Source organism: Litchfieldella rifensis, assembly GCF_042646605.1.
Classification (GTDB): Bacteria; Pseudomonadota; Gammaproteobacteria; order Pseudomonadales; family Halomonadaceae; genus Litchfieldella; species Litchfieldella rifensis.
Genome location: NZ_JBHRUG010000005.1, coordinates 54,494 through 97,299, shown reverse-complemented (window position 1 = coordinate 97,299; position 42,806 = coordinate 54,494). Strand labels below are relative to the sequence as shown.

The 42,806-nt window shown below is 62.3% G+C and carries 42 protein-coding genes and 4 tRNA genes (1 of these 46 cut by a window edge); 32 read left to right on the top strand and 14 right to left on the bottom strand.

Translation table 11 applies throughout. The features are described from left to right. Positions 1-314 precede the first annotated feature (314 nt). The 3 genes from ACFOEV_RS03200 to ACFOEV_RS03190 all read left to right on the top strand — a co-directional run bounded on the left by ACFOEV_RS03200 (position 315) and on the right by ACFOEV_RS03190 (position 2,534). On the top strand, positions 315-1,256 hold the full coding sequence (locus tag ACFOEV_RS03200; protein ID WP_386771533.1) for a LysR family transcriptional regulator: 942 nt from the start codon (positions 315-317) through the stop codon (positions 1,254-1,256). 205 nt (positions 1,257-1,461) lie between these two features. Further along, positions 1,462-2,217 (top strand): SDR family oxidoreductase, encoded by a 756-nt coding sequence (locus ACFOEV_RS03195; RefSeq protein WP_386771531.1) that lies wholly within the window; start codon positions 1,462-1,464, stop codon positions 2,215-2,217. Between the two features lie 59 nt (positions 2,218-2,276). Beyond that, positions 2,277-2,534 (top strand): hypothetical protein, encoded by a 258-nt coding sequence (locus ACFOEV_RS03190; protein ID WP_386771529.1) that lies wholly within the window; start codon positions 2,277-2,279, stop codon positions 2,532-2,534. A gap of 319 nt (positions 2,535-2,853) precedes the next feature. On the opposite strand, the gene ACFOEV_RS03185 is transcribed toward ACFOEV_RS03190, so the two are convergent. From ACFOEV_RS03185 to ACFOEV_RS03175, 3 genes are all read right to left on the bottom strand, one after another. Then, complete coding sequence (locus ACFOEV_RS03185) at positions 2,854-4,089, bottom strand: sensor domain-containing phosphodiesterase (RefSeq protein WP_386771527.1); 1,236 nt, start codon at positions 4,087-4,089, stop codon at positions 2,854-2,856. 58 nt (positions 4,090-4,147) lie between these two features. Continuing rightward, positions 4,148-4,615 (bottom strand): nucleoside deaminase, encoded by a 468-nt coding sequence (locus tag ACFOEV_RS03180; protein WP_386771525.1) that lies wholly within the window; start codon positions 4,613-4,615, stop codon positions 4,148-4,150. A 414-nt stretch (positions 4,616-5,029) separates the two neighbouring features. Then, positions 5,030-7,180, bottom strand: coding sequence for a putative bifunctional diguanylate cyclase/phosphodiesterase (locus ACFOEV_RS03175; RefSeq protein ID WP_386771523.1), 2,151 nt, complete (start codon positions 7,178-7,180; stop codon positions 5,030-5,032). Between the two features lie 394 nt (positions 7,181-7,574). Here ACFOEV_RS03175 and ACFOEV_RS03170 point away from each other — a divergent pair, with 394 nt between their 5' ends. From ACFOEV_RS03170 to ACFOEV_RS03115, 12 genes are all read left to right on the top strand, one after another. Beyond that, positions 7,575-8,204: a glutathione S-transferase N-terminal domain-containing protein gene (locus tag ACFOEV_RS03170; protein ID WP_386771521.1), complete on the top strand. Its 630-nt coding sequence runs from the start codon at positions 7,575-7,577 to the stop codon at positions 8,202-8,204. A gap of 193 nt (positions 8,205-8,397) precedes the next feature. After that, entirely contained in the window at positions 8,398-10,440 is a 2,043-nt protein-coding gene (gene metG, locus ACFOEV_RS03165) for a methionine--tRNA ligase (RefSeq protein WP_386771519.1), read from the top strand. A 169-nt stretch (positions 10,441-10,609) separates the two neighbouring features. Continuing rightward, positions 10,610-12,193, top strand: a complete 1,584-nt coding sequence (locus tag ACFOEV_RS03160; RefSeq protein WP_386771517.1) for a GGDEF domain-containing protein — start codon at positions 10,610-10,612, stop codon at positions 12,191-12,193. Between the two features lie 133 nt (positions 12,194-12,326). Then, positions 12,327-12,908, top strand: coding sequence for an electron transport complex subunit RsxA (gene rsxA / locus ACFOEV_RS03155; RefSeq protein WP_386771515.1), 582 nt, complete (start codon positions 12,327-12,329; stop codon positions 12,906-12,908). A gap of 2 nt (positions 12,909-12,910) precedes the next feature. Continuing rightward, positions 12,911-13,546 carry an electron transport complex subunit RsxB gene (rsxB, locus tag ACFOEV_RS03150; protein ID WP_386771513.1) on the top strand — a complete coding sequence of 212 codons (636 nt, stop codon included), beginning with the start codon at positions 12,911-12,913 and terminating at the stop codon, positions 13,544-13,546. Then, complete coding sequence (gene rsxC, locus ACFOEV_RS03145; protein ID WP_386771511.1) at positions 13,539-15,281, top strand: electron transport complex subunit RsxC; 1,743 nt, start codon at positions 13,539-13,541, stop codon at positions 15,279-15,281. The genes rsxB and rsxC overlap by 8 nt, the downstream gene beginning before the upstream one ends. Continuing rightward, complete coding sequence (locus ACFOEV_RS03140; RefSeq protein WP_386771509.1) at positions 15,278-16,357, top strand: RnfABCDGE type electron transport complex subunit D; 1,080 nt, start codon at positions 15,278-15,280, stop codon at positions 16,355-16,357. Before rsxC ends, ACFOEV_RS03140 begins: the two co-directional genes overlap by 4 nt. Further along, positions 16,354-17,022: an electron transport complex subunit RsxG gene (gene rsxG / locus ACFOEV_RS03135; RefSeq protein ID WP_386771507.1), complete on the top strand. Its 669-nt coding sequence runs from the start codon at positions 16,354-16,356 to the stop codon at positions 17,020-17,022. Before ACFOEV_RS03140 ends, rsxG begins: the two co-directional genes overlap by 4 nt. After that, complete coding sequence (locus tag ACFOEV_RS03130; protein WP_386771505.1) at positions 17,019-17,723, top strand: electron transport complex subunit E; 705 nt, start codon at positions 17,019-17,021, stop codon at positions 17,721-17,723. The genes rsxG and ACFOEV_RS03130 overlap by 4 nt, the downstream gene beginning before the upstream one ends. Before the next feature lie 123 nt (positions 17,724-17,846). Then, complete coding sequence (gene nth / locus ACFOEV_RS03125; RefSeq protein WP_386771503.1) at positions 17,847-18,485, top strand: endonuclease III; 639 nt, start codon at positions 17,847-17,849, stop codon at positions 18,483-18,485. 29 nt (positions 18,486-18,514) lie between these two features. Then, entirely contained in the window at positions 18,515-19,267 is a 753-nt protein-coding gene (locus ACFOEV_RS03120; RefSeq protein ID WP_386771501.1) for a YdcF family protein, read from the top strand. A gap of 225 nt (positions 19,268-19,492) precedes the next feature. Beyond that, positions 19,493-19,765 (top strand): hypothetical protein, encoded by a 273-nt coding sequence (locus ACFOEV_RS03115; RefSeq protein ID WP_386771499.1) that lies wholly within the window; start codon positions 19,493-19,495, stop codon positions 19,763-19,765. Between the two features lie 81 nt (positions 19,766-19,846). Here the strand turns inward: ACFOEV_RS03115 and ACFOEV_RS03110 are convergent, their stop codons facing one another. The 3 genes from ACFOEV_RS03110 to ACFOEV_RS03100 all read right to left on the bottom strand — a co-directional run bounded on the left by ACFOEV_RS03110 (position 19,847) and on the right by ACFOEV_RS03100 (position 22,312). Then, positions 19,847-20,041 (bottom strand): hypothetical protein, encoded by a 195-nt coding sequence (locus ACFOEV_RS03110; protein WP_386771497.1) that lies wholly within the window; start codon positions 20,039-20,041, stop codon positions 19,847-19,849. A gap of 18 nt (positions 20,042-20,059) precedes the next feature. Next, positions 20,060-21,268, bottom strand: coding sequence for a YeeE/YedE family protein (locus ACFOEV_RS03105; RefSeq protein ID WP_386771495.1), 1,209 nt, complete (start codon positions 21,266-21,268; stop codon positions 20,060-20,062). A gap of 87 nt (positions 21,269-21,355) precedes the next feature. Next, entirely contained in the window at positions 21,356-22,312 is a 957-nt protein-coding gene (locus ACFOEV_RS03100) for a sulfurtransferase (protein ID WP_386771493.1), read from the bottom strand. 202 nt (positions 22,313-22,514) lie between these two features. Here ACFOEV_RS03100 and ACFOEV_RS03095 point away from each other — a divergent pair, with 202 nt between their 5' ends. Genes ACFOEV_RS03095 through ACFOEV_RS03080 form a run of 4 tightly spaced genes read left to right on the top strand, consistent with a single transcriptional unit; the run spans position 22,515 to position 27,960 of the window. Next, a complete protein-coding gene (locus ACFOEV_RS03095) occupies positions 22,515-22,886 on the top strand; it encodes a response regulator transcription factor (protein ID WP_386771491.1) in 372 nt (123 codons plus the stop codon). Next, entirely contained in the window at positions 22,887-24,950 is a 2,064-nt protein-coding gene (locus tag ACFOEV_RS03090; RefSeq protein WP_386771489.1) for a 3'-5' exonuclease, read from the top strand. Next, the gene (locus ACFOEV_RS03085) at positions 24,947-25,156 is read left to right on the top strand and encodes a hypothetical protein (protein ID WP_386771487.1); all 210 of its coding nucleotides are present in this window, start codon (positions 24,947-24,949) and stop codon (positions 25,154-25,156) included. The genes ACFOEV_RS03090 and ACFOEV_RS03085 overlap by 4 nt, the downstream gene beginning before the upstream one ends. Then, positions 25,153-27,960 carry an ATP-binding protein gene (locus tag ACFOEV_RS03080; RefSeq protein WP_386771485.1) on the top strand — a complete coding sequence of 936 codons (2,808 nt, stop codon included), beginning with the start codon at positions 25,153-25,155 and terminating at the stop codon, positions 27,958-27,960. The genes ACFOEV_RS03085 and ACFOEV_RS03080 overlap by 4 nt, the downstream gene beginning before the upstream one ends. Positions 27,961-28,092: 132 nt before the next feature. Here the strand turns inward: ACFOEV_RS03080 and ACFOEV_RS03075 are convergent, their stop codons facing one another. From ACFOEV_RS03075 to ACFOEV_RS03065, 3 genes are all read right to left on the bottom strand, one after another. Further along, positions 28,093-29,241, bottom strand: coding sequence for a DUF294 nucleotidyltransferase-like domain-containing protein (locus tag ACFOEV_RS03075; protein WP_386771483.1), 1,149 nt, complete (start codon positions 29,239-29,241; stop codon positions 28,093-28,095). A 110-nt stretch (positions 29,242-29,351) separates the two neighbouring features. Further along, positions 29,352-29,639 (bottom strand): HlyU family transcriptional regulator, encoded by a 288-nt coding sequence (locus tag ACFOEV_RS03070; RefSeq protein WP_386771481.1) that lies wholly within the window; start codon positions 29,637-29,639, stop codon positions 29,352-29,354. Between the two features lie 52 nt (positions 29,640-29,691). Beyond that, positions 29,692-30,912, bottom strand: coding sequence for an argininosuccinate synthase (locus ACFOEV_RS03065; protein WP_386771479.1), 1,221 nt, complete (start codon positions 30,910-30,912; stop codon positions 29,692-29,694). A gap of 207 nt (positions 30,913-31,119) precedes the next feature. Here ACFOEV_RS03065 and rnt point away from each other — a divergent pair, with 207 nt between their 5' ends. After that, a complete protein-coding gene (gene rnt / locus ACFOEV_RS03060) occupies positions 31,120-31,785 on the top strand; it encodes a ribonuclease T (protein WP_386771477.1) in 666 nt (221 codons plus the stop codon). Between the two features lie 51 nt (positions 31,786-31,836). Here rnt and ACFOEV_RS03055 read toward each other — a convergent pair whose 3' ends face one another. Together ACFOEV_RS03055 and ACFOEV_RS03050 are read right to left on the bottom strand one after the other, a co-directional pair. Next, positions 31,837-32,463, bottom strand: a complete 627-nt coding sequence (locus tag ACFOEV_RS03055; RefSeq protein ID WP_386771475.1) for an HPF/RaiA family ribosome-associated protein — start codon at positions 32,461-32,463, stop codon at positions 31,837-31,839. Between the two features lie 194 nt (positions 32,464-32,657). After that, positions 32,658-33,005, bottom strand: coding sequence for a Grx4 family monothiol glutaredoxin (locus ACFOEV_RS03050; protein WP_386771473.1), 348 nt, complete (start codon positions 33,003-33,005; stop codon positions 32,658-32,660). 159 nt (positions 33,006-33,164) lie between these two features. Between ACFOEV_RS03050 and argF the strand changes: the two genes are divergently transcribed. Continuing rightward, positions 33,165-34,085 (top strand): ornithine carbamoyltransferase, encoded by a 921-nt coding sequence (gene argF, locus ACFOEV_RS03045; protein WP_386771471.1) that lies wholly within the window; start codon positions 33,165-33,167, stop codon positions 34,083-34,085. Between the two features lie 132 nt (positions 34,086-34,217). Here argF and ACFOEV_RS03040 read toward each other — a convergent pair. After that, positions 34,218-34,293 (bottom strand) — tRNA-Ala (locus tag ACFOEV_RS03040). A gap of 235 nt (positions 34,294-34,528) precedes the next feature. On the opposite strand from ACFOEV_RS03040, the gene uvrY reads away from it, so the two are divergent. From uvrY to nadB, 8 genes are all read left to right on the top strand, one after another. Further along, the gene (gene uvrY / locus ACFOEV_RS03035) at positions 34,529-35,176 is read left to right on the top strand and encodes a UvrY/SirA/GacA family response regulator transcription factor (RefSeq protein WP_386771469.1); all 648 of its coding nucleotides are present in this window, start codon (positions 34,529-34,531) and stop codon (positions 35,174-35,176) included. Positions 35,177-35,182: 6 nt separating this feature from the next. After that, positions 35,183-36,997 (top strand): excinuclease ABC subunit UvrC, encoded by a 1,815-nt coding sequence (uvrC, locus tag ACFOEV_RS03030; protein WP_386771467.1) that lies wholly within the window; start codon positions 35,183-35,185, stop codon positions 36,995-36,997. Between the two features lie 61 nt (positions 36,998-37,058). After that, on the top strand, positions 37,059-37,607 hold the full coding sequence (gene pgsA / locus ACFOEV_RS03025; RefSeq protein ID WP_386771466.1) for a CDP-diacylglycerol--glycerol-3-phosphate 3-phosphatidyltransferase: 549 nt from the start codon (positions 37,059-37,061) through the stop codon (positions 37,605-37,607). A 65-nt stretch (positions 37,608-37,672) separates the two neighbouring features. Continuing rightward, positions 37,673-37,747: transfer RNA gene (locus ACFOEV_RS03020), tRNA-Gly, on the top strand. 109 nt (positions 37,748-37,856) lie between these two features. Continuing rightward, positions 37,857-37,930, top strand: a tRNA-Cys gene (locus ACFOEV_RS03015). A gap of 36 nt (positions 37,931-37,966) precedes the next feature. Next, positions 37,967-38,053 (top strand) — tRNA-Leu (locus ACFOEV_RS03010). A gap of 61 nt (positions 38,054-38,114) precedes the next feature. Next, complete coding sequence (locus tag ACFOEV_RS03005) at positions 38,115-39,257, top strand: FUSC family protein (protein WP_386771464.1); 1,143 nt, start codon at positions 38,115-38,117, stop codon at positions 39,255-39,257. After that, positions 39,254-40,846, top strand: coding sequence for an L-aspartate oxidase (gene nadB / locus ACFOEV_RS03000; RefSeq protein WP_386771462.1), 1,593 nt, complete (start codon positions 39,254-39,256; stop codon positions 40,844-40,846). Before ACFOEV_RS03005 ends, nadB begins: the two co-directional genes overlap by 4 nt. Here the strand turns inward: nadB and ACFOEV_RS02995 are convergent. Beyond that, a complete protein-coding gene (locus ACFOEV_RS02995) occupies positions 40,810-41,250 on the bottom strand; it encodes a protein YgfX (RefSeq protein ID WP_386771460.1) in 441 nt (146 codons plus the stop codon). The two genes, nadB and ACFOEV_RS02995, sit on opposite strands and share 37 nt — an antisense overlap. Further along, entirely contained in the window at positions 41,210-41,503 is a 294-nt protein-coding gene (locus ACFOEV_RS02990) for an FAD assembly factor SdhE (RefSeq protein ID WP_386771537.1), read from the bottom strand. Before ACFOEV_RS02990 ends, ACFOEV_RS02995 begins: the two co-directional genes overlap by 41 nt. A 214-nt stretch (positions 41,504-41,717) precedes the next feature. Between ACFOEV_RS02990 and ACFOEV_RS02985 the strand changes: the two genes are divergently transcribed. From ACFOEV_RS02985 to lapB, 3 genes are all read left to right on the top strand, one after another. Continuing rightward, a complete protein-coding gene (locus ACFOEV_RS02985; protein ID WP_386771458.1) occupies positions 41,718-42,014 on the top strand; it encodes an integration host factor subunit beta in 297 nt (98 codons plus the stop codon). Between the two features lie 70 nt (positions 42,015-42,084). After that, positions 42,085-42,390, top strand: a complete 306-nt coding sequence (locus tag ACFOEV_RS02980) for a LapA family protein (RefSeq protein WP_386771456.1) — start codon at positions 42,085-42,087, stop codon at positions 42,388-42,390. After that, positions 42,391-42,806, top strand: partial view of a lipopolysaccharide assembly protein LapB gene (gene lapB / locus ACFOEV_RS02975; RefSeq protein WP_386771454.1) — the start only. The gene runs 766 nt beyond the window's last position; the window shows 416 of its 1,182 coding nt (coding positions 1-416); its start codon is at positions 42,391-42,393; the stop codon falls past the right edge of the window. It abuts the gene before it with no gap.

Sequence of the window (42,806 nt, the reverse complement as noted above, 5' to 3'; positions counted from 1 at the left end):
GGCCTGAGACCGGGACTCACCTGAAACGAAGCGCTTCATCGGCACCTCCACGAGCTGTCACGGGTTGAGTATAGTGGGAGCTACGTTTTCACACAGCCTCGGCCGTCTCCAGACATTCATACCTACTCTCACCAATGGCAAGAGACATATTTGTGAAAAAAGCACTCATGCCTCGAATTTATTAACAAAATTCGTTTCCTCCAAAATAAACCGGGACATGTGTTGGCTGCCAATGGCGGCTTTCCACCGTATGCGCGAGTCTGGCACGCTATAGGCGATGCCCGTTGGTATCCGTACTCACCAAGGATCACGCCATGGATCGTATCGATGCTCTCCGCATCTTCCTGCGTGTCGCCGAAATGCGCAGTTTCACCAAGGCCGCGGTTTGCCTGCAGATGCCACGCTCTACCGTCTCGACGGCCATCCGTGAACTGGAGGCCCGGTTGGGGACGAGGTTGCTGAACCGTACGACGCGCCATGTCACCCTGACGCATGATGGTGAAGCGTTCTATGACAGATCCTTGCGATTGCTGGCAGAGTTGGAGGAACTCGAGGGATTGTTCCAGGATGATGGCTCCCAGCTCAGTGGCAAGTTACGTGTGGAAGCGCCGGGTCGCATTGCAAGGCTCATCATCGTGCCGGCCCTCCCCGATTTCTTCTCCCGCTATCCCGGCATCGAACTCGAGATCGGTGCCAGCGACCGCCCCGTTAACCTGGTGGAAGGAGGAGTCGATTGCGCCATCAGGGTGGGCGAGCTCAGCGAGTCGAGCCTGATCGCTCGCCCCCTCGGCCTTCTGCCCGTCGTCAACTGTGCCAGCCCCGGCTATCTGGCCCGTCATGGTGTCCCGGAGAGCATCGCTGACCTGCCCCACCACCTGGCCATCCACTATGCTTCCCCTTTCGGCAGCATCGCTGAAGATTGGGAATATAGGGAAGGGGGCAAGGTGCGAACCCTGCCAATGCAGGGAAGCGTCACCGTGGACAGTGCGGAGAGTTACATTGCCTGCTGCCTGGCGGGTCTCGGCCTGATACAGGTACCGGCCTATGATGTTCAGCATCATCTACAGGAGGGGAGCCTGATCGAGGTGCTGGCGGACAAGCAGGCTGGCCCCATGCCGCTTACGATCCTCTATCCCCATCGCCATCATCGCTCACGCCTGCTTCACGTCTTCATCTCCTGGGTTGAGGCATTGCTCAGCAAGGAAATCCACGGCCTCACACTGCCCCAGGCTCAGCGCGCAACCCAGCAACCCTAGACTTCCGCTTCCAGCCAGGTGGTCGGTTTTCTTCCGCTCATTGTTCGTGTTTTCTGAACAGTGCTGTCAGAGAGCGACCGATTATCCTTGCGTTCTCACCCGCCATACTCCCTCAAGGCGTGCGCCGGACTGCCGCATGCACGGGTTGCCACGCCCATGCACTAGATCCAGTGACTAAGCGATCACACAACAGGAGGGAATCACCATGACTGCACACACTCTTGAGGGCAAAGTGGTGGTTGTCGGTGCCGGGGCGAAGAACCTTGGCGGTCTCATCAGTCGCAAGATGGGAGAAGCCGGCGCCAAGGTTGTCGTTCACTACCACGGCAGCGCCACCCAGGCCGATGCAGAGACCACCGTGCAAGCGATCAAGGACGTCGGCAGTGATGCCTTTGCCATTCAGGGAGACCTGACCCAACCAGCCAATGTCACGGTCCTGTTCGAGGAGGCCGAGAGCCGCTTCGGCGGCGTCGACATCGCCGTCAATACGGTGGGTAAAGTCTTGCGTAAACCCATCGTGGAGACTTCTGAGGAAGAGTACGACGCGATGTTCGACATCAATGCCAAGGCAGCGTACTTCTTCATCAAGGAGGCTGGTCGAACGCTCAACGCTAACGGCAAGATCATCACCATCGTCACCTCTCTGCTGGCCGCCTTCACCGATGGCTACTCCACCTATGCCGGCGGCAAGTCCCCGGTCGAGCACTTCACCCGCGCCGCCGCAAAGGAGTTCGGAGCCCGCGGCATCTCCGTGACCGCTATCGGTCCGGGCCCCATGGACACCCCCTTCTTCTATGGCCAGGAGACGCCCGAGCGCGTCGAGTTCCACAAGTCGCAGGCCATGAATGGCGAGCTGACCAAGATCGAGGATATCGAGCCCATCGTGCGCTTCCTCGCCACCGACGGCTGGTGGATCACCGGTCAGACGATCTTCGCTAACGGTGGCTATACCACACGCTGAGGGCTGCTCAGCCTCCGGGGCGGATAGCTTCCGCCCCTTCTGAACAGGCAAAAATATACATGCGTACACTTATCTTCATCATTATCGGCCTGGCCATTCTGGGTGTGGCCCTGGGCATCAGCCGCCCCAGGTGGCGCGCACACGTGGCCTTGGGCTTTATCGCTGTATGGCTGGCCGTCAGTGTCGTCAACCTCGGCATGGGACTCGCCGCCGGCTACGCATTGGCCGAGGAGCTATTGGTGCATCTGTTCCTGTTCGGCGTTCCGGCGCTGGTCGCCGTGTGGGCATGGAGGAAATATCGAGCCTTACGCTCATGACGAAGACCTGCTGAACCTGATGCTCTTTCTACAGGACTCTACATGCTGTTCTACGCTGGCACTTATGCAGGGAAACGGAGGTCCTGATGTCCGTACTACTGTGCGTGGTCGCCGGAGATCGCCAGCGCCGTTCATTATTGGCACGACTGGGGCTGCCGCTGCATTCGCACTCTTGATCCCCGTGATTCTGATCTGGTCTCTCCCACCCACCCTGGTGGCTCTCTCCGCCACTGTCATTGTGGGGGCCCTTGTGGCACGCGACGTGGTCCGGCACCCACTCAAGGAGATGTCATGAAGCGCGACATAAGCTGCGGTAGCGTCAAAAACCGTATTCCTTGAGCTGCTGCGCTGTCATTGGCCTGCCAAGGAAATAACCTTGGGCCTTGTTGACCCCCAGTTGGCGCAGCATGGCCATTTCAGCCTTGGTTTCCACGCCTTCCGCGATGATCTTGGTATTGGTCGCTTCTGCAAAAGCGATCAAACCAACCGCAAGCGCTCGACGTCGATGATCCGTATCAATGTTTCGTGTAATGCTCATATCGAGCTTGATGATGTCAGGAGACAAGGACAGGATATGACGAAAGCTTGCATATCCTGCACCCGCATCATCCACTGCGAGTCGTATCCCTCGATCCCGTAACGGCTCTAATGCTTCCGCAATATCTTCATAGCGTTCGATGATGGAATGTTCCGTCAACTCAATGACTATCTGCTCTGCCGGCCACTCTTCCAAAACGCTCCTTACCTCAGCGTCAAGAAGTAACTTCGGGGATATATTCACTGAGAGATAACAGTCGGCCGGCAAACGCTCGATCAGTGGCAGTGCCAGTTTGATGGCCTGGATTTCGAGCGGCACATCCAGACCGACTTGACTGGCTTCTTTGAACCAGACATCCGGAGTACGGACAGGTATCATCGAAAATCGAGCTAACGACTCGAACCCAACGAGTACCTCTTTCGCCACGTTGTAGATGGGTTGATAGACCATGGAAATAGAGCCGCTGGAAATAGCAGCGTTGATACGTGCTGTAATCTCATTCCTTTCCTGCCTTTGCTTGGTATCCCTCTCAACCTGATCGGCTGCGATCACAGAAAAAGCGCGCATCATGCCTAGATCGCGCTCATCCAATGAAGTGTTGGGTTGGAAGCTGAAACAGCAAAGCGTCCCATAAACACTACCATCACTCAGCTTGATGGGAACACTTAGATGAGCTCCGACAGGCACTGCTGCCGTGGCAAGTAACCCTTGCGCTTCTTTATTCAGGCTCGCATCAGGAATAAGCTCTGGCAACCGGCCATCGATAACCCGCTGACAATAGGTATCTTCAAGTGGATTTCCCCCACCCTCTTGAACAGGCTGATCAGGGTATGGTGAATCCACATAGCGGAAGTTTCTTTGCCCGTTCGTGAACTCGGATATGAATGCCACGTCCATGTCCATGTGCTCGCGAATCACGGCCAGCATCCGCTTCAGAATACGTTCCGGTGAGTGGGCCTCCGTTGTTATAGTCTCGGCGATAACATCACTCATAGTATTCGCAGACTTGAGCTCCATCAGCCCTCCTTTTAAATATCTCAGCTTTCCTGCCTGCTCTTATATCCTTCATATGATCTTAATCTGAGAATACGGCTGCGGCTTCGTCTTCCAACACCGGCCCTATCACAACCGGTGCTCCTTTTGCCGTTTCCATTATCGTTCGGCCGGAAACCGTGGGGATATGCGGCTCGGGCTGGTCGAGTTGCTCCACGCGCTTGGAGCCGAGGGCGTAGACGACTCGGCCGATGCCGCTCCAGGCGATGGCTCCGGCGCACATGGCGCAGGGTTCGGCGCTGGAGAATAGCGTCATTTTATCGAGCTCATCAGGTGAGTAGTGCTTGGAAGCGGCGCGGACGACTTCGCTCTCCGCGTGTGCGGTGACGTCCTGGTTGGTGACTGTGGCATTGCCGGCTTCCAGCAGCACCTTTCCATTCTGATCGACCAGGCAGGCGCCAAAGGGGGTGTCGCCGCGCTGCTTCGCAGCACGGGCGATGTCGAAGCAAGTGCGTAGGTGCTGAAGTTCGGTTTCGGTCAAGTTAGTCATGGCGGTGGAGTCGGTGTTTGGCTGATCATGAAGTGATAGACGTCCTGCCCTGAGGTTTTCTCCGCCCACGCTACCGCCGCGACGGTACCACTCAGGGTTCCGCCTTCTTGGCTGCTATGGGAGGCAAAACGTCTCCATACTGCGACAAGAAAATTCCACTAGGAAACATCCATTAACACTCAGGCTACTCAATAATCCTTTGGCCTGCGTAGTGAGATCTTGAGGAAAAAGTCGTAGGGGGTTGATGCGGCACAGGGTGAGGGAATGCAGGGCGGGCTGGTGTACTGGTGTACTGATTGCCAGCCGGCCTAGCGGCCGGTTCGTCGGAACGCCGCCCGGGCTGAAGCCACTCCTACCCAGACGTAATGCCCTACCCCGCTTAGGTGATACTTTCCATCGCGGCTGAAGCCGCTCCTACCATTCAGCCCCGCTGCCGCCCCTCACCACAGATGGGCGTAGGGGCAGGGACACTGGCGCTCTCTCAGCGGCTCCGCGTAGGGCCACTGTAATAACGTCGACATCAGAAGGTCGGGCGAAGAAGAACCCCTGCCCCATGCGGCAGCCAAGCTGCAACACGCATTGCCCTTGCGCCTCGGTTTCGATGCCCTCGGCGAGCACGGTGAATCCCAGGCTGATGCCCATATCGGCCATTGCTCGGAAGATGGCCTGATCCCGGGGATCCGTCAGGACGCCCTGAATGAAGGTGCGATCGAGCTTCAGCTTGTTAATCGGCAAGCTCTTGAGATAACTCAGTGACGAATAGCCGGTCCCGAAATCATCGATCGCCAAGGACACTCCCATGCTGCGGATCTCGTGCAGCCTATCGATGGTTGCCTGATCCGAGTGCATGAGGGACGACTCGGTGATCTCCAGCTCCAGGCAACGAGCGGGAAAATCGGTTGCCTCCAATATATGCCGCAGCTGGCTAACGAAGCCTGGTCGGGCAAGCTGAGGCGCCGCGATATTGACCGCGATCCGTCCGAACTCGAGGTCGTCGTCCAGCCACCTCCGGCCCTGGTGACAGGCCTGCCGCAGGGCCCATTCGCCGAGCTGCACCCCAAGCCCGGTGCGTTCCGCCAGCGGCACGAAGAGGCTCGGCGAGATATCCCCTTCCTGGTGATGCCGCCAGCGTGCCAGGGCTTCGAGCCCTACCCATTCCCCGGTCCGGAGATTGACCAACGGCTGGTACTGAAGGAAAAGCTGGCCCTCCTTCAATGCGTCACGCAGGTCATTGACCAGACGCACCCGCAGCATGGCCCTGTCGGTCAGGGTCTGGTCGAAGAAGTGGTAGCCAAGGTCATCGCTCTTGGCCCGGTACATGGCGGCATCGGCCTGCTGGATGAGTTCATCGGCCCGCTCACTATCGTCCGGGTAGATGCTGATGCCGATACTCGCCTGGGCGTGCAGCTTCCAGTCATCGAACTCGATCGGCGGTTCCATGGCCTGGAGCAGCCTCTCTGCGGTCTTGGCGGCGTCCTCCGGCATGTTCAGGTCCTGAACGAGAATGATGAATTCATCGCCACCGAAACGTGCCACCGTGTCCTCTGAACGAATGGGGCCGACTAGCCGCATAGCGAATTCCTCGAGCACCCGGTCCCCCGTCGCATGGCCGAGACTGTCATTGATGGTCTTGAAATCATCCAGGTCCATGAAGAATACCGCCAGGCGAGTGCCCTGCCGACGACTACGGGACAGAGCAAGCTCAAGGCATTGCCGGAAGTGCGCACGGTTTGGCAGACCGGTCAACGCGTCGGTATTGGCGAGTTGCTCCAGCATTCGTTGAATCGCCTTCTGCCGGTCCATCCAGGTCGCCAGCAGGCTCAGGCCCAATATCAGGCCGGCGAAGCCACCGATGGTCGCCGCCATGGCACCGTCGGAAAGCAGTGCGCCATGCCCCACAGGGACGGGGACCTCATAAAAGCGCGACGCGCCCATGGCCGTATAATGCATGCCGGCCACCGCGAAGCCCATGAAGACGCCTGCTACCAGCGTCATGCCATTCTCGGAAAGCGCAGGCAGCTTGCGCACGCGGAAGTGCAGATAAAGCGCCGCCAGTGCCAACAGGAAGGCGACCCCGATGGAAAGACAAAAGAAGAGGAAGTCATAGCGCAGCCCCTCCATACGCATCGCTTCCATGCCGGTGTAGTGCATGCTGCCGATGCCGACCGCCATCAACAGCGCCCCTCCCACAAGCTGATGCGCCTTGAGATTCGGGTGAGCCATGAAATGCAAGGCAGCCCCACTGCCCAGTATCGCTGGGACCAGCGACAGCACCGTCAGGCCCAGGGTGTACTCCATGTGCGCATGGCCCTCCACGGAGAAGGCCAGCATGGCACTGAAGTGCATCGCCCATATGCCACAGCCCATGGCCACTGCCCCGCCGATATTCCACCAGGCCTTGACCATGGCCGAAGACGAGGCGAGCATGCGGTCGGCCAGCATTAATGCCGTGAGCCCCGCAAAACAGGAAATGGCAATGGAAAGCGTCACAATCAATGGATCATAGCTGCTTTCCAGCAACGGGCCCAAAGCAGGGTTGGTGGTATCGAAACGCCAAAATTCCATCTTGACTCCTGGCCGGCCATCTTGAGCCCTACCAGCTCACAGAACATCAGCGCTCCGACGAAATCCCTTGGCGCTGCCCATAGTAAGTGGAAACAGGAATACCAGACATTACTATGGATATTACTAAATTAGTCAATGTATCTGGTTATGGACTGTCGACCTTTAGCAACACCAACCTCCCGCTTGGAAACATCCATTAACACTCAGGCTACTAAATGATTCTTCGGCCTGCGTAGTGAGATCTTGAGAAAAAAGTCGTAGAAAGTTGAGCGATGAGCATGAGAAGCAAGCCCCCTGGGATGCCACGGCATGAATGGCTGCGGCATGATAGTGTCAGAGTGGACGTGAGAGTTTTGGATCAACCATATGCGCTCTAATACGCCAAGGAGCCGACATGATCGACCTCTGGACCTGGACCACGCCGAATGGCCGCAAGGTCTCCATCATGCTCGAGGAGCTGGGCTTGCCCTATCGGGCCCATGCCGTCGATATCACCAGCGGTGAGCAGTACGATCCGGAATTTCTCAAGATCAGCCCCAACAACAAGATTCCGGCCATGGTGGATAACGACACCAGCATGACGCTGATGGAGTCCGGCGCCATCATGATCTACCTGGCGGACAAGACCGACCGCTTCCTGCCCACGGATGCCGAAGGCCGCTATCGGACCCTGGAATGGTTGATGTGGCAGATGGGAGGAATCGGCCCGTTTCTCGGCCAAGCCCACCATTTTCTGAAGTTCAACCCCGGCAAGGCCCCCTATGCCGAAGAGCGCTTCTTCGCCGAGGCCCAGCGCCTGTATGGCGTGCTCGACAAGCGCCTGGCGGAACGAGCGTATCTCGTCGACGACTATACGATCGCCGACATGGCGACCTGGCCGTGGATCTCGCGCTATGAGTGGCAGCGCATCGACCTCAACGACTACCCCAACGTGAAACGCTGGTATGTGGAGATCGCCGAACGCCCTGCCGTTCAGCGCGGCTATCACGTGCCGAAGAAGGTCAATGAGATTCCCATGCCCTGAGCGGGGATGCGCGGAAGCCGCTCTACGAGGGGCGGTGGCGTAACACCCCAATCCGTTGACCATTGCCCGGCGCCGGGGCGTGATCCTACCTTAGTCGTAGGAGCATCGTTACCCGGGCATACCCGGCAGATGCAGTGACGCCTGAACATGGATACAATCGAGGACTGATTTTCACGGGAATTCCAGAGCCGATATGTCGAATACCGCAAGCCGTTCGCGCAAGATCCTGGTTACCAGTGCCCTGCCCTATGCCAACGGCTCGATCCACCTGGGCCATTTGCTGGAATACATCCAGACCGATATCTGGGTGCGCTTCCAGAAGAGCCGTGGCAATGAGTGCCACTATGTCTGTGCCGACGATGCCCATGGCACCGCTATCATGCTGCGCGCCGAGCTGGAAGGCATCACCTCGGAGGAACTGATCGAGCGGGTCAGCAAGGAGCACCAGAGCGATTTCGCACGCTTCGGTGTCGCGTTCGACAACTATCACTCTACCCATTCCGCAGAGAATCGCGTTCACAGCGAGCGCATCTATACCGCGCTGCGCGATGCCGGCCATATCGCCACCCGCGACATCGAGCAGATGTACGATCCGGTCAAGGGGCTGTTCCTGGCCGACCGCTTCATCAAGGGCTCCTGCCCCAAGTGCAAGACCGACGATCAGTACGGCGACAACTGTGAGGCGTGTGGCGCCACCTATACCCCCGCCGAGCTGATCGATCCGGTATCGGCGATCTCCGGGGCCACGCCGGAGGTGCGCACCTCGACACACTTCTTCTTCAAGCTGCCCAACTTCGAGGACTTCCTGAAGCGCTGGACGCGCGCCGGCCACGTGCAATCGCAGATCGCCAACAAGCTGCAGGAGTGGTTCGAATCGGGCCTGAACGAGTGGGACATCTCCCGCGATGCACCCTACTTCGGGTTCGAGATTCCCGATGCCCCGGGCAAGTATTTCTATGTGTGGCTCGATGCACCGATCGGTTACCTGGCCAGCTTCCAGAACCTCTGCGACCGCGAGGGCATCGACTTCGACAGCTTCTGGCAGCCAGGCTCCGATGCCGAGGTCTACCACTTCATCGGCAAGGACATCGTCTACTTCCACGCACTGTTCTGGCCGGCCATGCTGAAGGGCGCCGGCCTGCGCACGCCCACCGGCATCAACTGCCACGGTTTCGTGACGGTCAACGGTGCCAAGATGTCCAAGTCGCGCGGCACCTTCATCAAGGCCGAGACCTACGCCGAGTACCTGAACCCCGAGTACCTGCGCTACTACTTCGCCGCCAAGCTGACCTCGGGGGTCGACGACCTGGACCTCAATCTCGAGGACTTCGCCAGCCGGGTGAACGCGGACCTGGTGGGCAAGGTGGTCAATATCGCCAGCCGTTGCGCCGGCTTCGTCAAGAAGTTGGGCGATGGCCAGCTCTCCACGCACTGCACGGAACCGGAGCTGGTCGCGCGCTTCATCGCCGCCGGCGACGACATCGCCGAGGCCTATGAAACCCGCGAATTCGGCCGCGCCATGCGCAAGATCATGGAACTGGCCGACGAGGCCAACACCTACATCGCCGAGAAGGAGCCCTGGGTGCTGGCCAAGCAGGACGGTCGCGAGCAGGAGGTGCTGGATATCTGCTCGGTCGGCATCAACCTGTTCCGCCAGTTGATGGTCTACCTGGCGCCGGTGGTGCCCAAGATGGCCGGCGATGCCAAGGCCTTCCTGCAACTCGACAGTCTCGACTGGCACAGCCGCCACGACGTGCTGCTGGGGCATGCCATTGCCAAGTTCAAGCCGCTGATGACCCGCGTCGAGCGCGACCGGATCGATGCCATGATCGAGGCCTCCAAGGAGGACCTGGCGGAGGAGCAGAAGATGAAAGAAGCAGCCAAGGGCCCGCTGGCCGAGGATCCCATCGCCGACGAGATCTCGTTCGAGGACTTCGCCAAGGTCGATCTGCGCATCGCGCGCATCGCCAAGGTGGAGTATGTCGAGGGCGCCGACAAGCTATTGAAGCTGACTCTGGACCTGGGCGGCGAAACGCGCACGGTGTTCGCGGGCATTCGCTCGGCCTACGCCCCGGAAGCCCTGGAAGGCCGCCTGACGGTGATGGTCGCCAACCTGGCGCCGCGCAAGATGCGCTTCGGCGTTTCCGAAGGCATGGTGCTGGCTGCCGGCAACGCCGAGGGCATCTATCTGCTGGAGCCACATTCCGGTGCCGAGCCGGGCCAGAGGGTGACCTGAGGGCGCACGGTGGCTGCCACCGTGCGCCCGGAGGGGGAGGCAGTGAATTCACGCATTTTCTCCCCATTGCCCTTAAAGCTGGGCGGCATTCGGTCGATAGCCTTTGTAAGCGATATCTTACAAATTTGTTAATGTCTTGTGACAAGGCTAACCGAATGGCACCCACTCGATGACGTCAGCTTTCACCTCCCTGCGCAACCGCTTTCTCCTAGCGCTGGGCGGCGTGCTATGCCTGGCATTGCTGGCCCTGGTGCTGATCGCCCGCTACCAGATCACCCCGATCCTGTTGGAAGACGAAGCCCGCTACGCCAAGACCGAGCTCGATCGCGCCGAACGGGCATTGAACAGCGAACTGGGGCATATGGTGCGGCTGGTCGAAGACTGGGCCTGGTGGGACGACAGTTATCAGTTCGTACAGGGACAACGCCCGGAATATATCGACTCCAATCTTTACGACGGCACCCTCAACACTCTCGACCTGCGCTTGATGGTGTTCTTTTCCGATGACGACCAGCCTTACTGGGTCTCGGGTTTCAATCCCGCCGATGATGCCTTCACCTCGTGCCCCGGTCTCACGGCCTCCTGCGAGTGGGCCGACGAGATCATCGGCTTGCTGCAGGACAGGATCGAGGATGGGCTCGAGGAAGATACGTATGCCTGGTTGCTGGCCAACCCCGAGCTGGCCATGATCGGCCTGTCGCCGATCTACAGCAGCCAGGAGGACGCACCGCCATCGGGCTGGATGGCCATGATACGGCCACTCTCGGAACCCTGGATCACGCAGTTGCGTGATACCACCGGTATCGATATGACCCTCACCAGCATCCCCGTTGGCAATTCGTCGGCCCAAGGAGTGCTGGAGCGGCTATCGGCGACCCGCATGCAAGCCAGCCGGGATATTGCCGCCGTGCCGTCCAGCCATAGGGTAAGGATCGATGCCACCTTGCCTCGCCAGCGTTACCAGGCCAGCCTGGAGACTTTCCGCTTCGCGCTGTACTGGACCTGTGGCGTCCTGATCGTGACCCTGATCGTGGTCCTGGTGCTGCTCGAGCATATGGTACTTGGCCCTCTGCGCCAGTTCGCCCATTTTACCCAGCGGTTACAGCACGACGAGGACCTCGATACCACCCCCTCGGGACTGCTGGCGCGTCGCGATGAAATCGGCACGCTGGCGCGGGAATTCCAGCATTTGCGCGAGCACCAGCAGCAACAGAAAGCGTTACTGGTTGATCTTTCCCAGCACGACCCCTTGACCGGCCTGGCCAATCGGCGGCTGTTCGACGAACGCCTGAACGAGATTCTCGATGAAACTCGACTCAGGCACGACAGCGTGGCGACGCTGATGGTCGATGTCGACCATTTCAAACCCTACAACGACCACTATGGGCATCAAGCGGGCGACGACTGCCTGGTCGCGCTGGCCGATTGCATGACCCGATGCTTCCCCGACCCCGATCACCTGGTGGCACGTACCGGCGGCGAGGAGTTCAGCATTCTGCTGCCGCGCACGACCCTGGTTTCCGCCATCCAGCAAGGAGAAGACCTGGCAGCGGCCATCGAGCGCCTGGCGCTGCCGCATGCGACCTCACCCACCGCCGACGTGGTCACCATCAGCGTCGGCGTGGCGGTTTCGACCCCGGGCCACCTTCTGATGCCATCGGCACTGATGCGTAGCGCCGACCAGGCGCTGTATGCCGCCAAACAGGCCGGCCGCAACCGCGTCCACCACCGCCTCGTCCCCGAAGTGCAATAGTGGGGCAATCGCGATGGCGTCGACCCGCCCATGGCCGGTATCCGCCGGCCTGCCTAGGGGCGTATAATAAAGCGCTGATCCGTGCCCTGCCGCCGCCGACGGCGGGCTGACCACGACACGACAATGGCTCGCGATGACCGAATACTTCCTGATTCTCGTCAGCACGGCGCTGGTCAACAATTTCGTGTTGGTGCAGTTCCTTGGGCTATGCCCGTTCATGGGCGTGTCCAACAAGCTGGAATCGGCCATGGGCATGTCCGTGGCGACCACCTTCGTGCTCACGCTGTCGTCGGTGGCCAGTTATCTGACCTTTCATTACCTGCTGGCGCCGCTGGGGCTCGAATACCTGCGCACCATCGCCTTCATCATGGTGATCGCCGTGGTGGTGCAGTTCACCGAGATGATGGTCAGGAAGACCAGTCCCCTGCTCTATCAGGTGCTGGGCATCTTCCTGCCCTTGATCACCACCAACTGCGCGGTGCTGGGGGTGGCGCTACTGTCGCTGAATCGCCAGTCGAGTTTCATGGAGGCCACCCTGTATGGCTTCGGTGCGGCGGTGGGCTTCTCGCTGGTGCTGGTGCTGTTCGCCGCCATGCGTGAACGACTGGCGGTGGCCGATGTGCCGCGACCGTTTCGCGGCGCCGCCATCGCCATGGTCACCGCCAGCCTGATGTCGCTGGCGTTCATGGGCTTTACCGGTCTGGTGCAGATCTAGTCATGTTCGAGTGGATAACGGACAACGAGATCGTCACCGCCATTGCGGCACTGCTGGGTCTGGCGGCTGGCTTCGGCGCCCTGCTGGGCTTCGCCGCCGTGCGTTTCCGGGTCGAGGGCGACCCGGTGGTGGAGAGAATCGACGCCCTGCTGCCCCAGACCCAGTGTGGCCAATGCGGCTACCCGGGCTGCAAGCCCTATGCCGAAGCTATCAGCCAGGGCGACGAGATCAACAAGTGCCCGCCTGGCGGCGAGGCCACCATCGCCGCCCTGGCCGACCTGCTGGGCCGCGAGGCCAAGCCCCTGGATGGCGAGGCCCAGGACGTGCCCAGGGTGGCCTACATCCGTGAGGACGAATGCATCGGCTGCACCAAGTGCATCCAGGCCTGCCCCGTGGATGCCATCCTGGGTGCCGCCCGCCACATGCATACGGTGATCGTCGAAGAGTGCACCGGTTGCGATCTGTGCGTCGACCCCTGCCCGGTGGACTGCATCGACATGCTGCCGCGTGAGTCCTCCCTCGACGACTGGCATTGGCCACAGCCCAGCGGTCCCGGACATCGCCCCGCCATCGCCGCTCCACGGGTGATCGCCACCGATCGCATGCCGGTCGAACGCCCGGAGGCCCGCCATGGCTAAAGCGTTCGACTTCCCCGGCGGCATTCACCCGCCTCAGCGCAAGTCGCGTTCCACCCAGGCACCGTTGGCCTGGGCGCCCCTGCCGACACGCGTGGTGCTGCCGTTGGAGCAGCATATCGGCTCTCCCGCCGAGGCCTGTGTCAGCGTCGGTCAACGGGTGCGTACCGGCGAGCGGGTGGCGCTGGCCCAAGGCATGATCTCGGCAGACGTGCATGCCAGCATCACCGGCACCGTGACCGCCATCGACGAGCATCCGGTACCGCATCCCTCTCAGGGCAAGCGGTTGTGCGTGGTGATCGAGCGCGGCGCCACGGACGCCGATCACTGGGCGCTGATGCCGACGCTCGACTGGCGCCAGACCGACGACGACGTCCTGATCGAGCGCCTGCAGCAATCCGGCGTGGTCGGCCTGGGCGGCGCGGGTTTCCCCACCCAGATCAAGGCGCAAGTCCGGCAGCTCCACGCCATCGATACGCTGGTGGTCAACGCCGCCGAATGCGAGCCCTATATCACCGCCGACGACCTGACCCTGCGCCACTATGCCGACGAGGTCCTGGAAGGCGCCCGGCTGTTCGCTCGCTTGAGCGGTGCCGAACGCATCCTGATCGGCATCGAGGACAACAAGCCCGAGGCCATCGACGCCTTGAACCTGGCGCTGCGCCACGCCGCGGATGCCAGCCTCGAACTCAAGGTCATCGAAACCCGCTATCCCAGTGGCGGTGAAAAGCAGTTGATCAAGCGACTGCTGGGACGCGAAGTGCCCAGTCACGGCCTGCCGGCCGATGTCGGGGTGTTGTGCCACAACCCCGGCACTCTGTTGGCGGCGCTGCGGGCGGTGCGCGACGGCCAGCCGCTGGTTTCGCGCGTCGTGACGCTGACCGGCGACGCGCTGGCGCGTCCCGGCAACGTCGAGGCCCGCCTGGGCACCGCCATGTACGAACTGTTGAGCTTCGCCGGTCTGCGCGAGGACGAGCTCGCGCGACTGGTGATGGGCGGGCCGATGATGGGCTTCACCCTGGCCAGCACCGCACTGCCGCTGGTCAAGACCAGCAACTGCCTGATCGCCGCCACCGAGCCTGAATTCCCCACGCCGCCGACGGAGCAGCCCTGCATCCGCTGCGGCGCCTGTGAGCAGGCATGTCCGGCCGGGCTGCTGCCACAACAGCTCTACTGGTTCGCCAGGGCCCGCGAGCACGACAAGGCCGAACTGTTCAATCTCTTCGATTGCATCGAATGCGGCGCCTGTAACTACGTGTGCCCCAGCCATATCCCGCTGGTACAGTACTTTCAGGCCGCCAAGGGCGAGATTCGCACGCGGCAGCATGAGGCCCACAAGGCCGAGCACGCCCGCCATCGCTTCGAATTTCGCCAGGCACGCCTGGCCCGCGAGGCCGCCGAGAAGGAGGCCAAACGTCAGGCCCGCGCTCAGGCCGCTTCACGCATCGCCACCCGTCCCGCCGAGAGCCCCGAGGCTGCCGGCGACAGGGGCGGCGACGCCAAGGAACAGATCAAGCAACTGCGCATCGCCCAGGCAGCCGCCAAGGCGGCGCTGCGTAAGGCCGAGAAGGCACTGACCAGGGCCAGTGAAACGGACCCGGCCAGTCACGACGGAACAGCCGAGCTCGATGACCTCGAGGTCCAGGTCGCCACGGCCCGGGAGAACCTGAAAGCCATTGAGGCTCGCCTGGCTGCCGTCCAGCAGGCGTCCCAGGACAAGGAGCCCCCTCGCCAATGAGCCTGATGCACGCCAGTGCCGGCCCGACGCGCCTGCCAACCTCCACTGGCCAGGTCATGGGCTGGTTGCTGCTGGCCACGCTTCCCGGCATCGCCATGCTGACCTGGCATTTCGGCTGGGGCGTGCTGACCAATGTGATGTGTGCCGCCGCCTTCGGCGTGATGCTGGAAGCCCTGGTCCTCAAACTGCGGGGGCGCGCGCCGGCGGCCACGCTGCGCGACAACAGCGCCCTGGTCAGCGGCGTGCTGCTGGGCGCGTCGCTGCCGCCCGGCTCGAGCTGGTGGTTGATCCTGGTCGGCATGGTGGCGGCCATCGTGGTCGCCAAGCAGCTGTTCGGCGGGCTGGGCCACAACCCCTTCAATCCGGCCATGGTCGGTTACGCACTGCTGCTGGTCTCGTTTCCGGTGCCCATGACCCATTGGCTGGCCCCGTCTGGCTTGTTTGGGCCGGAGGCATTGTCATTGCCCCAGGCGCTGGGCCATCTGGCCGGCCTGGCCAATGGCGAGGCTCTCGATGCGGTGAGTGGCGCCACCCCACTGGATGCCTTCAAGCACAAGCCCGAGACATTGATGGCCAGTGAGTTCTGGGCCACCAATCCGTTGCCGGAAGGCGCAAGTGGTGCCTGGCGGTCAGTGGCCCTGGCCTGGCTCGCCGGGGGTGTCCTGCTGCTCTACAAGCGCCTGATCAGTTGGCACATCCCGGTCGCGATGCTGGGCACGATGGTCGTGGTTGCCGCGCTGCTCTACGGCGTGGACCCCAGCCATCACGGCTCGCCGACCTTCCATCTGTTCGGTGGTGCGGCAATTTTCGGCGCCTTCTTCATCGCCACCGACCCGGTCAGCGCCGCCACCAGCCGCAGGGGCAAGCTCGTCTTCGGGATCGGCATCGGCCTGCTGGTCATGATCATTCGGACCACCGGTGCCTATCCCGATGCCGTGGCCTTCGCCGTGCTGCTGATGAACTTCGCCGTGCCCTTCATCGATTACTACACCCAGCCACGCACCTACGGACACAACGCGCCCAATCGCGGCATCAAGCCCAAGCCACTCGACGACGAGACGGAGGAGCCACGATGAGCGAACGGACGCCTCCCACCAGGCCTACCATGGGCCGGACCATTCTGCGTTCCGCCGTGGGCCTGGGACTGTTCGCCATCATCACCGCCGGGGTCGTGGCCGGCACCCGGATGCTGACCGCAGAGCGCATCGCCGACAACCGGCAGGCCAGCCAGTATCGGCTGCTCGGCGAGGTACTCCCCGAGGCGTTGCACGACGTGCCGATCGACGTGGTGCTGAACAATGCCGTGACGCTGCCGGCCAGCGAGGCCATTGGTCAGCACGAGCCCTTCCGCGGCTGGCGGATCAGGCGCGGCGAGACGGCGGCGTTGATCTTGCCGGTGGTGGCCACCGGGGGCTACAACGGTGACATTCATCTGCTGGTCGGTATCGATCAGCAGGGTCGCATCAGCGGCGTGCGGGTGACCCGCCACCAGGAGACCCCGGGGCTGGGTGACAAGATCGAACGGCGCAAGAGCGACTGGATCACCGATTTCAAGGGGCGCTCGCTGGGCAATCCCGCCCCCGAGGAGTGGACGGTGCGTAAGGACGGCGGCGAGTTCGACGCGTTTACCGGCGCCACCATCACCCCCCGGGCGGTGGTCAGGGCAGTCAAGCGCACGCTGGAATATGTCGAGGCTGAGAGGGAAACCCTGTTGCAGAACGACCGGGAGGACCAGCCATGAGCCAGTTCAACGAACTCGTCAAGAACGGCTTGTGGGCCAACAACCCCGCCCTGGTGCAATTGCTGGGGCTGTGCCCGCTGCTGGCGGTGACCAGCAGCGTGGTCAACGCCCTGGGCCTGGGCCTCGCGACCCTGCTGGTGCTGATGGGCTCGAACCTCTCGGTGTCGATGATCCGCCGGCATGTCACCGACAACGTCCGCCTGCCGGCCTTCGTGATGATCATCGCCGCCTTCGTCACCTGCGCCGACCTGTTGATGCAGGCCTATACCTTCGAACTGCACCAGATCCTCGGCATCTTCATCCCGTTGATCGTGACCAACTGCGCGATCCTCGGCCGCGCCGACGCCTTCGCTTCGAAGCATGCCATGCTCCCCGCGGCCACCGACGGCCTGATGATGGGGCTCGGCTTCGGCGCCGTACTGGTACTGCTGGGTGCCATCCGCGAGCTGTTCGGTCAAGGCACCCTGTTCGCCGACATGGACCTGCTGCTGGGGCCGGCGGCCGCCGACTGGCAACTGACGGTGTTTCCCGATTACGATTTCCTGTTTCTGGTGCTGCCTCCCGGCGCCTTCTTCGCCACCGGGCTGTTGATCGCCTTGAAGAACGTCATCGACGACCGGCTGGAACGCCGCCGCCAGGCATTGCGGGCCGGCCAACCCAAGGAGAGCCGGCGCGTCAGGGTCACCGGCACCATTCGCTAACGGACATCGCGGCTTCAGCCCGGGCGGCGTTCCGACGATGGATCGAATCCTCGAAGGTGCAGCGCTTCACCCATGGGATATAGCGGCTATCATGTTGTTTTGCTTGTCAGACATGGATCCTAGATGAACGCCCAGAAACGCTATGAGATCTTCGCGCGGCTGCGCGAGCATATGCCCGAACCGACCACCGAGCTCAACTGGAGCACGCCGTTCGAGCTGCTGACCGCCGTGCTGCTCTCCGCCCAGGCGACCGATGTCGGCGTCAACAAGGCCACCGCACGGCTGTTCCCGCTGGCCAATACCCCCCAGGGCATTCTCGACCTCGGTATCGACGGTCTCAAGGAACACATCAAGACCATCGGCCTGTACAACACCAAGGCCGAGAACCTGATGAAGACCTGTCGGATCCTGGTCGATCAGTTCGGTGGTGAAGTGCCGCAGACGCGGGCCGCCCTGGAGGCGCTGCCCGGCGTGGGCCGCAAGACCGCCAACGTGATTCTCAACACCGCCTTCGGCCAGGCGACCATCGCCGTCGACACGCATATCTTCCGCGTTTCCAACCGTACCCGCATCGCCCCCGGCAAGAATGTGGTCGACGTCGAGCAGAAGCTGATGCGCCACGTGCCCAAGGAATTCCGCAAGGACGCCCACCACTGGCTGATCCTGCACGGCCGCTATACGTGCGTGGCCCGCCGGCCACGTTGCGGCAGCTGCGTGATCGAGGATCTCTGCGAGTATCCGGACAAGCTCGACATCGACTAACCCGATAGGCACTCACCCAGGAGCGGCCCATGAACTGGCTCAAATACCTCTTGCTGCCGCCACTGGTCAATGTACTGCTGGCCCTGCTGGGTGCCTTGCTATGGCGGCGCATGCCCTGGCTGGGTGGCCCGCTGATTGCACTGGGTGTGGTCGGGCTGCTGGTGCTGGCCACCCCCATGGCCAGCCACTGGCTGCGCGACGGGCTGGAGCCTCACCGGCCGCCCGATCTCGCCCAGCTGCAGCAGGCCCAGGCCATCGTGATACTCGGCGGCGGCCGCGACTACGACGCCGCGGAGTTCGACTGGGGCGATGCACCCAACAACACCACCTGGCGGCGACTCGCCTATGGCACCAAGCTGCATCGCGACACCGACCTACCGATCCTGGTCAGCGGCGGTCGGGTGCATGACGAAGAAAGGGCCGAGGCCAGCCTGATGGCCGCGGCGTTACTCGAGGTATTCGAAGTGCCGGTGACCTGGATCGAGGGCCGCAGCCGCACCACCGCAGAAAATGCGCGCTACAGTGCCGAGCTGCTGCGTAGCGAGGGCATCGATCGGATCGCACTGGTCTCCCAGGCCTGGCACCTGCCACGCGCGGTAACGGAATTCACTCGGGTCGGATTCGAAGTGATCCCGGCACCGACCGAATTCGCCAGCCCGCCTCCCGACGTCCTGTATGCCTGGATTCCCCGTGCCTACCACCTGCGTCACAGCACCCAAGCCCTGCATGAGTGGCTGGGGCGTGCGGCCTATGGATTACGCGAGCGGCTATTCCGGCGTTAAGCAGCGGCGCGGCTCAGAACCCCGCAGCGCTAGCCGCGGACGCGGCAGATGGCCAGGCTCCTGATATGACGTCTATGCTGTTGGTGACGACGACAATTGTTCGAGAGATCCATTCCTACAAGGACTGTCACCGATTACATCAAAAGTCGAAAGGCATGGAAGGCGCTCCACGGATACGCTGCCAGACATAGCCCCCTTGTCAGAAGGCCACATATCAGAGGCGATATGGAAGGATTCTGGTTACCACTGGGCATGACGGCCGCTTTCGGTGTCTTTAGCGGCTTGCTGTTCCGCTTGAGCCGCGCGCCGGGCTACGAGCGTCCCTTCCTGTTTCCGCTGTTAGGTCTGATGGCGGGGTTCATCGCGTTCTTCATCCATCTGGTGCTGGTGCGGATCGCCAATGCGCCGGACTGGCTGCTGCCGGTGCTGGTGGTGTTGCTGGTCTGGCTGTGGCTGAGGCCTTTCGGTACCAGGTTCCACCGCAGCAAGAAGGAATGAGCCTGGGCACTTGCGTCACTCGAGAACGCGCTAACGCCGCGAGCCTTTCGCGGCGTTCTCATTAGGCACCTGCGCAAGAAATCAATCGCGTGCCGACGGACAAGGAGCCCCACAAGGCGCGCAGGCGGTGCTGTCACGCTGCATCAGCGTAGTCTCCACATTGCCGTGCCCCATGTTGAAGGCGAAAGTCGGGCTTTGCAGATGGTCGGCCAGGATCAGCCCCAGGATCACCACGAGGGCGAGGATAACGCTGCTGCGCTTGTAAGTGGCTTGCATGGCGGCTCTCCTGGCGACTCAGTTGGGCAGACGGAACCACGGGCGCAGGCGAATACCGAGCAACGACCCGACGAAAGCCGCGGCGAACCAGATCCAGCCGTGCAGGCTGGCCGAGGCGATTCCCGAGTACAACGCGCCGATATTGCAACCGAAGCCCAAGCGTGCGCCATAGCCGAGCAACAGCCCGCCGACCACCGCCGCCAGGAACTGACGCCCCCGGAGGCGATGGCGGCCGGCTTCGTTGAAGCGGTTGGCCAGGCCGGCGGCCAGCATGGCGCCCAGCAACAGGCCGAAGTTCATCACCGAGACGGTATTGACCAGTACTGAATCGGCCAGCGCCATGGCCGGATAGTCCCAGGTCCAGAACTCGAACTGGCTCATATCGACGCCGACGGCCTGCAGCGCCTTGGCGCCCCACAGGCCAAAGGCGAAGGTGATGCCCCACGGTGAACCCCCGATCACCAGCGTCAGTACACTGCCCAGCGCCAGTACGCCGATTGCCCAGAAGAACGGCCAGCGGCCGGTCAGCAAGGTGCGCAGCAGTCCCTTGTCGCCGCTACGAAAATTCCATTCGCCGCGCTCGACATTGCCATGTGCCTTGCGCTCGATGTGATCGACCCAGAGGGCGATGGCACCCAGGCCGGCAAGCTGCAGGAAAACGGCACCGGAGATGCCGAAGCCATCGATCAGGCTGACGGGGTCAAACCCCGGCTGATCGAGCCACCAGGGCAGATGCAGCGTGCCGATCACGCTGCCGATGATGAAGAAGACCAGCGTGACCAGCATGCGGATATTCCCCGACCCCACGCTGAACAGGGTGCCGGAACCGCAGCCGCCGCCGAGCTGCATGCCGAGCCCGAACAGGAACGAACCGACGACCAGCGAGGTGCCGACCGGCGCCACCGCCCCGACCATGCCTTCCTGGCCGCTGCCCAGGATCGGCACCATCAGCAGCGACGTCAAAGCGAACAGCAGCAGTTGGGCACGCAGGCCGGCCCCGCGCTTTTTGGTGACAAGATGGCGCCAGCCGGCCGTGAAACCGAAGGCCCCGTGGTAGAGGGCTACCCCCAACAGGGTGCCGACCCCGAACAGCGCCAACAGGAAGGGCGCGGTTTCCAGCCAGATCAACGCACCTAGCACCGCCAGCCCGACCAGTGCCACACCGACCACGAAGCGGTCGATGCCCCAGGCCCGCTCGGGAGCCGCTAGCGTGCTTGCTTGACCCATGATGATTCCCGTTCGTTCGAAGACACGCTATCGCCCCGTCCCTGCGCGCTCAGGGACAGAGCGAAGGTCGATAGTGGATGTCATCGCTCAATCGAAGAAGTCCAGCAGGCGACCCAAACCACGCTTGACCTTCTCGACAGGCCGGCTGCCGCTCAGCGTCCACTCGGCCATCGAGCCATCGTACAGGGTCACGTTATCGAAGCCGGCGATCTCGCTGAGCACGAACCAGTCGGTTGCCGCCCAGTGGGCGGTGTTGCAGTACGACACGGTCCGCGCCTTGGGATCCAGTTCGGCCTCGTTGATGCGCGACTGCAACCCTTCACTATCCAGATAGAAGGCGTTGTCGCGATCCTGCAACAGCGAATGGTGCGGCAGATTGATCGAGCCGGGAATGGTCCCGGCGGCTCGCACGGCGGGTGAAACAGTCTCACCGCGGAAGTAGTCCACCGGGCGAGCGTCCACCAGTTGGGCCTGCGACTCGCGGGCCGCTTCGACTTCCTCCGTGGTAGCGATCAGCTCCTCGCGCAGGTTGGCCTCGAAATCGGCCACCTCGCGAGACGCCGGCTCCCCCCTGGCGACCTCGTAGCCTTGCTGTTGCCAGCCGGCAAACCCGCCATCGAGGATCGACACCCGATCGTGGCCCAGCACCATGAAGGTCCAGTAGACCCGAGCGGCACTGCCGAAGTCGGTTGCCCCGGTCCCGGCAGGCACGATCACCACCGTATCGTCATTGCCGATCCCCAGTCCGCCGATCAGCCGCTCGAGATCCTTTACCGGTGGCAGCAAGCCCACCACCTCGTCGCGGGTTTCACGCCAGCCATCATCGGTGTAGCTGCTATAGAGGCTGCCCGGAATATGGGCTTGCTCGAAGCTGTCCCGGTCACCGCCATCGTCGATGCTCGAGCGCACATCGAGCACCACGAGATTATCGTCATCCAAATGGTCGTTCAGCCACTCGGCCTCCACCAACGGTGCCGGATCGGCGGCAACGGCACGTGCGGCCACCAGCAGCAAGCCGGTGGCCACGATCAGCGACTTGAGCATGATTCTTGACCTCTGCAGTCGGGTATAGTGTTCGTATTATGCGGACAATTCATTGACGGCAATATATTCGCCAAGAATCGATATGAAATATCATATTTCCAAATGAAATAAACATTGCTCAACCGCGTTCTGCCAAGGTCGTCTTTTCGCTTGTCGCCAAGCCCCACTAGACTGCCAGTAACGGCTGGTAAAGGAGATGCGGATGGCCAGAGTATTGGTGGTGGACGATGAACCCAACATCGTGCTGTCGCTGGAGTTCCTGATGCAGCAGGCGGGTTTCGAGGTGATAACCGCCGGCGATGGCGAACAGGCCTTGGCGCGCGTTGCCGAACACGCCCCGGATCTGGTGCTGCTTGATATCAGCCTGCCTGGCATCAGTGGCTTCGACGTCCTCGAACAGCTACGCTCGGATCCGTCTCATGCGCGACTGCCGATCATCATGCTGACCGCCCACGGCCGTGAGGTAGAACGGGAGAAAGGTATGGCGCTAGGTGCCGACGACTATGTGACCAAGCCGTTTTCCACGCAGGCCCTGGTCGACAAGGTCCAGGCCTTGCTCGACGAGGCCTACTAGATGGCACGTGGTGCCCTGCCCAAGCGCCAGCGCCTGATCGGTCTGTGGCTGTTGATCAGTGGCATCACTCTCTTCGGCGGTGCCTGGCTGGCCTTGTGGCTCGACGCGGAACTCGCGCCCAGCGGTGTCGCCCGGCTGGCGGTGTGGGCTGCCTGCCTGTCCGCCGGCATGCTGGTATCCGTGCTCGGCGCCCTGCTCTCCCAGCGCTTGTTTGTCCCTTTGCGCCACCTGCATGTGCTGCTCGCGCGGCTCGCTGCCAACCCCGATGCCCGCGACGACTACCCGCCCGAGGGCTGGCTGCGCGGCCTCGGCCCGGACCTCGACCGCATCCGCGACGGTTGGCGTAGCGACCGTCAAGCCCTTGCTACCGCCCATACCGAGGGCGCGCGCAGCGCGGCTCGTATTCGTCAGGAACTGGAAGCCCTGTTGCAGGTGCTCGACACGCCGCTGCTGTTGTGCGACCGCCATCGCCGGCTGATGTTGTTCAATCATGCCGCCGAGACGCTGTTCGCGGGGCATCCCGGCCTGGGACTCGGCAAACGTCTGGAAGCCCTGCTCGATATCAGTAGCCTTCAGGATGCCATGCGCCGGCTGCCCGACGATGGTTCGCCCCGCGAGCTGCTGCTGCCCTATGGCGATCGCTGGCTATGCTGCATGTTGCGACGCGTGTCACAAAGCCACGGCGAAACGCTACTGACGCTGACCGATGCCACCGCCGCCTGGAGCAACGAGATGGGGGCCCGTGCCGACCTGGCCGAGGCGTTGCCCGCCTTGCGCCGCCATGGCGCTAGCCTGACCAGTGCCGCCGAGGCGTTGAGCAGCGTCACCGAGGTCACGCCGGAACGCGAGATCCTGTGCGAGCGCCTGAGTGCCGTGATCGATGAGGAGAGTCAGGCCCTGAGCCACGGCATCGCCCTGTTGAGTGCGCTGATCGATGACATGCAGCGTCAGGGCGAGCGACTGGTGCCGATGTGGTCCAACGACCTCTTCCAGGCCCTCAACGAACATCTGGCCGATACGCCCATGCAGTTGGTTCCCATCGGCATGCCGGCCTGGGTCAAGGCCGATGCTCCGGCCCTGCTGGCGATGCTGGAAGCCTTGCTCGAACGCCTGACCAAACATACCGGCACCACCACCTTCGAAGCCGAGATCCTGCTCGGCAACAAGCGCGTCTATCTCGACCTGATCTGGCCCGGCAAGCCGCTGCTGCAACGGCAGTTGGCCAATTGGCGTGAGCAGCGCCTGGCGGCGCTGCCCTTGTCGCCGAGCGTCGGCGACCTACTACGCCAGCATGCCAGCGACGTCTGGAGCCTGGCCGATACCGATGGCCGGCATGCTCGCCTGCGCCTGCCGCTGCCGGCGGAGGAACGCGTCGGCCCCCCACCATCGCGCCCGGCGCCGCGCCCGGAATTCCATGATTTCGGGATCGCCGACCTGCCGCCACCGGATGCCGAACTGGCCGCACGCCCCCTGCGCCAGCTCGAGATCGTCGCTTTCGACACCGAGACTACCGGTCTCGAACTGCGCCGCGGCGACAGCGTGATCAGCCTCGGTGCCTGTCGCATCGTCAACGCGCGCCTGCTGGCCAACGACACCTTCGATCAGCGCGTCGATCCCGGGCGGCCCATCCCTCCTGCCAGCACCGCCATTCATGGCTTGACCGACAGCGATGTGGCCGGCGCGCCGCCCCTGCATGTGGTGCTGCCACGCTTTCGCGACTATGTCGGGGAAGCGGTCTTGCTGGCTCATAACGCCGCCTTCGACCTGTTGGCGATACAACCGCCGGGTGGCGGGGTCGAGTTCCATATGCCGGTGCTCGATACCCTGCTGCTCTCGCGTGCCCTGGACTCGGGACTCGACGGTCACGACCTCGATACCCTGGTCGATCGATACGACCTCTCGGTACCGCCCGGCGCCCGGCATACCGCGCTCGGCGATGCTCGGCTCACTGCCGAACTGTGGCTGACCCTGCTGCCGCGCCTGGAGGCTCGCGGCATCGTCACCCTCGAAGAGCTTCTGACGCTGCAGGCCGGCGCCTTCGACAAGGAGGATGCCAGCGCATGAAAACGCCACGCCTGGGTGAACGGCTGGTCGCCTTGATCGTGCTCACGGTGCTGCTGTTTTCGCCACCGCTGATCCTGCTGTTCGACCGTGCCACGAATGCCGGCCTGTCGTGGCTGCCACTGTACCTGTTCATCGCCTGGGCAGCGGTGATCGTGCTTGCCGCCTGGTTGATGGAGCATCAGCATGATGATCAGGGGGGAGCATGAGGACTGACCTGGTGGTCCTTAGCGTTTCCTTCGGCTATCTGGCGCTGCTGTTCGTGATCGCCGCCTGGGGCGATCGGCGGGCCGAGCAAGGCCGCTCGCTGATCGGTTCGCCTACGGTCTATGCGCTGTCGATTGCCGTCTACTGTACTGCCTGGACCTTCTACGGCAGTGTCGGCCGCGCCGCCGAGTACGGGCCCAGTTTCCTGTTGATCTACCTGGGCCCGACCCTGGCGATGTTCGCCAGCCCCTTCATCATCCGCAAGATGGTGCGCATCGCCCGCGCCCAACGCATCACCTCCATCGCCGACTTCATCAGTGCCCGCTACGGCAAGAGCGGCAGCCTCGGCGCCCTGGTGGCGTTGATCGCGCTGATTGGCATCACACCCTATATCGCCCTGCAGCTCAAGGCCATCACCCTCAGCCATGCGGTGTTGATGAACTACCCCGACCCACCGGCTCTGCGCCTGGTCGAGGAAGGTTTCTGGGCCGACAAGTCGTTCTGGGTAGCGCTGGTACTGGCGGTTTTCATCATCCTGTTCGGCACCCGTCACCTGGATGCCAGCGAACGCCACGAAGGCATGGTCGCCGCCATCGCCTTCGAGTCGCTGGTCAAGCTCTTCGCCTTTCTGGCGGTGGGGATATTCACAGTCTTCGTATTGTTCAACGGCCCCGGTGACCTGTTCGCCCGAGCCGCTGCCGACCCGGCATTGAACGGTGCCTTGAGCCTCGAGGCGGTTCCCGGCGGGGGCGTGGGTTGGGTCGGCACCCTGGTGTTGGCCTTCCTGGCTTTTCTGACCCTGCCGCGCCAGTTCCAGATCCTGGTGGTGGAGAACGTCGACGAGCGGCATCTCAAGCGCGCCAGCTGGCTGTTTCCGCTGTATCTGCTGGCGATCAACCTGCTGGTGATTCCCATCGCCCTGGCCGGCGTGCTGCTGGCGAACACCGGCAGCGACCCCGACAGCTTCGTCCTTACCCTGCCTCTCTCCGCCGGGCTCGATGGGCTGCCGCTGCTGGTATTCATCGGTGGCCTGTCGGCGGCCACCGGCATGGTCATCGTCGAAACCATCGCCATGTCGACCATGGTCAGCAACCAGTTGGTCATGCCACTGCTGCTGCGCTCGCAACGCCTGCACCTGGGCTCACATGGCGAACTGTCGGGCTGGCTGCTCGGCATCCGGCGCGTGGCGATCGTGATGATCCTGCTGCTGGGCTATCTCTACCATGCCTTGATCGGCGACTCCTACAGCCTGGTGACCATCGGCCTGGTGTCCTTTGCCGCGGCGACGCAATTCGCCCCCGCTTTGCTGCTCGGCCTGTACTGGCGCGGCGCGACTCGCCAAGGGGCCAGCCTGGGCTTGATCGCGGGCTTCCTGGTCTGGGTCTATACCCTGCTGCTGCCTGGCTTCGCCCAATCCGGCTGGCTGGACGATGCTTTCCTCGAACATGGCCTGCTGGGGCTCGCCTGGCTGCGCCCCTATGCGCTATTCGGCCTCGAGGGCTGGGATATCTACAGTCACTCACTCTTGTGGAGCATGCTGGCCAATGCCGGCGTGCTGGTCGGCGTGTCGTTGTTCACCAGGCAGAACCGGCTGGAGCAGACCCAGGCGGCGCTGTTCACCGAGGCGCTGCACTCCTCGCTGGTCTATGCCCCGTTATGGCAGGGCCAGACCACCCGCAGCGAACTGGAAGCGTTGCTCAGCCGCTATATCGGCGCCACCGCCACGGCCCGCGTTTTCGCCGGCCTCGAGCACGCGACGCCTTACGATCAACCGGTGGCACCGGAAGTCATCGCCCGTGCCGAGCAGGCACTGGCGGGAGCCCTGGGCAATGCCTCGGCCCGTGTGCTGATCAACTCGGTGGTACGCGGCGAGGCACTCGATCTGGAGTCGGTACTCAGTATTCTCGACACCACCTCCCAGACCCTCGAGTACAATCGCCGCCTGGAGCAGAAATCCAACGAGCTGGCGCGAATCGGCGAAGAGCTGCGCAGCGCCAACGAACGCCTGCGTGAACTCGATCGCCTGAAGGACGAGTTCGTGGCCATGGTCAGTCATGAGCTGAGAACGCCGCTGACCTCGATTCGCGCCTTCGCCGAGATCCTGCGCGATGGCCATAATCTGCCCGAAGACAAGCGTCGACACTTCCTCGACGTGGTGGTGCTGGAAAGCCAGCGCCTGTCGCGTCTGATCGAAGAGATTCTCGATCTGGCCCGACTGGAAAGCGGCCGCCTGACGCTGCATCCCCAGCGCCTGGACCTGGCCGCTCTCGCCCGCCACAGCGCGGACGCCGTGCACCGGGTGCAGGAAGACCGGGGCGTTTCACTACGCCTCGAGATCGCGATCGACGAAGCCCCGGTGATCGGCGACCCGGATCGGCTCGAGCAGGTGATCATCAACCTGCTCGACAATGCCAGCAAATTCGCCGCCGACGACGCTCCGCAAGTGTTGCTGCGCCTCGAGCGCCATAAACGGCATTACCGCTTGAGTGTCGAGGACAACGGCCCCGGCATTGGGGCCGAAGAACGTGAGCGGGTGTTCGAGAAATTCCACCAGATCCAACAGCATGCCGCGAGCGGCAGCCAAACGCGCAGCCGACCGCGTGGCAGCGGCCTGGGGCTACCCATCAGCCGGGGCATCGTCGCCCACCTCGGCGGACGGCTATGGGTCGAGGACGCACCGACCCTGGGTGGCGCCTGCCTGGTGATGGAACTGCCCGAGGCGCCGGCCGGCAGCGACGAGAAGGAAGATATCGAGAAGGAAGATACCAAGAAGGAAGATATAAGGAAGAAGAAGGCAGCGCCGTAAGCTGGAAGCTGGAAGCTGGAAGCTGGAAGCTGGAAGCCATGCATGTTCCCACTATCGCTTGCGTCAAGTTTTTTCTTCAAACTTCCAGGCGCGGAGCGCCGCTCTTCAAGCTTCCAGCTTATGACTTACCGCTTAAAGCTTCCGGCTCCCCCGAGGAGCGGCCTTGGCCCGCTTGACCAGCGCACGGATCTGCTGCAAGTCGTGACGCAACAGCAAGTGGTCGGCCTCATCGAGTGCGTCCACATCCACCCAGCCGTCGGCGGCACGACCGGCGGCCAGGCTAGTGAGTTGTGCCTCGAGAATGATCGCCTGCAATCGACCCAGGGCGGCGATCAGCGCATGGGCATGTGCTGCTTCCAGCACGCCAAGACCGACCAGCTCGGCAAGGCGGGTACGGGTATCGACGCCACGCCCACCGTGCGCCATGGTGAGGAGACGTGTGGCACTGGTCAGCGGTAACAGCCCCTGTCGCTTGAGGTTGATGGTGCGCTCATGAGGGGCATCCTCGTCGTCGCCACTCACTCGACCTCGTCGGTCCAGCGCCACCGGCGTCTCATCGAGCAGTGTCGCCATTTCATCGAGAAACAGCCCGGCATGCGGCATCAGTCCGATGACCTCATCGCGCAACGCTTCGGCCAATGCGCCAGCACCATAGACAGGGGCAAAATCGAGCAGGATGTTCGACTGCTGAACGCGCTTGACCCGCCGCTCGGCCGTCCACAGCCGCAACTGGGCGCACCACTCGCCGAGACGCTTGCGCCACATCGGCCAGCGTGCCATCACGTGGCCATTGCATAACGGGATGCCGGCCTCGTCGAGGCGCGCGGTGAAACGCTCTCCGAGTGCCTGGAAGTATCCATCGATCTCGAGGTACCGGGCGTCCGGGTAGTCCTCGATGATCATGGCGTTGTCCTGGTCGGGCCCCAGCAGGCTTTCGTGACGCGCCCCGGAGCCCAGCACCAGCACGCAGAAGCCGACGGGCGGTTCTCCCCATCCCGTGCCCTGCATGTCATTGAGCGAGTCGGTGATCGCTTGACGATAGAGCCGATCGTTGTGATCGCTGATCAACTGACTGATACGCCAGGCAGGCAGGTCGAGGCGCAGCAGGGCCTCGACCAATGTCACCTGCCATGCCTTGGCTGCGCTCGGCTCGGGGGCAGGCCCCAACCGTTCGAGGGCATCCGCCAGGGGGGCAAGTAGCGGCGGCCAGTGGCTGGTGTCGGGTAACGAGTCACCGGCAAACAGTTCTCGCCAAGGCGAGGCACGGTGCAGCAGGCGCATGAAGGGGTCCTCGATGAGTCGCCCCTAGAGTGTAGCGCCCGGGACGTGGCACAAGAAAACGGCGCCCTCGAGGAGGCGCCGTTTTTCCGATGAGACGAGGGGTGAAGCGATCACTTATTGAAGATGTCATCGCCCAGGTCGTCGATGAAGCGTTGCGCCTTGCTGACCATCAGCTCGTCACAGGCCTCGCGACTGGAAACCACATCGGAGCGTTCGAAGCGGTGCTCGAGCATCTCTCCCCCGTCTACAGGCTTGCGAATCCAGCCACTGACGCGGAACTGGCCATCCCTGTCCTGGGGGTCGGAAATGATCAGATAGCCCTTGTACTCCACCGGCTCGACGTCGGGAGCCGACTTGCTGCCACCTCCCATCAGGCCGGATAACAGTTTCTTGAGCATGACAGCACTCCTGGACCGGTTCATCGCGGCTGCAGCCGGATTTCGCCAGCCATCAACTCTGGTTACGCCCCTTGCTGGCAGCAATCCGCAGACGCAACGCATTGAGCTTGATGAAGCCCTCGGCATCCTTCTGATCGTAGGCACCGGCATCGTCTTCGAAGGTGGCGATGGATTCGTCGAACAGCGACTGTTCGGACTTGCGACCGACCACGGTGGCACTGCCCTTGTAGAGTTTCATACGCACCACACCGGAGACATACTTCTGGGTTTCGTCGATAGCGGCCTGCAGCACCTTGCGCTCCGGGCTCCACCAGTAGCCGTTGTAGATCACCTCGGCATACTTGGGCATCAGCGAATCCTTGAGGTGGGCGGATTCGCGATCGAGGGTAATCGACTCAATGGCGCGGTGGGCACGCAGCATGATGGTGCCCCCCGGGGTCTCGTAGCAGCCGCGGGACTTCATGCCCACGTAGCGGTTCTCAACGATATCGAGGCGACCGATGCCGTTATCACCGCCCAGCTTGTTGAGCTTGGCCAGCACCTCATGGGGCTTGAGGGCTTCTCCATCGATGGCGACGATGTCACCGTGGTCGAACGTCAGTTCGACATAGGTCGGCTGGTCTGGAGCGGCTTCCGGCGACACGCTCCAGCGCCACATGTCTTCCTCGGCCTCGGCCCAAGGGTCCTCGAGGATGCCGCCCTCATAGGAAATGTGCAGCAGGTTGGCATCCATGGAGTACGGCGATTTCTTCTTGCTCTTGGAGAAGTCGACGGGAATCTCGTGCTGCTCACAGTAAGCCATCAGCTTCTCGCGCGAGGTGAGATTCCACTCGCGCCACGGGGCGATGACCTTGACACCGGGTTTCAGCGCGTAGGCGCCGAGCTCGAAGCGCACCTGGTCGTTGCCCTTGCCGGTGGCGCCATGGGAAATGGCATCGGCCCCGGTCTCGTTGGCGATCTCGATCAGACGCTTGGCGATCAGCGGGCGGGCGATGGAGGTGCCCAGCAGGTACTCGCCCTCGTAGATGGTGTTGGCGCGGAACATCGGATAGACGTAGTCGCGCACGAACTCCTCGCGCAGATCCTCGATGTAGATCTCCTTGACGCCCAGCGCCTGGGCCTTGCTGCGTGCCGGCTCGACTTCCTCACCCTGACCGATGTCGGCCGTGAAGGTCACCACCTCGCAATCGTAGGTTTCCTGCAACCACTTGACGATAACGGACGTGTCCAGGCCGCCGGAATAGGCGAGAACGACCTTCTTGACATCGGACATTCTGGGGCTCCTTCGCTTGCATGACGCAGTAAGAGTGCGGCAGCCGCCGCACATCGATAGGTGTTTCGACAGCCCATTAGTATAGCGCCGTTGCTGCCCGGCGAATACCGGCGGACCACGGCGTTCGGCTGGGAAAAATGTTAGACTCTCGCGCGTCAGCGCGGGCAACCGCTAGGGCAATCCAACACGATGACGAGGGAGAGGTGAATGAGCGAGGCCAGCGCCCGCGATCTTATGGCCCAGCGCTTTCGCAGTTATCTGCCAGTGGTAGTGGACTTGGAAACGGGAGGGTTCAATGCTCAGGCCGATGCGATTCTGGAGATCGCCGCGGTAACGTTAAGCATGGATCCGGAGGGCAATCTGCTGCCGGATGCCACCTATGCCTTTCATATTGAGCCTTTCGAGGGCGCCAATGTGGAACAATCGGCACTGGACTTCACCGGCATCAAGCTCAACGACCCGCTGCGCAAGAAGGTGGCCCTCAGCGAGTCGGAAGCACTGGGGGAAATTTTTCGCCCCGTGCGCAAGGCGATCAAGGCCAACAACTGTACGCGCGCGATCCTGGTCGGCCACAATGCCGCCTTCGATCATGGCTTCCTGAATGCGGCGGTGAATCGTTGCGGTGTCAAGCGCAACCCCTTTCACCCCTTCTCGAGCTTCGATACCGCCACCCTCTCCGGCCTGGTCTATGGCCAGACAGTGCTGGCCAGGGCCTGCCGCGCGGCGGGGATCGAATTCGACAACTCCTCGGCTCACTCGGCACGCTACGACACCGAACGCACCGCCGAGCTGTTCTGCGCTATCGTCAACCGCTTCAAGGACCTGGGCGGCTGGAACCTGGCCCAGCGTGAACAGGGGCTGGAAGAAGACTGATTCGAGTTGCCTTGCCCCCAACATCGCTGATGGGGCACCAACACGCGACGCTTAGCGCTTCTTCCAGCCTATCGGCATCTCCAGAGCCTCGCTCCCGGCTTCGGAACCACCCACGCCGGGCTTGTCGATAATCTGCACCGTGCTGGCCTGCGGCCCCGCTTCTCCCTCCTCGGGCTCGAAGCGCACGCGCGTACCGACCGTCAAGCGGTCGAAGTCGTCATGCAGGACAGCGTTACGGTGAAAATAGAATTCCTCACCATCCAACCCCTTGATAAAGCCATAACCGTCCTTGTCGAACAAACGGACCACCGTGGCGACGGGAACATCCTCTTCATCGCGTTGTTTCACCTTGCCACTGCGCTTGGCGGTCTGCTTCTTCAACTGCTTTTCCATTGCCTCGAAGGCGCTACGGATGATGGGGCGCAGTTGAACATGAGGGTCAGCGACCTGATCGGTCTTTTCCGCGACCAGCTCCCTCTTGGCGGGTAACGTGACTTCGACAAATGCCCGGTAAGGATTCCCCGTGCGGTGAGGGTTTTGCGTCTGCTCGATGAGTACGCGACAAGAGACGATGTCGGCGCCGAACTGTTCGAGCTTGTCGACACGCGACTTGATGTAATCGTCGATCCACTCGGAACGTGAAACATGGTGATAGGAAATCTCCAGCGGAACCTTCATTGGATACCTCCTGCTCATGCTTGATGGCGACCCATCCATTTCGGTCCTCTCACATGGCACCGTGGTAGCTCACCCAGCACATTTCAACGCCCCAACGGGATGGTTTCGTATCCACACGTATCTTTCTGGCAGTCAACGAAAAAGCCCGCGAGCCATTGACTCGCGGGCCTTGGTTGTCACCTTGGCGGGGAAGATCAGGCGTCGCCACCCTGTTCCGTATTGGCCTTGGCGGCAGCATCCTTGATCAGCGGTTCGAGTTCACCATTCTGGTACATCTCGACAACGATATCGCACCCGCCGACCAACTCGCCATTGACCCACAATTGCGGGAAGGTCGGCCAGTTGGCGACCTTGGGCAGCTCGGCGCGGATATCCGGGTTGTCGAGGACGTTGACGAAGGCGAAGCGCTCGCCACAGGCCATCAACGCCTGAACGGTCTGGGCCGAGAAGCCGCACTGCGGCAACTGTGGCGTACCCTTCATGTAGATCAGAATCGGGTTTTCGCGGATTTGCTGCTGGATATTCTCGATAGTCGTGCTCATGCTGGAATCCTATGGCTTGCGGCTTGACGTTATCCCCATTCTACTGATGCCGGAGCCCCGAAAACAGCCCCGTAAGCGAAAGCGCCGGCCAGCGAGGGATACATTGCGCAACCGGGGACGCCTGGCTAGGATGGAGGTTTTTGCGCGCGGAGTGACATCATGGCGACTCGCCATTTCCTGACCCTGCTGGACCTTTCCCCGGACGAGCTGACCTATCTGGTGCGCCGGGCCATCACCATCAAGAATGGCCTGAAGACTCACGGCCCGACCTATACGCCATTCTCCAACCGCACCCTGGCGATGATCTTCGAGAAGTCGTCGACGCGTACCCGTGTGTCCTTCGAGACCGCCATGGCGCAGTTCGGCGGCCATGCGCTGTTCCTGTCGCCCCGCGATACCCAGCTAGGCCGCGGGGAGCCCATCGGCGACACCGCACGGGTACTCTCGGAAATGGTCGATGCGGTCATGATCCGTACCTTCTCGCATGCCGGCCTCGAGGAATTCGCTGCCGCCAGCTCGGTGCCGGTGATCAACGCCCTCACCGACGACTATCACCCCTGCCAGCTGCTGGCCGATGTCATGACCTGGACCGAGTGCCGCGGCAGCGTGCGCGGCAAGACCGCGGTGTGGATCGGTGACGGCAATAACATGTGCCATTCCTGGATCAATGCCGCCCGTCAGTTCGACTTCCGGCTACGCATCTGTTGTCCCGAGGGCTACGACCCCGATCCTGCCATCGTCGCCACCGCCGGCGATCGCGTCAGCATCCTGCGTGATCCGCAGCAGGCGGTGGTCGATGCCGACCTGGTCACTACCGACGTGTGGGCCTCCATGGGTCAGGAAGAGGAACAGGCCAAGCGCGAAGCCGACTTCGCCGACTACCGGGTCACCGAGGCTTTGCTCGACAAGGCGGCCAAGGATGTGGTGTTCCTGCACTGCCTGCCCGCTCACCGCGGTGAAGAAATCAGCGAAACCTTGCTCGACGACCCGCGTGCCGTGGTCTGGCAGGAAGCCGGCAATCGCCTGCATGCCCAGAAGGCATTGCTGGAATTTCTGCTGTTGGGACGCGTCGACGGCTAAGCCCTTCACAACCCCAAGGGGCCGCCACCCACGGCGGCCCCTGCTCCCGAGGCGATGCCGATTCGTGACTGAGGCAGACACGAAAAAGCCGCCTGAGCGTGTGCTCCAGGCGGCTGATTCCTATAATTCTGTTGGTGGAGCCTAGCGGGATCGAACCGCTGACCTCGACACTGCCAGTGTCGCGCTCTCCCAGCTGAGCTAAGGCCCCACGTACATGCCCTTCCATAGCGAGCGGCATGTTAATATTTGCCTTGAGACATCCACCGCCCCGAAGACGAGGCGTATGTTACGCAACACTTTTTGCCGGGTCAAGTACTTGCATTGTGCTGCCGGCATTGGAAAATGCCGGCGTGGCGTGGTGCTGGATTAGTGACACTAATCAACGCTAAGCTAATCAAATTAGAACTCCTATAACGTTGTGATAGTCTTTTTCGGGAGCCACCTTGATCAAGGTCCTTGTCGCAGATGACCACCACCTGGTGCGTACCAGCATTGCGCGCATGCTGGATGCCGAAGACGGCATCACGGTGGTCGGGGAAGCCGCCGACGGTGAGGAAGCCATTACCCTGGCTCGTCAGCATCGACCGGACATCGTACTGATGGATATCCGTATGCCCGGCATCGGTGGCCTGGAAGCCACCCGCAAGATCGCCACGGGCATGGCTGATATCAAGGTCGTGGTACTCACGGCCTACCTCGAGGAAACCTTCGCCGAGCGGTTGCTCGAGGCCGGTGCCAGCGGCTTCATCAGCAAGGGCACTGAACTTACTGACATGGTGTTCGCCATTCGGGCCATCTTTTCCGGACGGCGCTACATCAGTCCTGAAATCGCCCAGCGACTGGTACTGGCCAAGATGGACGCCCAGGAAAACCCCTTCAACATTCTCTCGCACCGCGAGCTGCAGGTGGCGATGATGATCGTCAACTGCCAGACGGTCAGCGACATCTCCGACCGTCTGTTCCTGAGCCCGAAGACCGTCAATACCTATCGCTACCGCATCTTCGAGAAACTCGGCGTGCATTCCGACGTCGAATTGACTCATCTGGGATTACGATATGGACTGGTCGACGGCTACCATAGCGAAGTCTGATCACCCATGAGTTTCGACGCCAAACGATTTCTCAAGACCGTCAGCGCTGCCCCCGGCGTCTATCGCATGCTCGACGAGCAGGGCGAGACGCTCTACATCGGCAAGGCCAAGCGCCTCAAGGCTCGCCTGGCCAGCTATTTTCGCGGTGCCCTCAACGCCAAGACCCAGGCGCTGGTGGGACGCATCGCCGCTATCGAAGTCACGGTGACCCGCAGCGAGACCGAAGCCTTGCTGATGGAACAGACGCTGATCAAGGAACTGCGTCCGCCCTACAACATTCTGTTGCGCGACGACAAATCCTATCCCTTCGTGTTCGTCAGCGACCGCCATCCCTACCCGGCCCTGGAGTACAAGCGTGCACGCAGCCGGCGCGGCGATGGTCGCTACCTGGGTCCCTATCCCAGCAGTAGCGCCGTGCGCGAGAGCCTGTCGCTGATGCAGAAGATCTTTCGCATCCGCAATTGCGAGGACAGCGTATTCGCCAATCGCACCCGGCCCTGTTTGCAGTATCAGATTCAGCGCTGCAGCGCTCCCTGCGTCGGCTATATCAGCGAGGAAGACTATCGTCGTGACCTGGAGCACGCGGTGATGTGCCTGGAAGGCAAGAGCGAAGAGGTCACCGCCCAGCTCACTCAGCAAATGGAAACGGCCAGCCAGGCCCTCGAGTTCGAGGAAGCGGCTCGCCTGCGCGACCAGATCCAGCAACTGCGCCGCCTGCAGGAACGGCAGTTCGTCGATACCGAAGGTGGCGATGCCGACCTGTTTGCCCTGGCCGAGCGCCCTGGTGCGTTGTGCATCTCGGTAGTGACGGTACGCCAGGGCCGCATGCTGGGGGCCCGCCACCACAGCCCGGAAAACGGCCTCGACCTGGGCCCGGAAGAATTGCTGGGCGAGTTCGTCAGCCAGTTCTATCTCGGCCAGGGACGCGAGTTGCCGCAGGAGGTGCTTACCTCCCACCCACTACCTGATGCCGCGCTGCTGGAGGATGCTCTGTCCGAGCATGCCGGCAAGCGCATCCGGGTGGCGCATCAGGTGCGCGGCTATCGCGCCCAATGGCTGCAGTTGGCGCGCACCAACGCCGAGCAGTACCTGGCGACCCAGCTCGATAATCAGACGCAGCTATCGCGTCGCTTCGAGGCGCTGCGTGACGCCCTGGCTCTCGACATCACTCCCGAACGCCTGGAGTGTTTCGATATCAGTCACAGCCATGGCGAGGCCACGGTGGCCTCTTGTGTCGTCTTCGACCAGCAAGGCCCGATCAAGTCCGACTACCGCCGCTTCAATATCGAAGGAGTGGCCGCCGGCGACGATTACGCCGCCATGCGCCAAGCGCTGACGCGGCGCTTCAAACGCCTGGCGAGTGGAGAAGGCAAGCGTCCCGACATCCTGCTGGTGGATGGCGGCAAGGGCCAACTCAACATGGCGCGCGAGGTCTTCAACGAACTTGGCGTCAGCGATGTCAATCTGCTCGGTGTCGCCAAGGGCACGACCCGCAAGCCCGGCCTGGAAACCCTGTTCGTCGAGACCGTCGACCGCACCCTCAACCTCGACAACAGCTCGCCGGCATTGCATCTGGTCCAGCATATCCGTGACGAGGCCCACCGGTTCGCGATCGCGGGCCACCGGGCACGACGCGATAAGCAGCGTCGGACCTCGACGCTGCAGGATATCCCCGGCGTTGGTCCCAAGCGGCGCCGGGAGCTGTTGCGTTTCTTTGGCGGCCTGCAAGGGGTGCGCCAGGCGACCCGCGAGGAGCTCGCCCGCGTGCCCGGTATCAGTGCCAGCCTCGCGACGACGATTCACCAAGCGTTGCATGGATGATCGCTCGCAAGGCAGATAGAATAACCTCCTTCGCTCACCGGCAAGGACATGCGGCGCACTCATGAACATCCCCAATCTTTTGACTCTGGCGCGTATCGCGTTCATTCCGCTGCTGGTGATCGTCTTCTACCTGCCCTTTTCCTGGAGCATGCTGCTGGCGGCGCTGCTGTTCGCCCTGGCAGCGATCACCGACTGGTTCGACGGCTATCTGGCGCGGCGCTGGGATCAGAGCACGCCGTTTGGCGCCTTCCTCGACCCGGTGGCCGACAAACTGATGGTCGCCGTGGCCCTCGCCCTGTTGATCGAGGTGTATGAGGCAATCTGGCTGACCCTGCCGGCCCTGGTGATCATCGGCCGCGAGATCGTGATTTCGGCCCTGCGCGAGTGGATGGCCGAGATGGGCAAGCGCAGCAGTATCGCCGTGTCGTGGATCGGCAAGATCAAGACGACACTGCAGATGGTGTCGATCTTTCTGTTGCTGGGATTCCCACCGGGCACCCTGGTCGCCAATCTCGGTGTGGCAACGCTATTCGTCGCTGCCGTGCTGACCTTGTGGTCGATGTTTCAATACCTCCGGGCTGCCTGGCCGCACCTGAGTCGTTCGATGTAACCCCGGCGCAGCCAATAACCAATTGACAGATACGTACTTATCCGTATAATGCGCTCTCGAGTCGAGCGGGAATAGCTCAGTGGTAGAGCATCGCCTTGCCAAGGCGAGGGTCGCGAGTTCGAATCTCGTTTCCCGCTCCAATCTCCCACTTCGGTGGGGGGAGCAGATCCTCGTGAGGGTCGCGAGCCGGTGCGCCGGTCCGATCGAATCACGTTGTCCCGCTCCATATAATTGGTCACGACTCATTGAGGCTGGATGGCAGAGTGGTTATGCAGCGGACTGCAACTCCGTGTACGCCGGTTCGATTCCGACTCCAGCCTCCACTGTTTTTTTCCCGCTTCTTGCCCGCTCGGCCCCCCGCCCGGATGGCGAAATTGGTAGACGCAAGAGACTTAAAATCTCTCGGTGGCAACACCGTGCCGGTTCGATTCCGGCTCCGGGCACCAGTTCAACCATGAGTATCAATCCGACCAGCAGCTTTCCCGGCCCCTACGAGGGCATCGTGCAATGAACCTGCCGCGCCTTCGCGACCCCTATTTCAATTACCGGCACCGGCAAAAGCTGCACGTCCTGCGCATCACGCTGGCCCTGGCGATCACCTTCAGCATCACCAACCTGTTTGCCATCCCCCATAGTGGCTGGGCACTGGTGAGCACCATCATGGTGATGGGCAACCTGCCACATATCGGCGGGGTACTCGACAAGGCCAGCCAGCGCCTGCTCGGTACGTTTCTGGGAGCCAGCTGGGGGATCCTGTTGATCCTGTTGCCCGTACCCCTGCCCGGCTTCATGCCGCTGGCCACTCTGGCCGGCATCGCCGTTGCCACTTACGCGACCTTCGCCAATCGCTATGGCTACAGCGGCCTGATGTTCGGCATCAGCCTGCTACTGGTGGTAGGCGATGGCCATCAGGACCTGGGTGTCGCCTTGTGGCGCTCTTTCGACGTAATCCTCGGCACCCTGGTGGGAATCACCGTGACCATACTGGTCCTACCCCAAAAGGCCACCGACATGTTGCGCTTCCTGCTCGCCGAGAATCTCGACACTCTGGCCCGGCTTTACCATGCTCACACCACCTCGACATCCGGCCTGGACATCGATACACAAGAGCTTCTCAAGACCGCCAGCACCCTGTTGGTCAAGCAACGCGGCCTGGTCGATGCCATTCACAGCGAACGCCGCCTGCGTCGCGATGAACTCGATGACATCATTTCCCTGCAGCGACGCATGTTGTCGACCGTCGAGCTGCTGCTGGAGACTCACTGGACGACCCGTGCCGGCCATGACCGCATCGAGGCCATGGAGGGCCTGCGCGATGCGCAGCATCGATTGGCGCGCACGCTTGGCACCCTGGCCTTCCAGGTCCGCACCGGCCAGACCATCGAGGTCCAGGTAACCGCTTTCGACTTGCAGCGCTACGCCGATATCGCCCACAACGCCAAAGGCGAGAATGGGCGCGCCCTGTTCAGCCCTAGTGGCTATCTGTGGCTCAACCGTGAGCTGGCACGCCTGAGTGTGGCCCTGGTCGAGCGGCTCGGCGGCCTGCGACGCCTACCCAGCAAACGCTTGCGTCGGCGCGCCGCTCGCCACACCCTGATCAACGAGACCCGAGACCGCGTCAATGGCGACAAGGAAGGATCCGTGAAATGACACGCAGCGAACACGATGTGCTGATTATCGGTGGTGGTGTCGCCGGCCTGACACTGGCGTTGGAGCTGGCCGAAACCCGCCGCGTCACTCTATTGCGCCCGGCCAGCGATGACCATGGTGCAAGCCGCTGGGCGCAAGGTGGCATCGCTGCTGTGCTCTCGCCCCAGGACGATATCCAGGCCCATGTGGCGGATACCCTGGACGCCGGCGATGGCCTCTGCGACGAGGCGACGGTACGCTTTGCCGTGACCCAGGGGCCTGCCGCCATCGACTGGTTGATCGGCCTCGGCGTGCCATTCACGCCCGACGCCAACCCTCAGGCCCCCTATCCCTTTCACTTGACGCGTGAAGGCGGGCACGGGGCGCGACGCGTGATCCATGCCGCCGATGCCACCGGGCGAGCGCTGATCGATACCCTGCTCTCCCATGTCAGGGCGCATCCAGCGATCCTCCTGCATCAGGACGTCAATGCCATCGAGCTGATCGCCGATAGCGTGGGCCACTGTCGCGGTGCCTACTGCCTGACTGCGGACAACCAACTGACCGCCCTGCTGGCCACCGATACCGTGCTGGCCACCGGCGGCGCCAGCGGCCTGTTTCGGCACACGACCAGCCCGATTCCTGCCTGTGGCGAAGGCATGATCATGGCCGCGGAGTTGGGTGCCGAGCTGATGAACCTGGAATTCCAGCAGTTTCATCCCACCTGTCTCTACGACCCCACGGGCAGCCCATTCCTGATCAGCGAGGCCCTGCGTGGCGAAGGCGGGGTTCTCAGAAACCTCGATGGCCAGCGATTCATGCCGGCGATCGACCCACGGGCGGAACTGGCACCTCGCGACATCGTGGCTCGCGCCATCGATGCCGAGATGCAGCGCGACCACAGCCCTCATGTGTTGCTCGATATGACCCACCTGCCGGCTCGGACGGTTCGCGAACTGTTTCCCACGATCCATGCCCATTGCCTGGAGCGGGGATGGGATATCACTTGCGGGCCTATCCCGGTTGTCCCCGCCGCGCACTATAGCTGTGGCGGCGTGGCCACCGATCATCATGGCGCCAGTCAGGTGCCTCATCTGTATGCTATCGGCGAAGTCGCCTGCACGGGTCTGCATGGCGCCAACCGCATGGCCAGCAACTCGTTGCTGGAATGCCTGGTCTTCGCCCGCGCCACTGCCCAGGCATTACGCCACCCCGAGCCCCGCTCATCGGCACCGTTGCAAGCGGTCTCATTCGGCGGCGAAGGAAGGGTCGACTCGGCCATGATCGCCGAGCTGATGGGACGCGTACGCGAGGTGATGAGCCGTAACGCCGGCATCGTGCGCCATGATGCCGGCCTGGAGGAAGCTGCCAGCGCCCTGCAGGTACTGCGCCGGCAATGCCAGACGTTGTGGCACCGGCATCTGCCCAGTGTCGAACTCTGCAGCCTGTGGCGTGCTGTCTGCCTGGCCGAACTCACCGTCAAGGCCGCTCGCCGCCGACGCGAATCCCGAGGCTTGCACTTCAACCGCGATTGTCTCGGCCATGCCCCCGGACCGGCACAAGCATCCCACTCCTATCTGAATCGTTCCTGTAGCGTGGATGCCTCCTGACGTCGGGACGAGCCACCGAGCAAGACACGGCGCAAGTCGCGCAATGCTTCCGCTGGCGCACTGTCGGGCCATAGCCAGTGGCGATGGCCGGCAAGCCTCAAGGCGATCAGCCAGGGCCCCAGATAGCACACCTCAAGAGTCGTCTCCCGCCAGTGCTCGTCTTCCGGGCGTCGCCACTGCCAGCGCCTCTCGCGCTCGCCATATGGCACTCCGCGAAGTTGCCAATGCCGCCGCATACGCCAGGACCGCCACAACAGGGCGGTCATCGCAATGGCCGCCGTGCCCAGTAGCCACGGCGGCGCAAATATCAGCAGCGACAGACAGATCAGCAACGCCATGCCCAGATGCACCAGCCCGGCCAATCTAGAGGGTGCGATACTGATCGTTACCGGTGTTCTCGGCATATTCGACGATCATCTTGACGATCCGGCGGCGGGCCGGCTCCTGCGGCCATTCGCGACGCATCAACCACATGAACAAGTCCTGGTCTTCCTCGTCTATCAGCGTGCGGAAGGCTGTCTGATCGGCGGGCTCGAGGTCATCGTAGCAGTGCTCGAGAAACGGAATCAGCAACAGATCGAGCTCCCACATGCCGCGCCGGGAGTGCCAATAGAGCCGCTTGCGGGTAATCTCATCGGCTGAGGTGTCTTCGCTCAACATGGGCCTCGGGAAAATCACGGTGGGTGTTGGCGCAGTATACCCGAGCTGCCAACCCACGGCATCCAGGGTAAAGAAATCCCAACCGTCATCGGCATCCGTTGACAATAGTTCTAGTGCGTTGTTTTATCACGGTTTGCACAGTATGCTGAGAGGAAACAACAATGCCAGGAATGCCATCACCCTATCTGGCATCACCGCATGGAGAAAGCCGATGACCAAATCCGAGTTGATCGAGCAGATTGCGATGCGACAGCCAGAGCTGTCGATCAAGGAAGTCGAGGCCGCCGTTCGAATCATTCTCGACGACATCACCGATGCCTTGGCCGATGGCGGGCGAGTGGAGATTCGCGGTTTCGGCAGCTTCTCTCTGCATTACCGGGAACCGCGAACCGGGCGCAACCCGAAGACCGGCGAACCGGTCGAACTCGACGGCAAGTTCGTGCCACACTTCAAGCCGGGCAAGGAACTGCGCGAGCAGGTGAACGCCAGCCGCGCCCTGGGCTATTGAATCTCAGGTGTCTTGAAACCAGGCCTCACCAGTGTCACCAGGCCTTATTGTATCGACAAAGGAAACCATCATGCGTTGGCTCAAAGGGGTCATCCTGGCCATTATTCTGCTGGCGGTGCTGCTGCTCGGCATCCTGTTCGCCGTCAACAATCAGCAGGCCGTGCCACTCAACCTGATCTGGGTCGAGCTGCCCCCGGCATCTCTTTCCGTCTGGCTGCTCGCCTCGCTGGCCTGTGGCGTATTGCTGGGAATGCTGGCCATGAGCGGTGTCTACCTGCGACTGCGCACCTTGCTGACCCGCGCGCAACGCCACAACCAGCAGCAGCGCAAGGAACTCGATCGCCTGCGGATCCAGGAGCTCAAGGAAGTCCCTTAAATGCCCGATCTTCTGCTGCTGGCCCTGTTGTTGGCAGCGGTCGCCATCGGCTGGTGGCTGGGCCGCCGCGAAAGAGGGCATCGCCTTCTCTCTTCGCCGCAGCCCTCCCTGTCGCGTGACTACTTCGTGGGCCTCAATTATCTGCTCAACGAGCAGCCTGACCGTGCCATCGAAACCTTCGTGGCCGCTCTTGAAGTCAACAGCGATACCATCGAGACACATATCGCATTGGGCAATCTGTTCCGTTCGCGGGGCGAAGCCGACCGAGCGGTGAAAATTCACCAGAACCTGTTGGCCCGCCCTTCCTTGACCCCGTCCCAAAGCAACCTGGTCCAGCTCGAGCTATCACGCGACTTTCTTCACCTTGGCTTGCTCGATCGCGCGGAGCGGCTACTGCAGAACCTGGTCCGTGATAC

Excerpts from the sequence above, each read along its gene's own strand:
- rsxA (WP_386771515.1), top strand. The coding sequence starts at position 12,327 with ATGACCGAATACTTCCTGATTCTCGTCAGCACGGCGCTGGTCAACAAT.
- ACFOEV_RS03100 (WP_386771493.1), bottom strand. The coding sequence starts at position 22,312 with ATGCTCAAGTCGCTGATCGTGGCCACCGGCTTGCTGCTGGTGGCCGCA.
- ACFOEV_RS03195 (WP_386771531.1), top strand. The coding sequence starts at position 1,462 with ATGACTGCACACACTCTTGAGGGCAAAGTGGTGGTTGTCGGTGCCGGG.
- ACFOEV_RS03175 (WP_386771523.1), bottom strand. The coding sequence starts at position 7,180 with ATGGAATTTTGGCGTTTCGATACCACCAACCCTGCTTTGGGCCCGTTG.
- nadB (WP_386771462.1), top strand. The coding sequence starts at position 39,254 with ATGACACGCAGCGAACACGATGTGCTGATTATCGGTGGTGGTGTCGCC.
- ACFOEV_RS03190 (WP_386771529.1), top strand. The coding sequence starts at position 2,277 with ATGCGTACACTTATCTTCATCATTATCGGCCTGGCCATTCTGGGTGTG.
- ACFOEV_RS03120 (WP_386771501.1), top strand. The coding sequence starts at position 18,515 with ATGAACTGGCTCAAATACCTCTTGCTGCCGCCACTGGTCAATGTACTG.
- ACFOEV_RS02980 (WP_386771456.1), top strand. The coding sequence starts at position 42,085 with ATGCGTTGGCTCAAAGGGGTCATCCTGGCCATTATTCTGCTGGCGGTG.
- ACFOEV_RS03080 (WP_386771485.1), top strand. The coding sequence starts at position 25,153 with ATGAGGACTGACCTGGTGGTCCTTAGCGTTTCCTTCGGCTATCTGGCG.
- ACFOEV_RS03065 (WP_386771479.1), bottom strand. The coding sequence starts at position 30,912 with ATGTCCGATGTCAAGAAGGTCGTTCTCGCCTATTCCGGCGGCCTGGAC.
- ACFOEV_RS03180 (WP_386771525.1), bottom strand. The coding sequence starts at position 4,615 with ATGACTAACTTGACCGAAACCGAACTTCAGCACCTACGCACTTGCTTC.
- ACFOEV_RS03090 (WP_386771489.1), top strand. The coding sequence starts at position 22,887 with ATGGCACGTGGTGCCCTGCCCAAGCGCCAGCGCCTGATCGGTCTGTGG.
- nth (WP_386771503.1), top strand. The coding sequence starts at position 17,847 with ATGAACGCCCAGAAACGCTATGAGATCTTCGCGCGGCTGCGCGAGCAT.
- ACFOEV_RS02985 (WP_386771458.1), top strand. The coding sequence starts at position 41,718 with ATGACCAAATCCGAGTTGATCGAGCAGATTGCGATGCGACAGCCAGAG.
- uvrC (WP_386771467.1), top strand. The coding sequence starts at position 35,183 with ATGAGTTTCGACGCCAAACGATTTCTCAAGACCGTCAGCGCTGCCCCC.
- ACFOEV_RS03200 (WP_386771533.1), top strand. The coding sequence starts at position 315 with ATGGATCGTATCGATGCTCTCCGCATCTTCCTGCGTGTCGCCGAAATG.
- ACFOEV_RS03105 (WP_386771495.1), bottom strand. The coding sequence starts at position 21,268 with ATGGGTCAAGCAAGCACGCTAGCGGCTCCCGAGCGGGCCTGGGGCATC.
- ACFOEV_RS03095 (WP_386771491.1), top strand. The coding sequence starts at position 22,515 with ATGGCCAGAGTATTGGTGGTGGACGATGAACCCAACATCGTGCTGTCG.
- rsxC (WP_386771511.1), top strand. The coding sequence starts at position 13,539 with ATGGCTAAAGCGTTCGACTTCCCCGGCGGCATTCACCCGCCTCAGCGC.
- ACFOEV_RS03110 (WP_386771497.1), bottom strand. The coding sequence starts at position 20,041 with ATGCAAGCCACTTACAAGCGCAGCAGCGTTATCCTCGCCCTCGTGGTG.
- argF (WP_386771471.1), top strand. The coding sequence starts at position 33,165 with ATGGCGACTCGCCATTTCCTGACCCTGCTGGACCTTTCCCCGGACGAG.
- ACFOEV_RS03055 (WP_386771475.1), bottom strand. The coding sequence starts at position 32,463 with ATGAAGGTTCCGCTGGAGATTTCCTATCACCATGTTTCACGTTCCGAG.
- ACFOEV_RS02995 (WP_386771460.1), bottom strand. The coding sequence starts at position 41,250 with ATGCCGAGAACACCGGTAACGATCAGTATCGCACCCTCTAGATTGGCC.
- ACFOEV_RS03005 (WP_386771464.1), top strand. The coding sequence starts at position 38,115 with ATGAACCTGCCGCGCCTTCGCGACCCCTATTTCAATTACCGGCACCGG.
- ACFOEV_RS03075 (WP_386771483.1), bottom strand. The coding sequence starts at position 29,241 with ATGCGCCTGCTGCACCGTGCCTCGCCTTGGCGAGAACTGTTTGCCGGT.
- ACFOEV_RS03140 (WP_386771509.1), top strand. The coding sequence starts at position 15,278 with ATGAGCCTGATGCACGCCAGTGCCGGCCCGACGCGCCTGCCAACCTCC.
- ACFOEV_RS03185 (WP_386771527.1), bottom strand. The coding sequence starts at position 4,089 with ATGGAGCTCAAGTCTGCGAATACTATGAGTGATGTTATCGCCGAGACT.
- pgsA (WP_386771466.1), top strand. The coding sequence starts at position 37,059 with ATGAACATCCCCAATCTTTTGACTCTGGCGCGTATCGCGTTCATTCCG.
- ACFOEV_RS03170 (WP_386771521.1), top strand. The coding sequence starts at position 7,575 with ATGATCGACCTCTGGACCTGGACCACGCCGAATGGCCGCAAGGTCTCC.
- ACFOEV_RS03160 (WP_386771517.1), top strand. The coding sequence starts at position 10,610 with ATGACGTCAGCTTTCACCTCCCTGCGCAACCGCTTTCTCCTAGCGCTG.
- rnt (WP_386771477.1), top strand. The coding sequence starts at position 31,120 with ATGAGCGAGGCCAGCGCCCGCGATCTTATGGCCCAGCGCTTTCGCAGT.
- ACFOEV_RS03050 (WP_386771473.1), bottom strand. The coding sequence starts at position 33,005 with ATGAGCACGACTATCGAGAATATCCAGCAGCAAATCCGCGAAAACCCG.
- ACFOEV_RS03085 (WP_386771487.1), top strand. The coding sequence starts at position 24,947 with ATGAAAACGCCACGCCTGGGTGAACGGCTGGTCGCCTTGATCGTGCTC.
- ACFOEV_RS03115 (WP_386771499.1), top strand. The coding sequence starts at position 19,493 with ATGGAAGGATTCTGGTTACCACTGGGCATGACGGCCGCTTTCGGTGTC.
- ACFOEV_RS03130 (WP_386771505.1), top strand. The coding sequence starts at position 17,019 with ATGAGCCAGTTCAACGAACTCGTCAAGAACGGCTTGTGGGCCAACAAC.
- rsxG (WP_386771507.1), top strand. The coding sequence starts at position 16,354 with ATGAGCGAACGGACGCCTCCCACCAGGCCTACCATGGGCCGGACCATT.
- metG (WP_386771519.1), top strand. The coding sequence starts at position 8,398 with ATGTCGAATACCGCAAGCCGTTCGCGCAAGATCCTGGTTACCAGTGCC.
- ACFOEV_RS03070 (WP_386771481.1), bottom strand. The coding sequence starts at position 29,639 with ATGCTCAAGAAACTGTTATCCGGCCTGATGGGAGGTGGCAGCAAGTCG.
- rsxB (WP_386771513.1), top strand. The coding sequence starts at position 12,911 with ATGTTCGAGTGGATAACGGACAACGAGATCGTCACCGCCATTGCGGCA.